The 55,162-nt window shown below is 65.5% G+C and carries 58 protein-coding genes; 35 read left to right on the top strand and 23 right to left on the bottom strand.

Annotated features, from left to right (window positions below):
• Positions 1-177: 177 nt before the first annotated feature.
• Positions 178-1,140 carry a LysR substrate-binding domain-containing protein gene (locus F9K20_RS16130; RefSeq protein ID WP_291004047.1) on the top strand — a complete coding sequence of 321 codons (963 nt, stop codon included), beginning with the start codon at positions 178-180 and terminating at the stop codon, positions 1,138-1,140.
• Here the strand turns inward: F9K20_RS16130 and F9K20_RS16125 are convergent.
• Positions 1,121-2,566, bottom strand: coding sequence for a DUF882 domain-containing protein (locus F9K20_RS16125; protein WP_291004044.1), 1,446 nt, complete (start codon positions 2,564-2,566; stop codon positions 1,121-1,123). The two genes, F9K20_RS16130 and F9K20_RS16125, sit on opposite strands and share 20 nt — an antisense overlap.
• A gap of 238 nt (positions 2,567-2,804) precedes the next feature.
• Positions 2,805-4,604, bottom strand: coding sequence for a L,D-transpeptidase family protein (locus F9K20_RS16120; RefSeq protein WP_291004041.1), 1,800 nt, complete (start codon positions 4,602-4,604; stop codon positions 2,805-2,807).
• A gap of 859 nt (positions 4,605-5,463) precedes the next feature.
• On the opposite strand from F9K20_RS16120, the gene F9K20_RS16115 reads away from it, so the two are divergent.
• Positions 5,464-6,486 carry a GSU2403 family nucleotidyltransferase fold protein gene (locus F9K20_RS16115; protein ID WP_291004038.1) on the top strand — a complete coding sequence of 341 codons (1,023 nt, stop codon included), beginning with the start codon at positions 5,464-5,466 and terminating at the stop codon, positions 6,484-6,486.
• A gap of 84 nt (positions 6,487-6,570) precedes the next feature.
• On the opposite strand, the gene F9K20_RS16110 is transcribed toward F9K20_RS16115, so the two are convergent.
• Positions 6,571-8,076 carry a sigma-54 dependent transcriptional regulator gene (locus F9K20_RS16110; protein ID WP_291004035.1) on the bottom strand — a complete coding sequence of 502 codons (1,506 nt, stop codon included), beginning with the start codon at positions 8,074-8,076 and terminating at the stop codon, positions 6,571-6,573.
• A gap of 244 nt (positions 8,077-8,320) precedes the next feature.
• Here F9K20_RS16110 and F9K20_RS16105 point away from each other — a divergent pair, with 244 nt between their 5' ends.
• The 3 genes from F9K20_RS16105 to F9K20_RS16095 all read left to right on the top strand — a co-directional run bounded on the left by F9K20_RS16105 (position 8,321) and on the right by F9K20_RS16095 (position 13,786).
• Complete coding sequence (locus tag F9K20_RS16105) at positions 8,321-10,183, top strand: M3 family oligoendopeptidase (protein ID WP_291004032.1); 1,863 nt, start codon at positions 8,321-8,323, stop codon at positions 10,181-10,183.
• 248 nt (positions 10,184-10,431) lie between these two features.
• On the top strand, positions 10,432-12,327 hold the full coding sequence (locus tag F9K20_RS16100; protein WP_291004113.1) for a potassium transporter Kup: 1,896 nt from the start codon (positions 10,432-10,434) through the stop codon (positions 12,325-12,327).
• A 73-nt stretch (positions 12,328-12,400) separates the two neighbouring features.
• Positions 12,401-13,786: an AarF/ABC1/UbiB kinase family protein gene (locus F9K20_RS16095; protein ID WP_291004030.1), complete on the top strand. Its 1,386-nt coding sequence runs from the start codon at positions 12,401-12,403 to the stop codon at positions 13,784-13,786.
• 16 nt (positions 13,787-13,802) lie between these two features.
• Here the strand turns inward: F9K20_RS16095 and F9K20_RS16090 are convergent, their stop codons facing one another.
• Positions 13,803-14,000, bottom strand: a complete 198-nt coding sequence (locus F9K20_RS16090) for a DUF2892 domain-containing protein (RefSeq protein WP_291004027.1) — start codon at positions 13,998-14,000, stop codon at positions 13,803-13,805.
• Between the two features lie 163 nt (positions 14,001-14,163).
• Here F9K20_RS16090 and F9K20_RS16085 point away from each other — a divergent pair, with 163 nt between their 5' ends.
• Positions 14,164-14,505 (top strand): cytochrome c, encoded by a 342-nt coding sequence (locus tag F9K20_RS16085; RefSeq protein WP_291004024.1) that lies wholly within the window; start codon positions 14,164-14,166, stop codon positions 14,503-14,505.
• 33 nt (positions 14,506-14,538) lie between these two features.
• Here the strand turns inward: F9K20_RS16085 and F9K20_RS16080 are convergent, their stop codons facing one another.
• A complete protein-coding gene (locus tag F9K20_RS16080) occupies positions 14,539-14,820 on the bottom strand; it encodes a hypothetical protein (protein WP_291004021.1) in 282 nt (93 codons plus the stop codon).
• A gap of 375 nt (positions 14,821-15,195) precedes the next feature.
• Here F9K20_RS16080 and F9K20_RS16075 point away from each other — a divergent pair, with 375 nt between their 5' ends.
• Entirely contained in the window at positions 15,196-17,376 is a 2,181-nt protein-coding gene (locus tag F9K20_RS16075; RefSeq protein ID WP_291004017.1) for a TonB-dependent receptor, read from the top strand.
• A 25-nt stretch (positions 17,377-17,401) separates the two neighbouring features.
• Here F9K20_RS16075 and F9K20_RS16070 read toward each other — a convergent pair whose 3' ends face one another.
• Positions 17,402-18,673, bottom strand: coding sequence for a DUF4010 domain-containing protein (locus F9K20_RS16070; RefSeq protein WP_291004015.1), 1,272 nt, complete (start codon positions 18,671-18,673; stop codon positions 17,402-17,404).
• A 195-nt stretch (positions 18,674-18,868) separates the two neighbouring features.
• On the opposite strand from F9K20_RS16070, the gene F9K20_RS16065 reads away from it, so the two are divergent.
• From F9K20_RS16065 to F9K20_RS16050, 4 genes are all read left to right on the top strand, one after another.
• Positions 18,869-18,979 carry an aa3-type cytochrome c oxidase subunit IV gene (locus F9K20_RS16065; RefSeq protein ID WP_291004012.1) on the top strand — a complete coding sequence of 37 codons (111 nt, stop codon included), beginning with the start codon at positions 18,869-18,871 and terminating at the stop codon, positions 18,977-18,979.
• Between the two features lie 93 nt (positions 18,980-19,072).
• The gene (locus F9K20_RS16060) at positions 19,073-20,206 is read left to right on the top strand and encodes a Re/Si-specific NAD(P)(+) transhydrogenase subunit alpha (RefSeq protein WP_291004009.1); all 1,134 of its coding nucleotides are present in this window, start codon (positions 19,073-19,075) and stop codon (positions 20,204-20,206) included.
• A 1-nt stretch (position 20,207) separates the two neighbouring features.
• Positions 20,208-20,612, top strand: coding sequence for an NAD(P) transhydrogenase subunit alpha (locus F9K20_RS16055; protein WP_291004006.1), 405 nt, complete (start codon positions 20,208-20,210; stop codon positions 20,610-20,612).
• A gap of 37 nt (positions 20,613-20,649) precedes the next feature.
• Positions 20,650-22,053, top strand: a complete 1,404-nt coding sequence (locus F9K20_RS16050) for an NAD(P)(+) transhydrogenase (Re/Si-specific) subunit beta (RefSeq protein WP_291004110.1) — start codon at positions 20,650-20,652, stop codon at positions 22,051-22,053.
• Between the two features lie 234 nt (positions 22,054-22,287).
• On the opposite strand, the gene F9K20_RS16045 is transcribed toward F9K20_RS16050, so the two are convergent.
• Complete coding sequence (locus tag F9K20_RS16045; protein WP_291004003.1) at positions 22,288-23,550, bottom strand: alpha/beta fold hydrolase; 1,263 nt, start codon at positions 23,548-23,550, stop codon at positions 22,288-22,290.
• Here F9K20_RS16045 and F9K20_RS16040 point away from each other — a divergent pair.
• The 7 genes from F9K20_RS16040 (at position 23,549) to F9K20_RS16010 (ending at position 30,196) form a co-directional block, all read left to right on the top strand.
• A complete protein-coding gene (locus F9K20_RS16040; protein WP_291004000.1) occupies positions 23,549-24,295 on the top strand; it encodes a haloacid dehalogenase type II in 747 nt (248 codons plus the stop codon). The two genes, F9K20_RS16045 and F9K20_RS16040, sit on opposite strands and share 2 nt — an antisense overlap.
• Positions 24,296-24,608: 313 nt before the next feature.
• On the top strand, positions 24,609-25,400 hold the full coding sequence (locus F9K20_RS16035) for a serine protease (protein WP_291003997.1): 792 nt from the start codon (positions 24,609-24,611) through the stop codon (positions 25,398-25,400).
• 180 nt (positions 25,401-25,580) lie between these two features.
• A complete protein-coding gene (locus F9K20_RS16030) occupies positions 25,581-26,387 on the top strand; it encodes an outer membrane beta-barrel protein (RefSeq protein ID WP_291003994.1) in 807 nt (268 codons plus the stop codon).
• A 164-nt stretch (positions 26,388-26,551) separates the two neighbouring features.
• Entirely contained in the window at positions 26,552-28,360 is a 1,809-nt protein-coding gene (locus F9K20_RS16025; protein WP_291003991.1) for a DUF255 domain-containing protein, read from the top strand.
• A gap of 37 nt (positions 28,361-28,397) precedes the next feature.
• Positions 28,398-28,667: a MoaD/ThiS family protein gene (locus tag F9K20_RS16020; protein WP_291003988.1), complete on the top strand. Its 270-nt coding sequence runs from the start codon at positions 28,398-28,400 to the stop codon at positions 28,665-28,667.
• Positions 28,668-28,690: 23 nt separating this feature from the next.
• Positions 28,691-29,794, top strand: coding sequence for a sialidase family protein (locus tag F9K20_RS16015; protein WP_291003986.1), 1,104 nt, complete (start codon positions 28,691-28,693; stop codon positions 29,792-29,794).
• A 90-nt stretch (positions 29,795-29,884) separates the two neighbouring features.
• The gene (locus F9K20_RS16010) at positions 29,885-30,196 is read left to right on the top strand and encodes a hypothetical protein (RefSeq protein ID WP_291003983.1); all 312 of its coding nucleotides are present in this window, start codon (positions 29,885-29,887) and stop codon (positions 30,194-30,196) included.
• A 24-nt stretch (positions 30,197-30,220) separates the two neighbouring features.
• On the opposite strand, the gene F9K20_RS16005 is transcribed toward F9K20_RS16010, so the two are convergent.
• Positions 30,221-31,030, bottom strand: a complete 810-nt coding sequence (locus F9K20_RS16005) for a hypothetical protein (RefSeq protein WP_291003980.1) — start codon at positions 31,028-31,030, stop codon at positions 30,221-30,223.
• 230 nt (positions 31,031-31,260) lie between these two features.
• Between F9K20_RS16005 and F9K20_RS16000 the strand changes: the two genes are divergently transcribed.
• Together F9K20_RS16000 and F9K20_RS15995 are read left to right on the top strand one after the other, a co-directional pair.
• Positions 31,261-31,458 (top strand): CsbD family protein, encoded by a 198-nt coding sequence (locus F9K20_RS16000; protein WP_291003977.1) that lies wholly within the window; start codon positions 31,261-31,263, stop codon positions 31,456-31,458.
• A gap of 10 nt (positions 31,459-31,468) precedes the next feature.
• Positions 31,469-31,864 carry a hypothetical protein gene (locus tag F9K20_RS15995; RefSeq protein WP_291003974.1) on the top strand — a complete coding sequence of 132 codons (396 nt, stop codon included), beginning with the start codon at positions 31,469-31,471 and terminating at the stop codon, positions 31,862-31,864.
• Between the two features lies 1 nt (position 31,865).
• On the opposite strand, the gene F9K20_RS15990 is transcribed toward F9K20_RS15995, so the two are convergent.
• Both F9K20_RS15990 and F9K20_RS15985 read right to left on the bottom strand, forming a co-directional pair.
• Entirely contained in the window at positions 31,866-32,999 is a 1,134-nt protein-coding gene (locus F9K20_RS15990; protein ID WP_291003971.1) for a hypothetical protein, read from the bottom strand.
• 138 nt (positions 33,000-33,137) lie between these two features.
• On the bottom strand, positions 33,138-33,875 hold the full coding sequence (locus F9K20_RS15985) for an HAD family hydrolase (RefSeq protein WP_291003968.1): 738 nt from the start codon (positions 33,873-33,875) through the stop codon (positions 33,138-33,140).
• Between the two features lie 320 nt (positions 33,876-34,195).
• Between F9K20_RS15985 and ald the strand changes: the two genes are divergently transcribed.
• Together ald and F9K20_RS15975 are read left to right on the top strand one after the other, a co-directional pair.
• The gene (gene ald / locus F9K20_RS15980) at positions 34,196-35,314 is read left to right on the top strand and encodes an alanine dehydrogenase (protein WP_291003965.1); all 1,119 of its coding nucleotides are present in this window, start codon (positions 34,196-34,198) and stop codon (positions 35,312-35,314) included.
• Between the two features lie 287 nt (positions 35,315-35,601).
• On the top strand, positions 35,602-36,450 hold the full coding sequence (locus F9K20_RS15975; RefSeq protein WP_291003963.1) for an alpha/beta hydrolase: 849 nt from the start codon (positions 35,602-35,604) through the stop codon (positions 36,448-36,450).
• Positions 36,451-36,509: 59 nt separating this feature from the next.
• On the opposite strand, the gene rpsU is transcribed toward F9K20_RS15975, so the two are convergent.
• The 4 genes from rpsU to F9K20_RS15955 form a co-directional block, all read right to left on the bottom strand.
• Positions 36,510-36,758, bottom strand: coding sequence for a 30S ribosomal protein S21 (rpsU, locus tag F9K20_RS15970; RefSeq protein ID WP_291003960.1), 249 nt, complete (start codon positions 36,756-36,758; stop codon positions 36,510-36,512).
• A 150-nt stretch (positions 36,759-36,908) separates the two neighbouring features.
• The gene (locus tag F9K20_RS15965; RefSeq protein ID WP_291003957.1) at positions 36,909-37,994 is read right to left on the bottom strand and encodes a 5-(carboxyamino)imidazole ribonucleotide synthase; all 1,086 of its coding nucleotides are present in this window, start codon (positions 37,992-37,994) and stop codon (positions 36,909-36,911) included.
• Positions 37,995-38,074: 80 nt separating this feature from the next.
• A complete protein-coding gene (gene purE, locus F9K20_RS15960) occupies positions 38,075-38,569 on the bottom strand; it encodes a 5-(carboxyamino)imidazole ribonucleotide mutase (protein ID WP_291003954.1) in 495 nt (164 codons plus the stop codon).
• Between the two features lie 121 nt (positions 38,570-38,690).
• Positions 38,691-38,897, bottom strand: a complete 207-nt coding sequence (locus tag F9K20_RS15955; protein ID WP_291004108.1) for a DUF465 domain-containing protein — start codon at positions 38,895-38,897, stop codon at positions 38,691-38,693.
• Between the two features lie 260 nt (positions 38,898-39,157).
• Between F9K20_RS15955 and F9K20_RS15950 the strand changes: the two genes are divergently transcribed.
• A complete protein-coding gene (locus F9K20_RS15950; RefSeq protein WP_367115843.1) occupies positions 39,158-39,340 on the top strand; it encodes a YdcH family protein in 183 nt (60 codons plus the stop codon).
• A 99-nt stretch (positions 39,341-39,439) separates the two neighbouring features.
• On the opposite strand, the gene F9K20_RS15945 is transcribed toward F9K20_RS15950, so the two are convergent.
• Positions 39,440-41,068, bottom strand: coding sequence for an acyl-CoA synthetase (locus F9K20_RS15945; RefSeq protein ID WP_291003951.1), 1,629 nt, complete (start codon positions 41,066-41,068; stop codon positions 39,440-39,442).
• A gap of 88 nt (positions 41,069-41,156) precedes the next feature.
• Between F9K20_RS15945 and F9K20_RS15940 the strand changes: the two genes are divergently transcribed.
• Together F9K20_RS15940 and F9K20_RS15935 are read left to right on the top strand one after the other, a co-directional pair.
• Positions 41,157-41,363: a hypothetical protein gene (locus tag F9K20_RS15940; RefSeq protein ID WP_291003948.1), complete on the top strand. Its 207-nt coding sequence runs from the start codon at positions 41,157-41,159 to the stop codon at positions 41,361-41,363.
• 133 nt (positions 41,364-41,496) lie between these two features.
• On the top strand, positions 41,497-42,705 hold the full coding sequence (locus tag F9K20_RS15935) for a glycosyltransferase family 87 protein (RefSeq protein WP_291003945.1): 1,209 nt from the start codon (positions 41,497-41,499) through the stop codon (positions 42,703-42,705).
• Between the two features lie 6 nt (positions 42,706-42,711).
• Here the strand turns inward: F9K20_RS15935 and F9K20_RS15930 are convergent, their stop codons facing one another.
• Entirely contained in the window at positions 42,712-43,470 is a 759-nt protein-coding gene (locus F9K20_RS15930) for a DUF1013 domain-containing protein (RefSeq protein WP_291003942.1), read from the bottom strand.
• A 220-nt stretch (positions 43,471-43,690) separates the two neighbouring features.
• Between F9K20_RS15930 and F9K20_RS15925 the strand changes: the two genes are divergently transcribed.
• From F9K20_RS15925 to pqqA, 6 genes are all read left to right on the top strand, one after another.
• Positions 43,691-44,125, top strand: a complete 435-nt coding sequence (locus F9K20_RS15925; protein ID WP_291003940.1) for a MaoC family dehydratase — start codon at positions 43,691-43,693, stop codon at positions 44,123-44,125.
• Positions 44,126-44,174: 49 nt separating this feature from the next.
• A complete protein-coding gene (locus F9K20_RS15920; protein ID WP_291003937.1) occupies positions 44,175-45,104 on the top strand; it encodes a bifunctional riboflavin kinase/FAD synthetase in 930 nt (309 codons plus the stop codon).
• A gap of 216 nt (positions 45,105-45,320) precedes the next feature.
• Positions 45,321-48,434, top strand: coding sequence for an isoleucine--tRNA ligase (gene ileS / locus F9K20_RS15915; protein ID WP_291003934.1), 3,114 nt, complete (start codon positions 45,321-45,323; stop codon positions 48,432-48,434).
• Positions 48,431-48,961 (top strand): signal peptidase II, encoded by a 531-nt coding sequence (lspA, locus tag F9K20_RS15910; protein ID WP_291003931.1) that lies wholly within the window; start codon positions 48,431-48,433, stop codon positions 48,959-48,961. Before ileS ends, lspA begins: the two co-directional genes overlap by 4 nt.
• 80 nt (positions 48,962-49,041) lie before the next feature.
• Positions 49,042-49,500, top strand: coding sequence for a hypothetical protein (locus tag F9K20_RS15905; RefSeq protein ID WP_291003927.1), 459 nt, complete (start codon positions 49,042-49,044; stop codon positions 49,498-49,500).
• 180 nt (positions 49,501-49,680) lie between these two features.
• Complete coding sequence (gene pqqA / locus F9K20_RS15900; RefSeq protein ID WP_154738756.1) at positions 49,681-49,770, top strand: pyrroloquinoline quinone precursor peptide PqqA; 90 nt, start codon at positions 49,681-49,683, stop codon at positions 49,768-49,770.
• Positions 49,771-49,859: 89 nt separating this feature from the next.
• On the opposite strand, the gene F9K20_RS15895 is transcribed toward pqqA, so the two are convergent.
• Positions 49,860-50,141: a hypothetical protein gene (locus F9K20_RS15895; protein WP_291003921.1), complete on the bottom strand. Its 282-nt coding sequence runs from the start codon at positions 50,139-50,141 to the stop codon at positions 49,860-49,862.
• Positions 50,142-50,370: 229 nt separating this feature from the next.
• Between F9K20_RS15895 and F9K20_RS15890 the strand changes: the two genes are divergently transcribed.
• Entirely contained in the window at positions 50,371-50,601 is a 231-nt protein-coding gene (locus F9K20_RS15890) for a hypothetical protein (RefSeq protein ID WP_291003918.1), read from the top strand.
• A gap of 59 nt (positions 50,602-50,660) precedes the next feature.
• Here the strand turns inward: F9K20_RS15890 and F9K20_RS15885 are convergent, their stop codons facing one another.
• The gene (locus tag F9K20_RS15885; protein WP_291003916.1) at positions 50,661-51,041 is read right to left on the bottom strand and encodes a hypothetical protein; all 381 of its coding nucleotides are present in this window, start codon (positions 51,039-51,041) and stop codon (positions 50,661-50,663) included.
• A gap of 32 nt (positions 51,042-51,073) precedes the next feature.
• Between F9K20_RS15885 and F9K20_RS15880 the strand changes: the two genes are divergently transcribed.
• Complete coding sequence (locus F9K20_RS15880; RefSeq protein WP_291003914.1) at positions 51,074-51,418, top strand: hypothetical protein; 345 nt, start codon at positions 51,074-51,076, stop codon at positions 51,416-51,418.
• A 32-nt stretch (positions 51,419-51,450) separates the two neighbouring features.
• On the opposite strand, the gene F9K20_RS15875 is transcribed toward F9K20_RS15880, so the two are convergent.
• On the bottom strand, positions 51,451-51,828 hold the full coding sequence (locus F9K20_RS15875) for a hypothetical protein (protein WP_291003912.1): 378 nt from the start codon (positions 51,826-51,828) through the stop codon (positions 51,451-51,453).
• Positions 51,829-51,931: 103 nt separating this feature from the next.
• Positions 51,932-52,183, bottom strand: a complete 252-nt coding sequence (locus tag F9K20_RS15870) for a hypothetical protein (protein ID WP_291003909.1) — start codon at positions 52,181-52,183, stop codon at positions 51,932-51,934.
• Between the two features lie 188 nt (positions 52,184-52,371).
• On the opposite strand from F9K20_RS15870, the gene F9K20_RS15865 reads away from it, so the two are divergent.
• Positions 52,372-52,923, top strand: coding sequence for a polymer-forming cytoskeletal protein (locus F9K20_RS15865; protein ID WP_291003906.1), 552 nt, complete (start codon positions 52,372-52,374; stop codon positions 52,921-52,923).
• Positions 52,924-52,935: 12 nt separating this feature from the next.
• Positions 52,936-53,343, top strand: coding sequence for a hypothetical protein (locus tag F9K20_RS15860; protein ID WP_291003903.1), 408 nt, complete (start codon positions 52,936-52,938; stop codon positions 53,341-53,343).
• 15 nt (positions 53,344-53,358) lie between these two features.
• Here F9K20_RS15860 and F9K20_RS15855 read toward each other — a convergent pair whose 3' ends face one another.
• The 3 genes from F9K20_RS15855 to F9K20_RS15845 form a co-directional block, all read right to left on the bottom strand.
• The gene (locus F9K20_RS15855; RefSeq protein WP_291003900.1) at positions 53,359-53,655 is read right to left on the bottom strand and encodes a DUF2312 domain-containing protein; all 297 of its coding nucleotides are present in this window, start codon (positions 53,653-53,655) and stop codon (positions 53,359-53,361) included.
• 134 nt (positions 53,656-53,789) lie between these two features.
• Positions 53,790-54,104: a DUF1244 domain-containing protein gene (locus tag F9K20_RS15850; protein ID WP_291003897.1), complete on the bottom strand. Its 315-nt coding sequence runs from the start codon at positions 54,102-54,104 to the stop codon at positions 53,790-53,792.
• Positions 54,101-54,982 carry an N-formylglutamate amidohydrolase gene (locus F9K20_RS15845; protein WP_291003894.1) on the bottom strand — a complete coding sequence of 294 codons (882 nt, stop codon included), beginning with the start codon at positions 54,980-54,982 and terminating at the stop codon, positions 54,101-54,103. The genes F9K20_RS15850 and F9K20_RS15845 overlap by 4 nt, the downstream gene beginning before the upstream one ends.
• Between the last annotated feature and the right edge of the window lie 180 nt (positions 54,983-55,162).

Genomic DNA, 55,162 nt, shown 5'->3' with positions numbered 1-55,162 from the left:
ATTCGGCGCTCGGCCGAGGCGCCCACGGCTGAGGGGAGGGGTTTCCCCCGCCCCGCCGGTCTATGATGGCGCGCCGACGTCCACATGGACGTGTGCACCAGAACTCACGCCCTCATATAGACAGGCCCTTACATAAGTTCTAATCGTATATTGTTCTCGCTTGGATCAGAGATTCTTATGCCACCGCATGTGACGCTCAAGCAGCTCCGCTACTTCGACGCGCTCGCCCGCGAGCAGCATTTCGGGCGCGCCGCCGAGTCCTGCGCCGTGACCCAGCCGGCGCTTTCCATGCAGATCCACGAACTCGAGGAGCAACTCGGCCTGATGCTCGTCGAGCGCACGCGCTCGGGCGTACTGTTGTCGGACAAGGGCCGCGAGATCGCCGCGCGCGCCGCTCGCATCCTCGGCGACGTGCACGAGATGGTCGAGTACGCACAGCACTGCCGCAACGTCCTGTCGGGCTCCTTGCGGCTCGGCGTCATTCCATCGATCGCGCCTTACATGCTGCCACCACTGTTGCCGCTGCTGCGCGAGGGCTACCCGCACCTCGAGCTGCACGTGCGCGAGACGCAAACGATGCCGCTCCTGCAGGAGCTGATCGACGGCAAGCTGGACGTGCTGCTCTTGGCGCTGCCCATCGTGCAGGCCGAGATCGAGACGATGGCGCTGTTCGACGACCGCTTCCTACTGGCGCTGCCGCAGTCGCGCCGCCTGAATAGCCGCGTACGGGCGACCAAGGATCTGATCGAGCACGAGCGGCTGCTGCTGTTGGAGGAGGGTCACTGCCTGCGCGATCAGGCCCTCACCTACTGCAATCTGCAGCAGGTCTCCACCGTCAACACCTTTGGCGTCTCCAGCCTGTCGACCATCGTCGAGATGGTGGCGGCCGGCTACGGCATCACGCTGCTGCCCGAGATGTGCCTCAATGTCGAGGTGCGCGGACGCGACATCGGCGTCACGCGCTTCGTAGAGCCCGAGCCATACCGCACGGTCGGCCTGGCGTGGCGCTCGACCTCGCCGCGCGCCGGCGATTTCCGCGAGCTGGGACGGCTCATCAAGGTTGCATGGTCACGCGGCTGCGTCCCGCCGGGGCGCAAGAATCCGCGCCACACGCGTCCGCTCAACGCGCCGTCGTCTTGACCGGACGCGAGGTGAGGCCGGTGGCCGCCCGTTGCGGGTCGCGCTCGTGCGCCGAGAAATCAACCGCGCTCCCCTGGAATTGCTGCGCCCACAGCACCTCGGCGATCTGATCGCCCGGACGCAGGCGCATCGGCAGCACGATCTGCCGATCGTCGAGCAGATCGAGCGTGCGCTCCAGGTTCGGATGCACGATCTTGACTAGAGCCTCATCGTCGGCCGAGGCCGACTGGGTGAGCAGCGGCGCAACGGGGAAGGGGCGGTAGGAAAGCTCCTCGGGGTGATCGTCGTCGAACTCGGGTGCCGGCGCCCAGCGTCCGTGCGCGCCATTCGGCGGCTCCACCGGGTCGATTTTTGCGACATCGAGGGCGGCGACCTGGGTCTCCGGCGGCACGGCCTGCGCCACGGGAGCGGGTGACGCCGACGCTTCGATCGCCGCCGCGCTGACGAGGGTGTCGAGCCCGCGCCGGTCGGCGTCGGCGGAGCGCAACGGCACGAGCGCGTCGGCCGGATCGAGCGAAGCCAGCGTCACCAGCTGATCGAGGCGACCGCGGTCGATCGCTGAGGGCGGCGGCACGGCCGGACGCGGGCCTCGCACGAGCTTGGGCGCTGGCGCCGCCAGCGGGGCGGCATCGAGCGAGGCAACGCGCACTTCCGGCGCCGGGCGCGCAACTTCCTGCGGCGGCCCCTTCAACATCGGCGCAGGGACCTCGGCGAAGACGGCCGGGCGCGGATTGTTGCGCAGCTCAAAATAGGCGGCGACCTGGGTGGCAACTTCCTTGTTGGCGCGCGCCTTGCGCACATCGTCCATGTCGATCGAGCCGCCATCGGCCGGTTTGTGCTTGGTCTTGCCGTTGGGGAACAGCAGCGCCAGCTCGGTGCGCGGCACGCGTGGCCAGGCGCGCACGGCGCCGGTGTCGACGTGCACGAATGGGATGCCGGAGGTCGGGTAGTAGCCGACGCCGCCGACCTCGCGGATGATGGCCGACCAGCGCAGCTGCTTCAGCGGAATGTCCGGGAACGTGGCGTCGATGGCCTGCCCGGTCATGTGCTTGCTTTTCTTGGCCTGACCCCCGACGGTCCGCCGTAGCATGTTGTTGGTCGCTTCGGAGCGGTAACCGCAGATGATGTGGATCGGCTCCTTGCTGCCCAGCTCGGTGTGCATCTCCCAAAGCAGATCGATGGTCTTGGGATCCATCTCGATCGCCTTGCTCTGACGCCAGTCGCGCATGATCCAGTCGATCTGCTTCAGCGCCTCGGGATCGTACTTGCCATCCCGCTTGTAGGTGATGGTCAGCGTTTCCTTGGTGTGGATATGGAAGAACGAGATCGTGCGCGTCGAGCCGAAGGCGGCGACGACGTGGGGCGAGCCGGCGCTCATGCCCAATAGCGCAGCGGCCAGGCCGCCGAGGATAGCCTTCTTACGCAATACCAACGTGCCACCCCGTGTCCTGACCGGTCGCGGCCGCCCAACGCAGAGCGTCTTACGGGCATCCGGGTGTGCGACCGGCATTCACGTTCCCTCAGGGTTAATCAGCAACCCTTAACGATTGGTAACCGTTTTCCTAAGGGGTGAATGGGGGCGTAACGCGGCTGTCAAAGGGCAATACGATGGCAACAGAGGATCGAGTTAACCCACTGTTGTGACTAACCGAATTGCTGCAAGTTTAGAAGCCTCCGAGGGCTGATGAGATGAAGTCGCCGACGCTCTTGAACGGGTTTCCTCCCGCATACGTGACGCCCTCGGGCGCCCGCACCGGGGCGAGGTGGTTCGGCCCCTTGGCGATCTGCGTCCAGCGGCCCGCCAGCGCCAGCTGGATACGCTGCTCGTGCCCATACACGTCGCGCGCCGTCTGCAGCTCGCCTTTGTCGTCCACCCAGGCGGTGAAGTAGGTGATGTGCACGCCGATCTTGCGGTCGATCTGCACCTCGTTATTGGGCGGCCCGTTGGCGATGACGTCGGCGATGCGCGCCTCGTCCCAGCCCTTGTCTTCAGAAAGAAGGACTTCCGCCATGCGGCGCGGATTGCGCACGCGCATGCAGCCGTGGCTGAAGGTGCGGCTCGTCTCCTCGAACAGCCCCTTGGCGTTGGTGTCGTGCATGTAGACGGCGTGCTTGTTGGGGAAGTTGAACTTCAATTCGCCGAGCACATTACCGGCGCCGGGCGGCTGATAGACGTCGTAATTGCGGATGTCAGTGTAGGCCCAGTCGATGCTGTCGGGGTCGATGTCGCGCCCATTCTTCGACACACGCAGACCCTGGCGGCGGAAATAGGTGCCGCCGCGGGCAAGGCTCGGCCACAGTTCGTTGACCTTGATCGAGTTCGGCACGTTCCAGCGCGGCTGGAAGGCGACCGACTTCATCGTCTCGGAAAACACCGGCGTCTGCTTGTCGGGCAGGCCCGTGATGACGCGCTCGGTGTGGACGACGGCGCCGCCCTTGACGATGCGCAGCGTAAACTCGGGGATGTTGACGGTGACGTAGAGGTCGCCGAGGTCCTCCGGCATCCAGCGCCACTCTTCCATGTTGGCGATGAGCTTCTGCGGGCTCAGCTCCTCGACGTCGTTGAGGAGCGCGCGCGTGGCGTTGCCGACGTAGCCGTCGGGCCGCGTGCCGACCTCAGTCTGATAAGCGATCACGGCCGCCTTCAGCGGCTCGTCGTAAAAGTTGGGATCGGCCCCCACGGGGAGGGCCACTTTGAGGCGCTGGCGCAGCAGCGCCACCTGCGGGTCGCTCTTGCCCGGCGAGAGCACCCTGCCCGGCGGCAGCTTGATAACCTCGGGCGCGGCCTTGGCCTGGCGCAGCTCGAGCATCTTCTGGCGCAGCTTCTCGAACTCGGGGTGCTTGGGGTGCAACCCACGCAGGTGGGCGTCCGCCGCGTCGGCCGCGGCGATCTTCTCGATCACGTCCTTGGGCTCGAGGAGCTGCGGCTTGCGGTCGAGATAGGAGGAGAGCTGCGTCGCCGGATCCATGATGCGGCCGCCGCGCGCATAGCGCGCATACCTCAACACCGACAGCGACAGCGTCAGCTCGGCCTCGGCGAGCGCTTCGGGGCTCGGCTCGCTGGCCCCCGGCACCGGCGCCAGCGACGGGATGGCAAAGTCGGCCGGCTCGAGGCCCCAGTCGGCTGCCTTGCCGAACTCGGTGATGACGTCCGCCGCCTTGTCGTTGAGGCCGGTTTTGAAAACCCAGATGGGCGCGTAGACGCGCGTTGCGTAGAAGCCGGCCAGCGCAGCGCGGTCCTGAGCGTCTTGATCGTCGGCGCGGGCCTTGGCGGGCGCGAGCTTCTGCTGCAGGGCGATGCCGATCGGGTCCTGCGGTGCGGGTGCGGGCGTGATGGCGGGTGCGGTGGCGGGAAGCGGCTCGGCGGTGGCGATGCGCGGCGCACCCGGCTGCTGCGCCTCGGCTGCGGCCACAAAAATGAGGCTCGAGGCCATGCCCAGAGCCACCTGACGCCAACCCAACATACAACGCCTCCCACCGGTACCCGCGGGCACGCTAGCCGAGCCGCGGCACACTTGCCACAAGCGAGGATCGCCTGCGGCGCATGGGCGCGAAGGTGGGCGATGACTGTTGCGCAATTGCGACGGCAAAAGTCCGCAATTTGGGAAATCACATGCCCATGCGTCGATGCCCCGCGGCAGGCAGACCCGGGGCTGCAGGTGCGCAGGTCAGGTCTCTGTCTGTCATCCCGGACACGCGCGAGCGTGATCCGGGATCCAGCGCATGTGCGGCGAAGCCTCATTAGGATTCTGAGCTGCGCGATTCCAATGCTGGGTCCCCGGTCTTCGCCCGTTACACTCGCCCATGCTGGAAGCATGCCTCCGGCATGACCGGGATGACAGTTGTGGAGCGAGGCAGGACCGCGCGCCCCGCGGCGGGGAGCCCGGGGTGATCGACACGGGGAGCGGGGCGGTCCTGGCCCTCATTATTGTCTAGGTCTGGAAGCGGCCATCGCCGCCCCACCCAGGCACGAGCGCCGGTCACCCACCATTCCCCGGATCGCTTCCGATGCCCGGGGCGTCACCGACATTTTCGCGTCATGCCGGAGGCATGCTTCCAGCATGACGGCAGAATGGACCTTAGGGCTACGCTTACGGCCCTGGCGACATCGTGCCGGCCCATCTCCTGCAGGTCCGCCAGCGCACGTCTGCACCCCGGGTCTTCGAAATGGGCTGGCGCGGGATTTTATGCGCGGCGGCGCGCGCGGGGATAAGCCCCTCTGGCGCTCGGCAGGCGCGGCGGGCTGTTAGATACAAAAAACAAAAGTCGTATCTAACCTGGGGCCTTGCAGTTAGATACAAAAAATCATAATTGTATCTAACCATGCGCCCTATACCGCTCAATTTCCAGACCATGTACGCGGATCTGCTGCAGACTCTCAGCTTGCCCGAAGTGCAGCATGGCTCGATTTCGACCCGAAAGATCAAGGGCAACGATTATCTCTACCTGACGACCAAGGACGGTTCGAAACGTCGACAGGTCTCACTCGGACGCGCAGACGATCCGCAGGTCCGAGCAAGGGCCGACGCGATCTCGGACGCGGCGAGCCGCGCCAGAATATTGCGCACCACCGTGTCCGCGCTGAAGAAAGCACGAATCCCTTCGCCGACCCTGCCTCTTGGCAGAGTTTTAGAGGTCATCGCCAACGAAGGCCTCTTCAAACAAGGCGTCATGCTGATCGGAACAGCCGCCTATCAGACCTACCCATGCATTGTCGGTGCATATTTGCCCTCAAGCGCGCTGATGACAAATGATGCGGACCTGCTTGTCTCTTCATTTATCGCCAAGGACCAGCCACAGGACCTTGAAAAGATACTCCAGCGTGCCGACCCGACCTTTCAGGCGTTGATGAGCCGCGACGACAAGCTGCCGAAAGTGTTCAGGGCGTCGAACAACTTCCAAGTCGATGTTCTTACCAAATTCGGCCGGAACCGGACATCACCTCGACTTATCGACGGGCTTGTTTGCTCGGCCGAAGCGTTGAGCTTTATGGAGTATCTAGGCGAAGAGAGCATCGAGGCGGTTGCACTTTATGGCACCGGGGTACTGGTCAGCGTGCCGCCGCCGGTGCGCTATGCGATCCACAAGCTGCTTGTGGCACAGGAACGCAAACTCAACTCCCCAAAGCGTGCCAAAGACCTCAAGCAAGCCAAAGACCTGATCGATGTCTTCATCGAAACCGACCCGGCTGGGTTCGAGGATGCTCTGGAAGACGCGAGAGGACGGGGATCCAAATGGAAGAGGAACATAGACGCCTCTCTCCAAGTCACCGGACAAAACGTTCGCCAGACGCGGCTGTTTTCGCTAGCGGAGCCAAATCAGCCAAAATCCAAACGCGCCCGATAGCGGCCCTGTGCAATATGACAACGCCGCGTCGCCCGAGGGCGGCGCGGCGCGTCTCACGAGCCAGGAGCAACCCGCCGCCGACGGTTAGGCGCGCGGCTCGAGGCCGTATTCCTGCATTTTGCGATAAAGCGTCGAGCGGCCAATCTTCAGGCGCTTGGCCACCTCCGTCATGTGCCCGCGGTAGCGGCCCAACGCCAGGCGGATCATGTCGGCCTCGATCTCGTCGAGCGGGCGGATATCGCCCGCTTCCGTCACCACCGGAATGCCGAGTGCGCTGTCGCCGCCGTGCGCGCGGATCTCCATCGTCTGCGGGATGATGTCCTCGGCACCCAGCACCGCCGGGCCCTTGAACGCTCCCGGCTTCGGCGCCGGCGCTGGCGCGGCCGGCACGGCGGTGTCGAAACCGGTGACGTGCGCGGCGATCTGCGGGAACTCCGCCACCGTCAGCTCCGGTCCGTCGGCGAGCACCACAGCGCGGAACACCGCGTTCTCGAGCTGGCGCACGTTGCCGGGCCACGGATAGCTCTTGATGAGGCGCAGCGCCTCCTCGCTGATGCCGTTTATGCGCTTGCCTTCCTCGGCGGCGAAGCGCGCGATGAAGTGCTGCACCAATTCGGCGACGTCACCCAGACGCTCGCGCAGCGGCGGCACCCAGATGGGGAACACGTTGAGGCGGTAGTAGAGATCCTCGCGGAACTTACCCTCGCGCACCAACTGGATCATGTTGCGGTTGGTGGCCGAGATCAGGCGGAAGTTGACGTTGACCGACTTCTTGGAGCCGACGGGATCGATCTCGCCTTCCTGCAGCGCGCGCAGCAGCTTCACCTGCGCGTCGAGCGGCAGCTCGCCGATCTCGTCGAGGAACAGCGTGCCGCCGTCGGCCTCCTGGAACTTGCCGATGCGCTTGTCGACGGCGCCGGTGAAGGAGCCCTTCTCGTGCCCGAACAGGATGCTTTCGACGAGGTTCTCGGGGATGGCACCGCAGTTGACGACGACGAACGGCTTGCCGGCGCGCTCGCTCTCGCCCTGGATGGCGCGCGCGATCAGCTCCTTGCCGACGCCCGACTCGCCCTCGATGAGCACCGGAATGTTGGAGGCAGCGGCACGTTTGCCGAGCGCCACGACGCGCTCCATGCCATCGCCGCGCACGACGAGGTCGGCGAAGGTGAGCGTGCCTTCAACCTTCTTCTTGATACGGTTGATCTCGCCGGCCAGTGCCTCGATCTTCAAGGCGCTCTTGATCGAGACTTCGAGCCGCTCGGGCGATACCGGCTTGACCACGAAGTCGACGGCACCAGCGCGCATGGCGTTGATGGCGGCATCGATCGAGCCGTGCGCGGTCTGCACGATGATGGGAGGAACGCCCGTCTTGCCGTTGAGTTTGTCGAGCACGCCCATGCCATCGAGGCCGCCCATCACGAGATCGAGAAGCACGAGGCTGATGTCGCCGCGCTCCGGCCCTTCTAGGATCTGCAGGGCTTGCTCGCCTGAGCCGGCGGTCTTAGTACCGAACCCCAGGCGCTTGATCGTTTCCTCGAGGATGCGGCGCTGGGTGGGATCGTCATCGACGATAAGCAGACTCTTGACCATGAGGCACTCGAACTCAACCTGAAACGGACCGCCCCGGTCGGACCCCCCGAATTGCTCCAGGATTGGACACTCGGCCACCGGTAGCTCACTCAACAAAGGCAAGACTGCCCAACAAGGGTAAATAAGCTGTTGCGACGGAGCCCAGGTTGAGCCTTTTTTGGGCACAGCGAGTCTTCCATGCCACGCGCGCGTCTCGCCACGAGGCGGCGCAAATCCCCCATGTCCCTCATCAGCGGAGCAAATGATGCGATCTGACGCAGCCGCCCCCGACATGCGACGCAACTTCAACGCGCAAGATGGCGCGGCGGCGAAGGCCGCTCAGGCACTCGGGCTGATGCCCGAATGGAACCTCGCCGACCTCTATGCCTCGCCGACGGCGCCGGAAATCGCCCGCGATCTACAGCGTGCAGCCGATGAGGCGCGCCGCCTCAAGGAGGCTTATCACGGCAAGCTCGCCGCGCTCGCCGCCGACGGCGCCGTGCTCGCTCTCGCCATCGAGGAGTTCGAGCGCTTCGTCGAGCTGACCGGGCGCCTCGGCTCCTTCGCCGGGCTTCACTACGCCGGCAACCAGGCAGACCCCGAGCGCGCCAAGTTCTACGGCGACATCGCCGAGAAGCTCACCGCCATTTCCACCGACATCATCTTCTTCGAGCTGGAGCTCAACCAAATCGACGACGCGGTGCTGGAAGCGGCGCTGAAGAACGAGCGCCTCGCCCGCTACAAGCCGTGGATCGCCAACATCCGCAAGGAGAAGCCGTATCAGCTGGAGGAGAAGCTCGAGCGCCTGTTCCACGAGAAAGGCCAGACCTCGAGCGGTGCCTTCAACCGGCTATTCAACGAGACCATCGCCGCGCTGCGCTTCCCCGTCGCCGGCGAGGCCGAGCCGTTGGCGCTGGAGATGACGCTCAACCTGTTGTCGAACCCGGACGAGAAAAAGCGCCAGGCAGGTGCCGAGGCTCTCGCCAAGGTGTTCAAGGACAACGTGCGCCTGTTCACACTGATCACCAACACGCTGGCCAAGGACAAGGAGATCTCCGACCGCTGGCGTGGGTTCAAGGACGTCGCGGCGAGCCGCCACCTCGCCAATCAGGTCGAGGCGGAGGTGGTCGATGCTCTCGTCTCGAGCGTGCGCGCGGCCTATCCGCGTCTGTCGCACCGCTACTACGGCATGAAGGCGAACTGGCTCGGCAAGGAGCGGCTGTCGCACTGGGACCGCAACGCGCCGTTGCCCGAGCGCCCGGAGCGCACCTTCGCCTGGCGCGACGCCCAGCGCCTGGTGCTCGGCGCCTATCACGACTTCGCGCCGCAGATGGCCGACGTCGCCGGCGAGTTCTTCGACAAGCAGTGGATCGACGCGCCGGCCCGCCCCGGCAAGGCGCCGGGCGCCTTCGCGGCGGCGACGGTGCCGTCGGTGCACCCTTACGTCTTGCTCAACTACCTCGGCAAGCCGCGCGACGTGATGACGTTGGCGCACGAGCTCGGCCACGGCGTGCACCAGATGCTTGCACGCCCGCAAGGCGCGCTCTTAGCACCCACGCCGCTGACGCTGGCGGAGACCGCCTCCGTGTTCGGCGAGATGCTCACCTTCAAGGCGCTCTTGAAGGAGACGCACGATCCCAAAGAGCGCAAGGCGCTCATCGCCGGCAAGGTCGAGGATATGCTCAACACGGTGGTGCGGCAGATCGCGTTCTACACCTTCGAGCGCAAGCTGCACGAGGCGCGCCGCCAGGGCGAGCTCACACCCGACCAGCTGGGCGCCATCTGGCTCGAGACGCAGGCCGAGAGCCTCGGGCCGGCCATCGAATTAAAGCCGGGTTACGAAGTGTTCTGGGCTTATGTGCCGCACTTCGTCCATTCGCCGTTCTATGTCTACGCGTACGCCTTCGGCGATTGCCTGGTGAACTCGCTCTACGGCCTTTACGACGAGGCGCACCCGGGCTTCGTGGCGAAGTACTTCGACATGCTGAAAGCCGGCGGCTCCAAGCACCATTCGGAACTGCTCGCCCCGTTCGGCCTCGACGCCTCCAAGCCCGAGTTCTGGAACAAGGGGTTGAAAGTCATCGAGGGCATGATCGACGAGCTCGCCGCGGCCGATGCCGCCGCTTGATCGCCGGCGTCAGCCTACCCATACCAAGGCGGTACATTCAGCAGGGCACCACCCCTGCGCGCAGGCAGGCGCATGCCGCTTCCACCTTTCCTCCCGCTTCAGAATCTTGGGCTATTGTCAAGGCTATGAAGCGTTCCCCTTAGCGATTATGGGGTTTCCCTCAACCCGCTTAGGGGCTAGAAGCGCCCGCCAATTGCTGCACTGCAGCCAGCTCTATGTGGAGTGCCGACGTGGCACAATCGCAGTTGGTGACGAAGGGCGCCGACCAGGCTTCCGCCGAGGGAGTACCGAGCGGGAGGTTCTGGGCGCTGGTGATCGGCTCCATCGGCGTCGTCTACGGCGACATCGGCACCAGCCCCCTTTATGCCTTCAAGGAAGCCATTCATGCGGCCAAGGCGACGAGCTTCGCCGGGCGCGAAGCCGTGTTCGGCGTGCTGTCGCTGATCACGTGGGCTTTGTTGCTCATCGTCACCCTCAAGTACGTGTTCGTCCTGCTGCGCGCCGACAACCGCGGGGAAGGCGGCATTTTCGCGCTCATGGCCCTCAGCCAGTCGGTGGCCAAGCGCAGCGCCCCACTGCTTATGGGTCTCGGTATCGCTGGAGCCTCGTTCTTCTACGGCGACGCCGTCATCACCCCGGCCATCTCGGTGCTCTCGGCGGTGGAGGGCCTGCATCTCGTCTCGCCGGCCTTCGATAACTTGGTGCTGCCGCTCGCCGTGGTGATCCTCATCGGGTTGTTCGCTGCCCAATCGCATGGCACCGCCAAGGTCGCCGCGCTGTTTGGACCCATCACGGCGGTGTGGTTCGTCGCCCTGTTCATCGGCGGCCTCATCCACATCTTCGCCAATCCGGACGTGCTCGTCGCCCTCAACCCGTATTACGGCGTGAAGTTCGTCCTCAAGCACGGGGTCGTCGGCCTCACCGTGCTCGGTCTCGTATTCCTCGCCGTCACCGGCGCCGAGGCACTCTATGCCGACCTCGGTCACTTCGGCCGCCAGCCCATTCAGACGGCGTGGCTCGGCTTCGTGCTGCCGGCCCTCACCGTCAACTATTACGGACAAGGCGCGCTCGTGCTTTCCAATCCGCAGGCGCTCGAGAGCCCGTTCTACCTGCTCTATCCGGAGTGGGCGCTGATCCCGATGGTGATCCTCGCCACGGCAGCGACCATTATCGCTAGCCAGGCCGTGATCACGGGCGCCTACTCCTTGACGCGGCAGGCCATTCAGCTCGGGCTGTTGCCGCGCCTTGGCATCAAGCACACCTCCGAAAGCATGGCCGGGCAGATCTACATGCCGCGCGTCAACTGGTTGCTGCTCATCGCCGTGCTGTTCATGGTGCTGCTGTTCAAGAACTCCAGCAGTCTGGCGGCGGCTTACGGCGTCGCGGTCACTGCGGAGATGGTGATCACCTCGCTGATCGCCTTCTTCGTCATCTGGAGAATGTGGGGATGGAGCGTCTGGCAGACGGCGCTGCTGATCGTGCCGCTGTTGTTCATCGAGCAGGCCTTCTTCGCCGCCAACATGCTGAAGATCTTCGAGGGCGCCTGGGTGCCGCTGCTGATGGCGGGATGCGTCGGCCTCGTCATGGTGACGTGGGTGCGCGGCGCCCGCCTGCTCGCCAAGCAGACGCGCAAAAACGAGGCCGACCTCGATTGGCTATTGCGCAAGCTCGAGGCCAAGCCGCCGCATCGCGTGCCCGGCACCGCGGTGTTCTTCACCGCCGATCCCACCGCCGCGCCCACGGCGCTCATGCACAACCTGAAGCACAACCGCATCCTGCACGAGCGCAACATCATCCTCTCCATCAGGACCGAAGATGTGCCGCGCGTGCCGCGCTACGAGCGCGTCACCGTCGACCGCGTCACCGATACCTTCATTCGGGTGGTGGCGCGCTACGGGTTCATGGAGACGCCGAGCGTGCCGAAGATCCTCGAATCCTGTCGGCGCAAGGATCTCAACATCGACATGAGCGCCACATCCTTCTTCCTGTCGCGGCGCAACCTGAAGCCGACGCCCAAGTCGGAGATGCCCGCCTGGCAGGACCGACTGTTCGTGGCCCTGGCCCGCAGCGCCCAGGATGCGACGACCTACTTCCAGATCCCCACCGACCGCGTGGTCGAGGTCGGCACCCAGGTCGCAGTCTGACGTACGTCGCCTTGCCCAGGCGAGGCGGCGTCCCGATATGCGTTCGAGACACGCGCCGCGTCGAGGCTCACCTATGAACAACGAGGAAAACCGCTTCTCGGCGCGCGCCGCCCGCTACGTGAAGGTCGGCGCCAACGTCGGTGGGCTCGCCGCGCGCGTCGCCGGCGAGCGCCTGTTCGGCGTCGAGCACGACATGGCGCGCGGCGCCGCCGACCTCGCCGCCGCGCTCGGCGGCCTCAAGGGCCCGCTGATGAAGGTGGCGCAGCTGCTCTCCACCATTCCCGAGGCACTGCCCGCCGACTACGCCCGCGAGCTCGCGCAGCTGCAATCGTCGGCCCCGGCCATGGGCCCCGCGTTCGCCAAGCGCCGCATGCAGGCCGAGCTCGGCCCCGATTGGGCCAAGCGCTTTTCCGCCTTCGATGTCAACGCCGCGGCATCCGCCTCGCTCGGGCAGGTACATCGCGCCACGGCGCACGATGGACGCGCGCTGGCCGTCAAGCTGCAATACCCGGATATGCCGTCGGCGGTCGAAGCCGACCTCATGCAGCTCAAGGCCGTGTTCGCCATCCACGCGCGCCTGAACCCCGCCGTCGAAACCGGCGAGATCTTGAAAGAGATATCGGCCCGGCTGCGCGAGGAGCTCGACTACGAGCTGGAAGCGCGCCACACCAAGCTCTACGCCAGCATCTTCGCCGGTGATCGGCACATCCACGTGCCGGAGGTGCTGCAGGAGCTGTCGACCAAGCGCCTCTTGACCATGACTTGGCTCGAAGGCCGCAAGCTGCTCGACTACAAGGGAGCGCCGCTCGAGCACCGCAACACCATCGCGCGGGCGATGTTTCGCGCCTGGTGGTTCCCATTCAGCCATTACGGCGTCATCCACGGCGACCCGCACCTCGGCAACTACACGATCTTCACCGAGGGCGACGGAGCGGACGGTGCCGGTGCGCTCGGCACGCCGGCCGGCATCAACCTCTTGGACTACGGCTGCATCCGCAGCTTCCGCACGCCATTCGTGCAGGGCGTCATCGATCTTTACAATGGTCTATTGCGCGGCGACCGCGACCTCATCGTGCACGCTTACGAGACGTGGGGCTTCCGCGGGCTGTCATCGGAGCTGATCGACGGCCTCACCATCTGGGCGCGCTTCATCTACGGCCCGCTGCTCGACGACCGCGAGCGCTCGATCGCCGAGAGCACGACGCCCGGGGAGTACGGGCGCAAGGAAGCTTTCACCGTGCACCGCATCCTGCGCGACAAGGGCCCGGTGAAGGTGCCGCGCGAGTTCGTGTTCATGGACCGCGCCGCCATCGGTCTTGGCGGCGTGTTCCTGCACCTTGACGCACGTCAGAACTGGTACCGGCTGTTCAACGAGACAATCGAGGGCTTCGACCTCGCCACCGTGGCCGAGCGCCAGCGGCGGGCCTTCATCGCCGCCGGCGTGCCGCTGCCGGAATGAAGCCGCGCAATGCGCCTCAGGCCGAACGCGTCTTAATGCCGAACAGCTTGTAGGCCGGGCAGAAGCCCCACAGGCCGGTTACCAGCGGCAGCAGCCCAACCCAGCCCCACACGTTCGCATTCTCGATGCCGTAGATGCCGAGGGGCGAGGCGATGAGCGCCAGCCCGACAATGACGCGCAGTGTGCGATCCAGCATGCCTTCGTTCTGTTCCACGATCCTGCTCCCTGTTGCGACCCGCCGCCAAGCGGCGAGCGGCATGGCTGCACAGCGGAGCGGGCCGCGCCGTGATTCAGGTCAAATGCACGGCACTTTTCGTGTGCTCACTTTGTCGGGACAATCGATTCGTCCCGGTGCGAACCTCGGAGTAGGAGCAGCGATGCGGCGGCAAACCCTTGGCGATGACCTGCGCGCGTCGGTATGTGCTCTTGCCTTGCTGGTCGCGTTATCGCCGGCCGCGCGCGGCGACGATGTCGCCAAGGGCGAGGAACTCGCCAAGGCGCTGTGCGCCGAGTGCCATCTCAATCCCGGTCAGGGCGAGAAGCGCGGTCCCATGGGCGTGCCGGGCTTCGCCGCCGTCGCCAACCGGCCGCTGCAGACGTTCGACGGCGTCGTCGGTTGGCTGAAGTCGGTGCCGCCGATGATGCCCGACCACCACCTGACGCAGGACGAGATGTTCGCGCTCGCCGCCTACATCATGTCGCTGCGCAAGGCGCCCTGACAGCAGCTTCTGCCATTCGAGCGGCTCGTCGCGTTACATCGCCAAGGTGTCGGTCAGCACCGGATCGGTCTCGGCCAGCGGAGAGTTGAATGCGATGCCGCAGAATGCGGCGACCGACCACTCGACCTTGCCATCGAGGGCGGGCATCGACGGCAGCTCGACGGTGACGGCGTCGCCAGGCTCGAGCCCGAAAGCACCGTCGAGCCTGATGCCGTGGCGCGAAATGCTGCGGATGGTTGCGCACTGGCGCGTGCCGCGCGCGTAGACGAGCGCGTATCGCATGGCGGAGTGGCGCTCGAGCGGAGGCCGCTTCATGGGAACTCGTCCGGCGGAGGTGTGCAGGCGCGGTGTTTGCAGTCGCATGTGACCCCGACAATTGCATGTGCCCGATGCGATGCTGGCAGAGAAGACGTTGCCGTCGGTTTGCAGGCCGGATTGGCGATTGATTAGAATTTTACCCGATGTGGCGGTCCTCCGGCGCTGTACGGGCAAAGTTGGATACCGGTGCCGGGACAATCTCCTAGGAGGCGTTGCTCGATGACGAGGTGGCAACGTTCTTTCCACTGTGCTGCTTTAGCAGCAGTGCTCTACCGATGACTCGAAGCACATCATCCGTCCTCTCATCGCACTTCCGCGTTTGTTACCGTTGCGTGGAATGTTGTTTCGTAGTGCGTATGCGGGGAGCTTGGTGTGCGTATTCGTTCTGTCGTTGCGTCGAGTCTCCTTGTTTCGCAATGCTGCGCGCCGTCGCTTGCCCAGGAGGTGCAGGAGCTCCCGCCCATAACGGTCACGACATCTCCGGCGAAGTCGGCAAAGACATCGAAGCCGACCGCGAAGCCGGCGCAGGCGGCCAGCGCGTCTGGCGTCCCGCTACAAGGGGCCGCGAAGGCGCTGGAGTTCGCCCCCGTCGATGACCTCGATCCGCGTGGCGTGCAGATCGGCGTGGCGCAGTCCGCGAGCGAGGGTGTCGTCACGGCAACCGAGCTGGCGGCAAGGCCGGTCTATCGGACCGGCGAGCTGCTCGAATCCGTGCCGGGGCTGATCGTCACCCAGCACAGCGGCGAGGGAAAAGCCAACCAGTACTTCCTGCGCGGGTTCAATCTCGATCATGGAACGGATCTCGCCATCACCATGGATGGCATGCCCGTGAACATGCGCACGCACGGCCATGGCCAGGGCTATGCCGACACCAATTTCATCATTCCCGAAATCGTCCGCGGCATAGCCTTCCGTAAGGGGCCGTATTTCGCCTCGGAGGGCGATTTCGCTTCCGCAGGGGCCATTCATCTCGACGTTTTCGACAGGCCGCAGCCCAATTTCGCCAAGGTCGAGATCGGCGAGTTCGGGCATCGGCGCGCGGTTGCGGCCACGTCCGCGCCGATGGGCCTCGGCGGCACAATGATGGTTGCCGGCGAGATCGCGCGCTTCGATGGTCCCTGGGAGGAGCCTGACGATCTGCTCCGTCTCAACGGAATCGCACGCTATTCCAACGGGTCTTACGAGAACGGCTTCGCGTTGACGGCGATGGCCTACTCGGGGCGCTGGAATTCGACCGACCAGATACCCTTCTACGCTGTCGCGTCTGGAGACCTCAACCGCTTCGGCGCCATCGACCCGACCGACGGCGGCGTCTCGCACCGCTACAGCCTGTCCGCACGCTGGCATGCGACCGACGCGGGCTCAGCAACGCGCATCAACGCCTACCTCGTCAAAAGCGATCTGACGCTGTTCAACAACTTCACCTACTTCCTCAATGATCCTCTCAATGGCGACCAATTCGAGCAGGCGGACGACCGCGTGCTGGCGGGCAGCAGCGCCAGCAAGACCTACTATTCGACGCTCGCCGGTGGCATGCAGAGCGCGACGACCGTCGGCATCGATACCCGCTACGACGACATCGAAGTTGGGCTGTTCAACACCAAGGAGCGCAACCGGCTTTCCACGGTGCGCGAAGACTCTGTAAGCGAGGCGAGCGCCGGCGTGTTCGTCGAGAACACGCTGCGCTGGACCGACTGGCTGCGCACGACCGTCGGCCTGCGGGGCGACCTCTATCACGTCGACGTGGCGAATGATCGGGCTGCGAACTCAGGCGATGAGACCGATTCGATCCTCAGCCCGAAAGCCGGCCTGGTGCTCGGTCCGTGGGCCGACACGGAGCTTTACTTGAACGCGGGCACCGGCTTTCACAGCAACGATGCCCGCGGAACGGTCACGACGATCGATCCTGTGACCCTCGATCCAGTCGATACGGCTCCCCTGCTCGTGCGCTCCAAGGGCGCGGAGGTCGGCCTTAGAACACAACCAACGCGCGCCATCACGAGCACGCTCTCGGCCTTCATCCTGGATTTCAACTCCGAGATCCTCTTCGTCGGCGATGCCGGCACCACGGAGGCGAGCCGGCCGAGCCGCCGCATCGGCGCGGAGTTCACCCTGCAAGCCCAGCTTCTTCGCTGGCTCTTCCTCGACCTCGATGCGGCCTATACGCGAGCCCGGTTCACGGATCATCTGCCCGAAGGGCGGCGCATCCCCGGCGCCGTCGAAGGCGTCGTGACGGCCGGGCTCTCGTTCCAGGATGTCTGGGGCGGCTTCTACGGCGGCATCAACGTGCGCTACTTCGGACCGCGCCCGCTGATCGAGGACAACAGCGTGCGTTCCCAATCGAGCACGCCCATGTCTGCCCGACTCGGATACGCGTTCGGCCCCGGCCTCGCCATGCAGGTGGACGCCTATAACCTCTTCGATGAGACCGCGAGCCAGATCGACTATTTCTACGAATCCCGCTTCCCTTCAGGCGCAGCCCCAGTGGAAGGTATCCACTTCCACCCGCTCGAGCCCCGATCGTTCCGTCTGGCCGTCACCAAACAGTGGTGAGTCCTCGTAGCGATCAGGCGAGGGCTTACACCTGCACGGCGAGCCATAGACCGACGGCGCCGGCGATGAGCGTGGCGATCAGCACCGGCACCAGAAGCTTGGCGAAGCGCATGCCGCCGGCGCTCGAGGCCAGCGCCACCTTGGCGATGGAGTTGATGCCCACCGCGATAAGAATGGCGATCACCGCGCTCGTCGCGTCGAGCCGCTCCGGCGCGAGGCGCGCCATCGACAGGCTGATGGCGTCGACGTCGACGATGCCCGAGATGGCGGCGAGCACGTAGGCGCCGGCCGCCCCGGCCCAGGCGGCAATGCCGTTGGCGAGCCCCATGATCACGGCGAGCAGGGCGCCGAACTGCAGCACGGGGACGAGATCAAGTGGGTTCTTGAGTGCCAGCGGCGCTGCTTTCTTCGCGTCCCCGGCGCGTCTGGCCAGCAGCGCACCGAACCCAGCCTGCGTGAGCACGCCCAGCGCCAGCGGCGGCGCCAGGAGTGGGAGCAGCGCGTAGTTGACCGCGGCGACGACGACCATCACACGCAGCATCATCATCGCCCCCGCCAGCACGGTCGCCGCGGCGAACAGCCCGCGGTGGGCGGCATGCCCACGCGCCAGGTGCGCCATGTTGAGCGTCACCGCCGTCGAGGACACGAGCCCCCCCGCCAAGCCCGACAGGAGTAGTCCGAGCCCGGGCCCGGCCATGCGAATGGCGACGTAGCCGGCAAACGACAGGGCGGCGATGAAGATGGTCATCAGCCACACCTCGCGCGGGTTGACCGGCAACCAGGCCGCCAGCTCGCGATCGGGCAGCAGCGGCAGCGCGATCACCGTCATCGCCAGCAGGATGAGGCCGGAGCGCAACTCCTCCCACGTCAGGCGCTCGAGCCAGGCGTGCAGCATCGCCTTGAGCGCCAGCAGCAAGGCTGTGGCGACGCCGGCCGCGGCGGCCGCACGCGGATCGCCCAGCACCGCCAGGGCCCCGAGGGCGAAGGCGAGCATGGCGGCGATGACCGTGGTGGCGCCGAAGCTGCCCTCGCGCTGCATCTCGCGATAGCGGAAGAGTGCAACTACCCCGGTAAAGCCGACGAAGGCGGCGCCCAAGCCGATGAGGCCCCACACGCCCGTGCCGAGGGCCAGCGCGCCCCACACGCCTCCCAAAAGGCCGGATAGGGTCAAGGTGCGCAGGCCCGCCGCCCGCTCCCCCTCCGGCTCCGACCGCTGCTTCCAGCCGCGCTCGATGCCAATGATGAGACCGATGGCGAGGGCCACTGCCAGCCGCTGGATGAGCTGAAAGGTATCCATGCCTTTCTTGGGGACCGCTTTGGCCGCGCAGGCTAGCAGTTTTCAGGTGCGCCACCCAGTACGACTGAACAGACGGGCGCGCGGTTGTGGCCGCTTGATAGGCGGCCGGCGTTGAGGTAACGAGGGAAACCCAAGATCAAGAGAACCCGAGGGAGGGGCACGGTGGCGATCGATTTGTCTGGCGGCAATCCTAACATGGACTACGCCCAAGCCGAGCAGACCTATAGGCAGTTCATCCTGCTCACGAAGGTGATGATCGCCGGTCTCGTGGTGCTGCTGGCCGGGATGGGCTACTTCCTCACCTAGAACAACCGCGCCGCGCGCTGGAAGCTCGGCGCCGACCTTAGGGCGCCCGGATCCGGCGGTGTGTGAGAAACCTCCCTGCGATCGGACGCGTGCATGGTCACCATAGCGGTTACGGCCGAGCCTGCGGATGAACCGCGCGTTGCGGTCTCGCCCGAGACGGTCAAGAAGCTCGTCGGCCTCGGCGCGCATGTGAAGGTCGAGGCGGGCGCCGGCGCCCGCTCGCGCTTCTCCGACGATGCGCTCCGCGCGCAAGGGGCGGAGATTGTTGCCACCGCGGCGGATGCGCTACGCGACGCCGATATCCTCCTCAAAGTGCGCCGCCCGAGTGCCGCCGACGTCGCTGCGCTGAAGCCCGGCGCCCTCGTCGTCGCCATGCTCGATCCCTACGGCGACAGCGCCGCGCTGCAGGCGCTGGCAGGGGGCAATGCCGCGCTGTTCAGCATGGAGTTCATGCCGCGCATCACGCGCGCGCAGTCGATGGACGTTCTGTCGAGCCAGGCGAACCTCGCCGGCTACAAGGCCGTCGTAGATGCTGCGGCCATGTTCCAGCAGGCAATGCCGATGATGATGACGGCGGCGGGCACGGTTCCCGCCGCAAAGGTTTTCGTCATGGGCGCCGGCGTCGCCGGCCTGCAGGCCATCGCCACCGCGCGCCGCCTCGGCGCGCAGGTCTCGGCTACCGACGTGCGTCCCGCCGCCAAGGAGCAGGTGGCCTCGCTCGGCGCCAAGTTCATCGCCGTGGAGGACGAGGAGTTCAAGCAGGCGCAGACCGCCGCCGGCTACGCCAAGCCGATGTCGGCCGAGTACCAGGCCAAGCAGGCCGAGCTCGTCGCCTCCCACATCAAGAACCAGGACATCGTCATCACCACCGCGCTCATCCCGGGCCGTCCGGCGCCGCGGCTCATCACGCGCGCCATGGTCGAGAGCATGAAGCCCGGCTCCATCATCGTCGACCTCGCCGCCGAGCGCGGCGGCAATTGCGAGCTGACGCAGCCCGGCAAGACCGTGGAGCACAATGGCGTGCGCATCTACGCCCCGCTCAATCTGGCCGGCGACATCGCCGTCAACGCCTCCAGCCTCTACGCCAAGAACCTTTACGCCTTCCTCGAGACCTTAATCGACAAGAAGGAAAAGAAGCTGGCGGTCAATTGGGACGACGAGATCGTCAAGGGCACGTTGGTTGCGCGCGACGGCAAGATCGTTCACCCCAGCCTGCAGGGAGCGTGAGATGAACAATTCGCGTAAGTGGATCGCTCTTCCTGCAGCGCTGCTACCGACACAGGCATTTGCAGCGAGCGGCATCGGCGGCGCCATCGATCCCGTCGTCTACGAGCTGATGGTGTTCGTGATGGCGATCTTCGTCGGCTACTACGTCGTGTGGAGCGTCACACCCGCCCTGCACACGCCGCTGATGAGCGTGACCAACGCCATCTCGTCGGTGATCGTCGTCGGCGCGCTGCTCGCCGTCGCGGTCGAGCACGGGGGCCTCGAAGGCTTCATGAGCGGCGATGAGCTCGCCTCCAAGACGTTTGGCGTGCTGGCCCTGGCCATGGCGGCCGTGAATATCTTCGGCGGCTTCCTCGTCACCCAGCGCATGCTCGCCATGTACAAGAAGAAGGGCGACAAGCGGTGACCGGAACAGCACGCGCCCACGGGGGAAGAGAGCAATGCTGACGCCCAATCTCGTCGCCGGCCTCTACCTCGTCTCCGGCGTCCTCTTCATCCTCGCCCTGCGCGGCCTGTCGAGCCCCGCCACCTCGCGGCGCGGCAACTACGCCGGCATGCTCGGCATGCTCATCGCCATGGGAACGACGCTGGCGGTGGCCAACCCGCAATTGCCGCTCACCTGGATCCTGCTCGGCGGCGGCCTCGCCGTCGGCGGCATCGCCGGTGCCGTCACTGCGCGACGCATCGCCATGACGGCGATGCCGGAGCTGGTCGCCGCGTTCCACTCGCTCGTCGGTCTCGCCGCCGTGTTCGTCGCCGCCGCGGCGCTCTATGCGCCCGATAGCTTCGGCATCGGGACGCGCGGCGCCATCCACTTCGCCAGCCTCGTCGAAATGTCGCTCGGCGTCGCCATCGGCGCCATCACCTTTACCGGCTCGGTGATCGCCTTCTTGAAGCTGTCGGCGCGCATGTCCGGCAAGCCCATCATTCTGCCGGCGCGCCACGTCATCAACCTCGCGCTGTTCGCGGGCCTCGTCTACCTCATCTACCTGTTCTGCCAGTCGGGCGGTGACCCGCTGCTGTTCTGGGGCATCACGCTGACGGCGATGCTGTTCGGCGTCCTGATCATCATTCCCATCGGCGGCGCGGACATGCCGGTCGTCGTGTCGATGCTCAACTCCTACTCGGGCTGGGCGGCAGCCGGCATCGGCTTCACGCTATCGAACATCGCCCTCATCATCACCGGCGCCCTCGTCGGCTCCTCCGGCGCCATCCTGTCGTACATCATGTGCAAGGGGATGAACCGCTCGTTCATCTCCGTCATCCTCGGCGGCTTCGGCGGCGAGGTGGCGGGCCCCGCCGGCGGCGCCGAGCAGAAGCCGGTCAAGCTCGGCTCGGCCGAGGACGCCGCCTATGTGATGAAGAACGCCGCGCGTGTGATCATCGTGCCGGGCTACGGCATGGCGGTCGCGCAGGCGCAGCACGCATTGCGCGAGATGGCGGATGCGCTGAAGAAGGCAGGCGTGGAAGTAAAGTACGCCATCCATCCGGTCGCCGGCCGCATGCCCGGTCACATGAACGTGCTGCTCGCCGAGGCCAACGTTCCGTACGACGAGGTGTTCGAGCTCGAGGACATCAACTCGGAGATGCCGCAGGCCGACGTCGTCTACGTCATTGGCGCCAACGATGTCGTCAACCCGGCGGCCGAGACCGACAAGTCTTCGCCCATCTACGGCATGCCGGTGTTGCAGGCGTGGAAGGCGGGCACCGTGCTGTTCAACAAGCGCTCGCTCGCCTCGGGCTACGCCGGCATCGACAATCCGCTGTTCTACAACGACAACACGGTGATGGTGCTGGGCGACGCCAAGAAGATGACGGAAGAGATCGTCAAGGCGCTGGCGCACTAAACCAGCTTGTAGATGCGCCGATCCCGCTCGCGCCCCCTCGCCCGCGCTTATCGCGGCGAAACGCGATTTCGCGCAACCTCTCCCCACCGGGGAGAGGTTAAGTGGCTCGCACACCACCTCTCCCGGCGGGAGAGGTCGGAAGCGGTCATGGCGAAGCCATGCTCCGCATGGACGAGCTTCCGGGTGAGGGGTTAACGGCTAGACGACATGCGTTCCGCCGAAACTAGAAAGGCGCTAGTGCGCGCTTCGGCTATTCACCCAGGCGAGAACCTCCGGCCACAAGGTACGATGGGCATTGCGTCCGACAAGAACGCCGACGTGCCGGAGTGCGATGCCGGTGTCACCCTCGTAGCGCAAGAGCTTCTTGTCCCGGCCGGGTAGCACATCGAGGAATGGCATGACGGAACTCGGTGGAACCACGTCGCTTTCAGGATCGATCACGGCCAGGACGGGCGCAGTGACGTTCCGCGCCGCGGCTGGCTTGTCGCCCACGCGAAGCGTTCCGCGCATGAAATGATCCTGTCGATATAGATCGACGACATCAGCGAAGAGCCCGCCGGGCATGGCCAGCTCATCAAGTAGCCATCGCTCGACCAGGAGGTGCGTGTAAAGAGCCTCGGGGTCCACGAGGCTGGCAACCCCGTCGCGCCAACGCCACCAGAGAAAGCTCTCCGGTGAGGCGGCGACGCCAAGGGCGCCGAGAAGTACGCCTGGACAATCGTCGAAACCGCTTAGCGCCTCTACGCTCGGAAATTGGCGAATGAGCCGAGCGATAGCACCGGTATCTTCGGCGAAGCTGAGTGGCGCTTCGAGCAGCACGAGCGCGCCCACCTTCTCAGGATGGAGCGAGGAGAAGATCGCCGCAAACGTGCCCCCAAGAGAGTGTCCCGCGAGAACAATCGGTCTGCCGATTGCGTTTGCGCAGTCGAGAATATGGCGATCGGCGTAGGTCGCTATTCCGATGTTCGGGTCGTCCCGCGGAGCCTCAGTCCATTCGAGGAGATAGACGTTGAACCCCGATTCAAGGCAGCGCTGCACGACGCTGACCGGTGGCAACAAGTCCCAGATGTAGTGCTTTTTTATCGGCGCCGGGATGATCAGCCAGGATGGCTGGTCTCCAGGCCGGCCGTAGCATCGAAGCCTCAGGCCCGGCCGCTCCAACACCAGCCGATACGGCGTTTCCCGACGGGCCATCCAGAAATCAAGCACGCGCCCCCAGCCGCGCCGTGCCTCATCGGCCGCAGCAAAGCTCGCGAAATCCGGCCCGTGCGAATTTGAATGCATGGTTCCGAGGACCATCGACGCAAACGCCTGATGACAAGGGATGTTCCGGGCGGACCTCCGGGATTTCACTCGCTTCCCCTGAGCGCGTTGTCGGCATCGGCGGCGCGCGAAACTTTTCCCAGCGACGGCCGAATAGCTGAGGCCGGGCCGGACTTCGAGGACACGCTTTCGAGGGCTGCGTGCCTGATCGGCTCGTCGCCCGCAGGTTCTCATGCGCCTTCCCTTGCCAATGTTGCTCGTCGCCTTGCTCGCTGCCATCGCCGCCCAGGCGCAGGCAGCGCCGCGCTTCAAGGCCGTCGCGTTCGACTACTTCGTCATCTTCAATCCGAACTCGGTGGTGCCCGAGGTCGAGAAGGCGTATCCGGGGAAGGGCCTCGCGTTCACCAAGGCCTGGCGCACCAAGCAGTTCGAGTACGGCTTCCTGCGCTCCATCACCGGCCGGCACGAGGACTTCTTCAAGGTCACCGAGGACGCGCTCGTCTACACGGCCGCAGCGATGCAGCTTCCCTTGCCGGAGGACGTGCGCCGGCGCCTGCTCGGCGCCTACCTTACCCTGCAGCCGTGGCCGGACAGCATCGCCATGCTGCGCAAGCTGAAGGCTGCGGGCGTGCGCCTCATCACCATCGCCAACTTCTCGGGCCGCATGCTGCGCGCCAATGCAGAGGGCGCCGGCATCGTCGATCTCTTCGACGAGTTGCTATCGACCGAGGTCAACGGCACCTACAAACCGGACCCGCGCGCCTACGCGCTCGGCATGGAGCAGCTCGGCCTGAAGAAGGAGGAAATCGCGTTCGCCGCGTTCGGCGGCTGGGACGCGTACGGCGCCAAGAGCTTCGGCTATCCCACCTACTGGGTGAACCGCTTCAATCTTCCGGCGGAGCAGCTCGGCATCGGGCCGGACGCCACCTCCAACGCCGTCGGACTGCTGCGCTTCGTTCTGGGTGAGGCAGGCGAATGAGGATGGATGCACAGTCTGCCAAACTGATTTTCAGCATCGATAAAATGAGCAGCATCGCTGCGACAGCGTCACCCCCCGGTCGGGCAAATTCCCTCTGGCGCTTGACGTGCGCGATGCTTTAAGCGCAGGGCCGTTGCAGCGACGGTTTGGGGGGGTGGACGTGAACGCTGATCGGGGAGCGCCGGCACATCGTCGATTGCTACGCAACCAGCGTCCCAGGTTGCGCGTGAAAGCCGCCGACGCTGTCTCAATCGTGGTGAAGGGGAAGCGGCCGGACACCGCGTCTTGGTTGCGAGCGCTCGCGTGCGCGCTCATGACGTTGGCGCCGGGGACGCATTGCCGCGCCGCCGAGGGATTCTTTACCGACAAACAGCCGCCGGCCGTTCGGGCCGTGTGGCCGTCCGTCTATGCCTTCGTCTGCGAGGGCCGCAGCGGCGCCTACACGGCCTCCGCGTTTCTCGTGGGGCAGGCGCCGCGCGGTAAGCGCACCGACTACTATTTCATCACCGCCGGGCACGCCATCGAGGACTGCAAAGAGCCACGGCGCTACCTCGCCGAGGATATCAACCAGCCGCGCTTCGAGAGCGACGGCATCACGCTCGCGCCGCCACCGCAGCGGCTCGACGGTGTCGATCTCGTCTATGTCGACGACGCCTACGACCTCGCCGTGGTCAGGATCACGGCAAGCACAAAGCGGCGCCTCGGCGCCCCGCTTCCCGTTGGCGACCGGTGTGAGCAAGCCCTGCGCCAGGAAATTTACGCGATTGGATTTCCTGGCGTCGGCAAGCGCCGTTCGCTGCGCTTATCCCGTGAAGCCAAGCGCTGGAGCAAAGGCGAGTTCGTCGGCCTCGGGAAGGCCGAATTTCGCGGCAGGCTATCGACGTACATCGCCGCCAGCGTCGACTCGCTGCCCGGCAACTCGGGCGGACCGGTCATCGACGCCAAGGGCACGCTGGTCGGCGTCGTCGTCAAGGGTGCTGCCAATGAGGACAACGGCTTTCGCTACGACGTCGATCCTCGCAAGAAAGGCGATTGGCACTCGTTCCTGGTGCCATGCCAGGCCGTCTTGAGCATCCTGCGCCGCGCCGGGCTGCTGGCGCATTGAGGCCGGCCAAGCACGGTCGGCCTTTGACCGCAAAGCGGAATTGACCGCTCACGCACACACATTACAGCCTGAAACCTATTGGGCCCTGTTGATTGCGGTAATTGTCCGTGGGCCTCCCGTCGGCACGGCCGCGAATCGGCATATCCGAATCGTCTTCACCGTCCTGGGAGGGCGATTCACATGCGTCATATGAATATTGCGCTACTCGCAATCGGCATCGTCAGCCTCGGCGCGAGCCAGCATGCGCGAGCCGATGGCATGCCGTCGTATCCGGCCCCGGTCACGTTGGCGGCAACGAATTGGACCGGGTTTTACGGTGGGCTTCATCTTGGCGGGACCTGGGGCTCCACGGGAGCATTCGACTTGAACGGGTACAACGTGCCCCCGTGGGGGGCAGCAACTGCCCAGCTAGGTCCTCCCTTGGATCCCGGCGACCGGTGGCATTCCGATACGTCGGGGTTCGTTGCCGGTGGCCAGCTCGGCTACAATTGGCAGCTCGGCGCACTATTGCTGGGCGTGGAGGGCGATGTTGGCGACCTCGGCCTGACCGGCAGCGCGCCCACCCACGCCCCACTTGCGGGGCAGGACACATCCTCACGCACGGAAGCCGATTTCTATCTTACCGCGCGTGGCCGCATGGGGTTCGTTGCGGACGACTGGCTCTTCTATGGGACCGGCGGCTACTTCGGTGCACAGACGCGTGTCAGCATCCTCGATACGTGCTTCGTTACGCCGCCGTGCGGCCGATCCACGATGAACGCCAGCGATCAGTCGTTCCGTTCCGGCTGGACCGTTGGCGGCGGCACCGAATGGAACTTCAGCGGGCCTTGGAGCGCCAAAGCCGAGTACCTCTACTATGATCTCGGCAGCACGACGGCCAGCGGTCTTGCGGGCGGTGTCGGGCCGGTCTTCAGCTGGAATATCGACACGCACGGCAACATAGTGCGGGCGGGGGTGAGCTACAGGTTCACCGGCGTAGGATACTAGATCGACGGTCACGACGAACCTGCAGCGCCGCATTGCCTGCCCGCGTCAGCTCGAAGATCGCGAGGGCGTTTCCGCCTCCGCCCGGGTCGGCAGGCCGCGCTGCCCAGTTGTGAAACTTAGCCGCAACTTCGCACGTACTCGGCTCAAGAGAGCACGAGGACCAGATGCGGATTGCGACAAGAGTGATGCTGGCGGTTCTGCTGGCCCTATTTTCAACGGCGCGCGCTGATGAAGCGGCGCTCACGTGGGAAGGCTGGAACGACGGCCTGTTCGCGCGCGCTCGCGCCGAGCAGCGCTTCGTCATTCTCGACCTCGAGGCGGTGTGGTGCCATTGGTGCCACGTCATGGAGGAGACCACCTATAAGGACCCCAAGGTGATCGAGCTGCTGAGGTTGAAGTATCTCCCCGTGCGCGTCGACCAAGACGCTTCGCCCGACTTATCGAGCCGCTATGGCGACTGGGGCTGGCCGGCGACCATCATCTTCGCGCCCGATGGCTCCGAGATCGTGAAGCGGCGCGGCTACATCGAGCCGGCAGCCATGGTGTCGCTGCTCGAGGCGGTGATCGCCGATCCGTCACCCGGGCCGTCGGTGCAGGCGGCGATCGAGGTGGTGCCGGCCGTCGATCCGCTGCTCAGCGCCAAGCAGCGCGCCCAACTTTTGACCCGCAGCCGCGACTTCTACGATGCGCGCCACGGCGGCTGGGGCGACGTGCACAAGTTCATCGATACCGATGGCATGGATTCCCTGCTGGCCGGTGCCGAGCGCGGCGACAAGCAAGCGCAAGACCGTGCCCGCCAGACGCTCGATGCCGGCTTGAAGCTGATCGACCGGCAATGGGGCGGCATCTATCAGTATTCGGACACCGTCGATTGGACGTCGCCCCACTACGAAAAGATCATGTCCTACCAGGCGAGCGGCCTGCGCCAATACGCCCAGGCCTACGCGCTGTGGCAGGAGCCCCTCTACCTGCAGGCAGCGCAGGACTTGAAGCGCTTCCTGTTGACCAAGCTGCAGGGGCCGGACGGCGCCTTCTTCACGAGTCAGGATGCCGATGTGGACGCCACGCTGCATGGCAAAGAGTTCTACGCCTTGAGTGCCGCCGAGCGCGATAGGCTCGGCCGCGAGCCGCGCATCGACCGCAACGCGTATGCGCGCGAGAACGGCTGGGCCATCAGCGGCCTCCTTGCCTACTACGGCGCGACGGGCGAGGAGGCGGCCTTGAGCGCGGCGTTGCGGGCGGCGAATTACATCATCGCGCATCGCTCGATCGAAGGCGGAGGTTTTCGCCACGGCGACAATGACCGCGGCGGACCATTCCTCGGCGATACGCTCGCCATGGGTCATGCCGCCCTCGATCTCTATGCCGCAACGGGCGATCGCGCCTGGCTTGGCGTCGCCGACGGCGCCGGGAAGTTCATCGCGGCGCGCTTCAAGGACGCGAGCGGCGGCTTTCGCACCACGGCCGCACCCGAGGCCGCGACCGGCGTGTTCCTGAAAGCGGCGAAGCCACACGACGAGCAGGTGGCCGCGACCCGCTTGGCCAATCGCCTCTATCGCTACCTCGGCCAGGAAGGCTATCGCGCGCTTGCCGAGCACGGCGCGCGCTACCTGGCCGCCGCCGCGGACCTCAACCAGTCGCCATGGGCGGCGGCCGGAACCCTGCTTGCCGACCGGGAGCTCGCCGTAGAGCCGACGCACATTACGATCGTCGGCTACAAGGACGCGCCGCAAGCGGCTTTGCTGCACAAGGCCGGGCGCGCCTATCCGGCGCTTTATAAGCGGCTCGACTGGTGGGATGCGCGCGAGGGCCCGCTCCCGAATCCCGATGTGCAATACCCCGAGCTCGACCAGCCGGCCGCCTTCGCCTGCGCCAACCGGATATGCTCGCTCCCGGCCTTCAGCGCGGAGGAGCTTGCCGACAACGTGAAGCGCATGTTGAGCCTAAGGCGCGACGGCGGAGCCAACCAGTAGGTCGCTCACACCGGGGGCATGCGCTAAGATCGCGCGCATGCCGCGCGTCGTCTTCACACCCAATCTGCAGCGTCACATCGCCTGCCCGCCGGTGAGCGTTGAAGCGCGAACCGTGCGCGAGGCACTCGAAGCCGCCCTCGCCGGCAACGCGCGCGCCCGCGCCTACGTGCTCGACGACCAGTCGGCCCTGCGCAAGCACATGGTGGTGTTCGTCGACGGCAAGCGCATTACAGATCGCGTGCATCTTTCCGATCCCGTCCTCGAAAACGGCGAGATTTACGTGCTACAGGCGCTGTCGGGCGGATAACGAAAGCACACGTGGGAGGCGCCATGAGCGACCGCATCTTCGTTGCGACGCGCAAGGGTTTGTTCACGCTGAAGCGCAACGGTGGGGCTTGGTCCATCGCCGGCGCCGACTTTCTCGCCGACCACGTCTCGATGCTGCTCGCCGATAGCCGCGGCGGCCAGCTCTACGCCGCCCTCGACCACGGCCACTTCGGCGTCAAGCTGCACCGGAAGAACGGCGGCGGCGCCTGGGAGGAGATTGCCGCCCCCGTATACCCGGAAAAGCCCGAGGGCGAGGACGACAAGGACATGTGGGGCAAGCCCATCCCGTGGTCGACGGTCAAGATCTGGGCGCTGGAGACGGGCGGGCCCGCCGAGCCGGGCGTCCTGTGGTGCGGCACCATCCCCGGCGGCCTCTTCCGCTCAGCCGACCATGGCGCAAGCTGGGAGCTTGTGCGCTCGCTGTGGGACCATCCCAAGCGCAAGAAGTGGTTCGGCGGCGGCGCCGACCTGCCGGGCATCCACTCCATTTGCGTCGACCCGCGCGATGCCAAGCATGTCAAGCTCGGCGTTTCCTGCGGCGGCGTGTGGACGTCAACCGACGGCGGCGCCACTTGGGACTGCTCGGGAGAAGGCATGCGCGCCGCCTTCATGCCACCCGAGCAGCAGTATGACCCCGACATCCAGGACCCGCACCGCCTCGTGCAGTGCCGCGCGCGCCCCGAGCGCCTATGGGTGCAGCACCACAACGGCATTTTCCGCTCCGACGACGGCGGGGCGCACTGGGAGGAGATCGGCGAGGCCAGCCCCTCGGTGTTCGGCTTCCCCGTCGCCGTGCATCCCGATGACGCCGATACCGCGTGGTTCGTCCCCGCCATCAAGGACGAGAAGCGCATTCCCGTCGCCGGCCAAGTGGTGGTCACGCGCACGCGCGATGGCGGCAAGAGCTTCGAAACCCTGCGCCAAGGCCTGCCGCAGGAGCACGCCTACGATCTCGTCTACCGCCACGCGCTCGACATCGATGCTTCCGGCAACCGTCTCGCGTTCGGCAGCACGACGGGCAACCTGTGGGTGTCGGAGGACCAGGGCGACAGCTGGCGATGCCTGTCACAGCACCTGCCGCCGATCTACGCCGTGCGCTTTGGCTAGCGCCGTGGCGCCGGAGCGCAGGCCTTGCCGATTGTTTCACCATGATCGCACGCCGCATCCGAGCGCGGCCGGGCCGTGGTATAATTCGTTATGGTTCTGGCGCGCTTACTTCTGCTGGTTGTCATGGGCGCGGCGCAGCTCGGCGATGCCGTGCTCGCGGCGCCGCCCATCTTCGACCAACGCGACCCATCCCCCATTCTGGAGCCCGTGCAGCGCAAGGGCACGCGCAACTACCGGCCCGACGGCACCACGCCGGGCGAAGCGGCGACTGCCTCGCAAGCGCCGACCGTATCGAGGGAAGCAAAGCTCAAGCAGTGCATGGACACCTGGGACGAGGGCACGCACATCACCAAGAGCAAGTGGCGGGAAATCTGCCTGCGCCAGCTCGACGCGCGCGAGTAGGCTCACGCGGGCCTCACGACAACCTCACCCTCTCTTACTATCGCCTGCACCGCACTTCTCCATCGGCGGTGCCGTCGTCGACCACCTGTCCTTGGTCACCGTGACGACGTAGCGTCGGCAATGGGGTGCAGCGCCGCGCACGAAGCGGACGCGGAACAGCGCCTCCTCGGGCTTGCGCTGACGCGGCCAGATGAACTCGCCGTCGTCGGCGGTCTTGGCGACGGCGTTTTCGATGGCGTAGCCGGCATTGCGGTAGTCGGAGGACGTCATCCGCTTCAGCAGCACGCGCGAAAGGTCGGGGTGCAGGCCGACCGCGGCGGCGCGCTTCTGGTAGGGGTCGGCGGGATCGACCTTGGGCGGCGGCAGCGGCTCCGCCGGGGGCGCTTCGGCGGCCGGATCGATCGAGCCGGTCTCCACTGGCGCGCCGGCGTTCGTCGAGACCGCCGGCACATCGGGTACCGCCTCACCGGACACGGGCGGCGCGTCGGCAACATGCGCCTCCGGCACCGCCGAGATTGACGCATCGACCGTCGCGATGGCGGACGATTCGGCGCTGACGACGGCAGGCCTCGTATCGCGCAACAGCGCTGACAGGGCGGCCACTCTCTCACCGACCACGCCGAGCCAATCGGCCGGCGCCTGCATCACGATCCAGCCGGCACCAAGCATGAGCGCAATGACGATGCTGGCTCCGAGCATGCTGCTGCCGCCGTCGTCGGGCGGCGGACAAATCCGCTCGCCGGCATCGAAGGCAAGCTCGCTCTCCTCGTCGAGGTCGGATGAGAAATCGTCGTTGGCGCCCCGCGAGCGGGCGCGCCGAGCGAGAAAGAACATGACTACCCCCCTGATATCTATCGAGATACCGGTCCCGCTCACGGGCATATGCGTCCGCACAGTTCGGCGAAAGAATGGCGGTGGCGTGCGACCGCAGCGCGCCGCAGCCAAATTTGAGCTAATTGCCGGCCCCCCCGTAACCCACTTGTTCACCCGCGCGCGGGAACGATCCGGCCGCCGGCAGGACGGGTCTGCGTCGCTGCGTCGGCGTTCAAACCGGGAGGTAAGCGATGAACTGGGATCGCGTCGAAGGCAACTGGAAGCAGTTCAGCGGCAAGGTGAAGGAGCAGTGGGGCAAGCTCACCGACAATGACCTCGCGCAGATCAACGGCAACCGCGAGCAGCTCGAGGGGCTGATCCAGACCCGCTACGGCTTTGCCAAGGACCAGGTGAGGAAGGCCGTCGACAACTGGCTGAACACCCACTGAGCAGGGCTAGTTGGCGAAGAATAGCGCGGCCCCCGCCGCGCTATTTTTTTTTGGGGGGCAAGGCTTCGGTCGCAGCCAGATTTATCAACAGTCCGCAACACGCCATGTGAGGACGAATCATATTCACTCACCGCCCAAATCGGGGGTGGTGGGCATGCTGGCATATATCGCAATCCTTTCGACGGCGACGGCTGCATACTTCAATGCGCCGATCTGGACATTTCTCATTGGTGCCGCCGCTCTGATGCTGTTGTCAGCAGTAGATCATCGCGAACTCGCGGAGAGCTATGCGAAACCGTACGCGAGATCGGCTATCGGCTGGGCGGCGTGGCAGAGTGCAGGACATGCGCTGATCGCAAGCGGCGCAGCCTATCTCCTCGGGTATCTGACGCGCCTGAGCTTCTAAGCTATTCGTCCTCGTCCGTGTCCTTGTCGGGCAGTTTGTCGAGGGCGGCGAGCTTCGCCGCAACACGCGCTCGACCATCTCTTGCGGTCGGCATGTCGATCTCCTCGTACAAGGCCTTCGCGATCTCCCAATGCGATTGCGCCTGTATATGCGCGTGCAGTGTTATCTGCCGATCGCCCAAGGCTTCGTGAATCTCGGCTTCCTCAATCCGATCTTCGAAATGGAGGTTCGGAAGAACCTTCAAGGCTGCCCGCAGATTGCTTCGAGCGATTCTCGGGCGATCGTGCGCCGCTTCGATATCGGCCATGTATCGAAATGCGCGAGCGCGCGCGAGCGACTTAGGTTGCCCACTGGTCAGCTCCAAGAGCGCGCCAAGCCGGTCCTTCGCCTCGCCATCTTGCTTTAGGCAAATGTGGGCATGGGCGGCATATTCGAGCGCTTCGCAATCCTTCTCATCAACTGCCAATGCGGATTGAAAATGACCAAGCGCGCTCGTGACGTGTGGCCGACTATATCCGTTGCTCATGCCAGTGCGGGAGGCTTCGGCAACATGCATAGCTCCCTTGAGCAAATGAGCGGTCGCCAATTGCCGCTCCAGATGACGATGATGGTCTTCTGATAATTTCACACGTCGCTCGAGCTGAGTGATAGAAGTGTCGAGTTGGAAGCTGACATAACCGAGCTGCGGCCCGAGAAAGTAGCTCCCCCAGCCCAGCTCACGCACCGCGTTCTTCAAAGGCTTCTCAAGGAAGATTGGCTCGCGAAACTTGCGATTGACGTTTGGTCGCTCGATGATGAGGCGCAGCTGCTTGCGCGCGTCTGCCAGACGCTGTTCCTCCCGCGCCAGAAAGTCGTTTAGGCGATAGTGCAGGCGGGACTCGGCGTACTTGTAGCCCTTGTAAATGGCGTAGCTGCCGCTAGCGATGGTGATCGCCGGCGCGATCAGCTTTGACGGGCCATCGACTGTCTTCTGATACCAGTCGGTGGCAATCTGCAGAGATAGTCGAACCTGCTCAATGACCGCGGTCGCCCATTGGTCGCCCGGTCCGATCACAATCCACACAGCAAATAGCGCGGCGCAGATGATGACGAATAATAGCAATGCGCCCCTGACGCTCGTTTCACTCTGGTCCACAACACGCCCCCCGACGCGAAATGCAGCTACGCAAAAGAATAATCCTAGCCAGGATCGGCTGCACAACCAAGGGTAGCGGTTCGCACTTGCGTCGTTGAAGGGGCGGGGGCGCAGGGGCGCGTCGGGATTGAGGTGCCCCTAAGCGACGGAGGGGTGGTGCAGGTCCGCGTCGGGCCCGAGGAAGTGCTCCATGCCGACGAAGTGCATGACCGCCTCGTGCAGGCTGAGCGGATTGTCGACGATGATGCCGTAGGTCAGCGCGCTGATCGGCACATGGCTGTAGCCGTAGTCGATCAGGATGAGCGGAATGCGCGCCGCGATCGCCGCGCCGTGGTCGGCGCCCGTGTCGCCGACGAGCAGCGCGCGCTCGATGCGCCCGCCGGCGCGCGCCACCGCCTCCAAGATCGGGCGTGGATCCGGTTTCATCGGACGGTCGCCGCCGGAGCCGACGACGGCGTCGAAGTAGCGGCGCAGGTCGAAGCGCTCGAGGATGTCCGAGCCGATGCGCTCGATCTTGTTGGTGCACACTGCCGTCCTGACGCCGCGCTCGCGCAGCTCTTGCAGCAGCGCGCGGATGCCGGGATAGACGTGCGACAGCGTCGCGGGCGAAGCTGCATAGGTATCGATGAAGCGCCGGCGCGCGGCATCGGCTTCGTCGGCCGGCAGATTGAGACGCTTGGAAACGAGCGCCTTCCAGAAGAACTCGCTCAAGCCATCACCCATCATGCTCGCGGCTTCGCCGATGCTGGTCGGCTGGACGCCGTAGGGCGCGAGCGCGGCGTCGAGCGCGGCGGCGATGTCCGGCACCGTATGCACGAGGGTGCCGTCGAGATCGAACACGATGGTAGGCGTAATTGGAGTCGCGGGCAGCCGCATGGGCTCTTGTCTCCTAGGCGATTTCGGGTTGGCGCGGCGTGCGCAATCTGCGGCAGCTTCGGGCGCGCAAGATTTCGGGGGGCACCGGCGGCTCCCATCATAGCGCGAAAAATTGAGCGGTCGATGCCACGCCCCATCGTCAAAGATAACGATGCGTAAGCAGGGCGTAACACTTGGCGATTTGGCGCCGCAGAACGCGGGCGTGCGGCGCGATTTGCTCAACCCGTGCGCATCGGCTGGGGAGAGGGCAAGATCGCGGTTGCGATCGGGCCGCGCACCAATACCTTGGGCAGCCGACCCAACGAGGAAAGGCGATCAGCATGCGCATCGGCGTGCCGAAAGAGGTGAAGGTGCACGAGTACCGCGTCGGCCTGGTGCCGGCCAGCGTGCGCGAGCTCGTCCTGCACGGACACGAGGTGCTGGTCGAGACGGATGCCGCCGAGCGCATGGGCATCATCGACGACGACTACCGCCGCGCCGGCGCGACCATCGTTCCCAGCGCCGCCGAGGTATTCGCCGGCGCCGACCTGATCGTCAAGGTGAAGGAGCCGCAGCCCAACGAGTGCGCCATGCTGCGCCAGGGTCAGACGCTGTTCACCTACCTGCACCTGGCGCCCGACCCGCAACAGGCGAAAGACCTGATGCGCTCGGGCGTCACCGCCATCGCCTATGAGACGGTGACTGGCGCACGCGGCGGCCTGCCGCTGCTATCGCCGATGAGCGAGGTGGCAGGACGCATGGCGATCCAGGCCGGCGCCCATTGCTTGGAGATGGAGCAGGGCGGACGCGGCATGCTGCTCGGCGGCTCGGCCGGCGTCGCGCCCGCCAACGTCGTCGTCGTCGGTGGCGGCGTCGCCGGCGTCAACGCGGTGCGCATGGCCGTGGGCCTCGAAGCCTTCGTCACCTGCATCGACATCAACATCGAGCGGCTATACGCGCTCGACCAACAGTTCGGCGCCTCGCTCAACACGATCTTCTCGACGCGCCAGGCGATCGAGGACTACGTGCTGCAGGCCGACCTCGTGATCGGCACGGTTCTGGTGCCCGGCGCGGCGGCGCCGAAGCTGATCTCTACCGAGCTGGTCAAGGCGATGAAGCGCGGCTCGGTCATCGTCGACGTCTCCATCGACCAGGGCGGCTTTGCGGAAACCTCGCGCCCGACGACGCACGCCAGCCCGAGCTACGTCGCGCACGGCGTCGTGCACTACTGCGTCACCAATATGCCTGGCGCGGTGGCGCGCACGTCGACCTTCGCGCTCAACAACGCGACGCTCCCCTTCGTTCTGGCGCTAGCCGACAAGGGCACGGCGGCCGCGCTGCGCGCCGATCCGCACCTCCTCGCCGGGCTCAACATCTACGACGGGAAGATCACCTATCCGGCGGTGGCGGAGGCGCTGGGGCTCACCTACTTCGACCCTTTGCGCGCGCTCGGCAAATGACGGCGAGCAACGAAAAAGCCGGGCGGCGAAGCGCCCGGCATGGCGAAACAAGGGAGATTGTTCAAACGACTAGCTAAGGAAATTCCCTCCCCGGCAATGGCTTTGGCTTAAGTTGCATATCACTTGTAGCGCAATTATCGGTTGCAGCAAAGGCTTAGGCCATCTTAGGCCAGTTTGTTATGCGAGTCCGATGAACGCGCTTCGCGACCGTGGGCTTCGCGGTTTAAGCTGATGCGGGGTGGGCAGATCGTCAGGGAAGCTTCCTTGCTCGTACGCGTCGGAACCGCATGCAGCTGATCGTAAAGCTCGCGTACGGGCTCTTTGCCCTCTACGCCGTGGTGGCGGTGGCCGCCTTCGTGCTGCAGCGCCGGCTGATGTATTTTCCCGACCCCGAGCGCGTGGCGCCGGCGAGCTTCAATCTCCAGGGCGTCAAAGAGCGCGTCATCGACGCGCCCGACGGCGTGCGCCTCGTCTCCTGGTACGCCCCCGCCGCGCCCGGCCAGCCGACACTGCTCTATTTCCACGGCAACGCCGGAAACCTTGCGAGCCGCTCCGAGCGCGTGCGCCGCTTCATTGGTCGCGGCTATGGGGTGCTGTTCCTGAGCTACCGCGGCTATGGCGGCTCGACGGGAAGCCCGAGCGAGCGCACCAACGTCGCCGACGCCAGACTCGCCTATGAGACACTGATCAAGGACGGCATCGAGCCCGACGACATCATCGTCTACGGCGAGTCGCTCGGCTCGGGCGTCGCCGTGCAGTTGGCGGCCGATAACGCGGTCGGCGGTCTGGTGCTGGATGCGCCGTATACGTCGATCGTCGACGTGGCGGCGCTCGCCTACCCGTATCTGCCCGTGCGACCCTTCATGTTCGACCGCTACGAGACCATGCGTCATCTGCCGCGCGTTAAGGCGCCGCTACTCGTCATGCACGGCGAGGACGACCGGGTCATTCCGGTCGACATGGGCAAGGCGATCTACGCCGCCGCGAAGGCACCGAAGGAGATCGTCACCTTCCCGCGCGCCGGCCACTCCGACCATCACCTCTACGGCTCTTACGACGAGCTGTTCCGCTGGGTCGATGCGCTGCGCGCCAGGATGCACGAGCCGGATGCCCGCATCGAGGGTGCCGCGCAATAGCAAATGCGCCCGTGAGCTTCCCGCTCAGGGCGCATCGCGAATTCGTCAGAAGGAGTGGCTTAGCGGCGCGGGCCGGCGGCCGGCGTCGTCGGAGCCTTGCCCGGCAGCAGCCCCTCACGCTGGGCGCGCTTGCGGGCGAGCTTGCGGGCGCGGCGCACGGCCTCGGCCTTCTCGCGCGCCTTGCGCTCCGACGGCTTCTCGAAATAGTTGCGGAGCTTCATCTCCCGGAAAATGCCCTCGCGCTGCATCTTCTTCTTCAGCGCCTTGAGAGCCTGATCGACGTTGTTGTCGCGGACGAGAACCTGCAAGCGGCTGCTTCCTTTGCCTGACCTTTGACCAATGAAAAACGCGACAAGCGGTGCGGCGGCTGTGCCGCCGGCATCCCGATTGCCGTTGAGGATGGGCGGATCACTAGCAAACGGCGGTTAAATTGTCCATGCGGACGACGCCAACCCCGCTCAGCGACCCTTGGACAAGGGGGCGAGCCGGTTGACGTGCCCCATTTTACGGCCCGGGCGGGCCTGGTGCTTGCCGTAAAGGTGCAGGCAGGCGCCTGGCTCGGCGGCCAGCTTCGGCCAGGCATGCACATCCTCGCCGATGAGGTTCGTCATCCGGCAGTCGGAATGGCGCTCGGTAGGGCCCAGGGGCCAGCCGGCGATGGCGCGGATGTGGTTCTCGAACTGGCCGACGGCGCAGGCGTCCATGGTCCAGTGGCCGGAATTGTGCACGCGCGGGGCGAACTCATTGAGCAGCAGCGGCTCGGGTCCGTCGCCGACGTAGAACATCTCCACCCCGATGACGCCGACGTAGCCGAGCGCGTCGGCGAGCTTGCCCGCAATGTCGCGGGCGCGCGCCTGATGCTCGGGCGGCAGCGCGCTCGGCACCGTGGAGGTGCGCAGTATACCGCCCGCGTGATGGTTCTCGGGGATGTCGTAGAAGCGCGTCTCGCCGTCCATGCCGCGCACGAGCAGCACTGACACCTCACATTTGAAGTTGACCAGCGCCTCGAGCGTCGCCGGCGCCCGGCCGATGGCCTCGAACGCCGCTTCGATCTCGCTTGCTGCGCCGATGCGCGCCTGACCCTTGCCGTCGTAGCCGAGGCGGCGGGTTTTGAGGATCGCAGGCGCGCCCACCGCGGCGACGGCGGCAGCAAAATCGGCGGGGCTTTCGACCAAGGCGAACCGCGGTATCGGAATGCCGAGGCCCGCCAGGAAGCTCTTTTCCTTGTAGCGGTCCTGCGCCACCTCGAGCGCCTTGAGACCAGGGCGAACAGGGCGCAGACGCTCGACCGCCGCCGCGGCCTCGACCGGAACGTTCTCGAACTCATAGGTGACGACGTCGGTCTCCTGCGCGAACTTGGCGATCTTCGCCAAGTCGTCAAATGCGCCGATAGTCGTCGATAATGCGAGGTCGGAGGCGGGCCCCGGCACGTCGCTGTAGACGCGGCACTTGAAGCCGAGCTGAGCAGCAGCAGCGGCCAGCATGCGTCCGAGCTGCCCGGCGCCCAAGATGCCGATGGTCGAGCCCGGCGGTAGTGCCTGCATCAGCCTAGTGTCCCGATTCCGAAGTTCGCCAAAGCTCGCGGCTAGAACAGGGAGCGAACTTCGTCATCACACTAGCCGCCTCACGCATCCTTCGGGCTCTCGGCCACCTTGGCGGTGCGCGCGGAGCGGTGCGCCTCGACGCGCTGCATCAGCTGCGCATCGCCGAGAGCCAGGATCTGGGCGGCGAGCAGCCCGGCATTGGTGGCGCCCATCTCGCCGATGGCGAGGGTGCCGACCGGCACGCCGGCCGGCATCTGCACGATGGAATGGAGGCTGTCCTCGCCCCCGAGCGCCGTCGTGGCGATCGGCACGCCGAGCACCGGCAACGGCGTCAGCGACGCCGTCATGCCCGGCAGGTGGGCGGCGCCGCCGGCGCCGGCAATGATGACCTTGAGCCCGCGCGACTTGGCCGCTTTGGCGTACTCGTAAAGCCGCTCCGGCGTGCGGTGGGCGGAGACGATCTTCGTCTCGAAGGGAACTTTGAGCTCGTCGAGGATGTGAGCGGCGTTTTTCATCGTCGGCCAGTCGGACTGGCTGCCCATGATGATGCCGACGACGGCTTTCCCGGTGCTCATTTTGCGCTGCGTCCGGCCAAGGAAAGCGGGGGCTTACAGGAGCGGGGCGCCCAAGACAAGCGCTTTGTGAAGCCCTCGCGGACGCGGTTCAGGACCCCTCGGAGAGCGTCCCGAGCCCTCTTCAGGCGATGATGTCGGGGAGCAGCTGGTCCTCGATGGCCGTCATCCTGTCCTTGATGGCGAGCTTCTTCTTCTTCAGCCGTTTGACCAGCAACTGGTCGGCCGAGGCCTGATCTTCGAGCAAAATGATCTGGTCATCGAGCTCACGGTGCTCAGCCCTGAGCCGAACGAGTTCTTCCCGAAGCTCTCTCTCGTCGATGCGCTTCATTGGCCGGCCGGTCAATGCCCCTCTTCAACACCGCGCGAGCGGCCGGACTATCGTCTTGTTCCTTGTATATGGCAAGTCGTAGGCGCCGGCCGCCGTGCATATTTTCCGGCCCTTCCAGTCGCTTGCGGGGTCATAAGGCCGGCTGCGGCCCAAGCTCCTATTTTCATCAAAAATTACCCGATCATGAGCCGCGGCAGGGATTGGACAAGGTGCCGATGTTCTGTCACGCTAAGGCGTCTCTTCAACATCCATGGAGGACCATGATGGCGCTTGCAGCTCACATTGCAGAGCTTGCGGAGAAGCACAAACTTCTCGAGCGTAAGATTGAAGAAGAGGTCTCCCGTCCCGGTTCGGATGACCTGGAAATCCACCGACTAAAACTCGAAAAGCTGAAGCTCAAGGACGAGATCGCTCGTCTTAGTGGAGGCGAAACGCGCCACTAGGCGCCCTCGACTGGAAGGACTGGGGCGAGCGGGCCCCGCTCGCCTCCAACGTTGTCATCGCGAGTGCGCCGCCTGGTGGCGCAGCGAACGTGATTTTGCTCACGCCTCCTTGGCCAGCTCGCGCAGCTTGAACTTCTGAATCTTGCCGGTCGAGGTGCGCGGCACCTCCGCGAACACGATGTGGCGCGGGCATTTGTATTTCGCCAGCCGGTCGCGGCACCAGGCGAACAGCTCGTCGGTGGTGGCGCTCATCCCGGGGCGCAGCTCGACGAAGGCGCAGGGGGTCTCGCCCCATTTCTCGTCCGGCTTGGCGACGACGGCGCAATAGGCGACGGCGGGGTGCTTGTAGAGCACGTCCTCGACCTCGATCGAGGAGATGTTCTCGCCGCCCGAGATGATGATGTCCTTGGAGCGGTCTTTGAGCTGGATGTAGCCGTCCGGGTAGAGCACACCCAAATCGCCGGAGTGGAACCAGCCGCCTTCGAACGCCTCGGCGGTGGCCGTCAGGTTCTTGAGGTAGCCTTTCATGACGATATTGCCGCGGAACATGACTTCGCCGATGGTCTCGCCGTCGGCCGGCACGCGCGTCATCGTCACCGGGTCCATGACGGTGAGATCCTCGAGCGCCATGTAGCGCACGCCCTGGCGCGTGCGCTTGAAAGCGCGCCCATCGGCGTCGAGAGCGTTCCAATCGAGGTTCCATTCGTTGACGACGGCCGGGCCATACGTCTCGGTCAGTCCGTAAAGGTGCGTCAGGTGGAAGCCGGCTGCCGTCATGGCGTCGAGCACGGCTTGCGGCGGCGGCGCCGCAGCGTGATTGACCGAGACGCGATGTTTGATCGGCCGTTTTTCTTCGGGCGCCGCATTGAGCAGCGTCGACATCACGATCGGCGCGCCGGACAGATGCGTTACGCGGTGATCGGCAATGGCGTCGTACATCGCCTTGGCGCGTACCCACCTGAGGCACACATGCGTGCCGGCGACGGCCGACAGCGACCAGGGGAAGCACCAGCCGTTGCAGTGAAACATCGGCAGTGTCCACAGGTACACCGGGTGCGGACCCATGCCGGCTTCGAGGTTGTTGGCGTAGCACATCAGTGCCGCGCCGCGGTGATGATAGACGACGCCCTTGGGATTGCCGGTGGTGCCGGAGGTGTAGTTCAGCGAGATGGCGTTCCATTCGTCCGACGGCATCTGCCAATCGAACTCCGGATCGCCGGCGCCGATGAACGTCTCGTACTCCTCGTATGACAGCCGCCAGCCGGTCTGGGGAAATTCCCGGTCGTCGTAATCGATGATCACCGGCTTCACCTTCGCGAGCGCCAGCGCTGCCTTGGACGTGGCGGCGAACTCGCGGTCGGTGATGAGCAGCTTCGAGTTGGCGTGGTCGAGCTGGAAGGCGACGATCGGCGGGTCGAGACGCGTATTTATCGTGTGCAGCACGGCCCCGACCATTGGCACGCCGTAGTGCACCTCCAGCATCGGCGGGGTGTTGGCGAGCATCACCGAGACGGTGTCGCCCGGCCCGATGCCGCGCCCCTTGAGCGCCGACGCGAGCCGCCTACAGCGGGCATAGAACTCGGCGTATGTGAACCGCTGCTTGCCGTGAATGATGGCGGTGTGGTTCGGGTAGACGAGCGCCGCACGCTGCAGGAACTGAAGAGGCGTCAGCGGCTGGTAGTTGGCGGGGTTCTTGTCGAGATTCTCATTGTAGGGATTGGAGGGCATGTCGGGCCGGCGCTCGATGGAGGAACTGCAGCGAATATCCGTAATGTCGAGAAAACGCTAGCGAAAGCCAGCCGGGTGGGCAACGCCGATGTCGGCTGCCCAATCACTGTGCGGTTTGCCGGTGCGAATCCGCGCGAATCTGCAACGTCGTGGCTTTTGCGACGGGAAATATGGCGCTAGTCTGTTTTATCGCATGGTCTGCAGGGAGACGGCCATGAGCGAACTCAAGCAGCAGTCGATCGCATTATGGATCTTGCTGATGCTGCTCATCTTGGTGCCGTGGGCACTGGAGTAGCGCCATAGCGCAAGGCTTGCGCTGCGGGCGGCAGTCTATGAGCCAGCGGCTTACGCCGCGGCTCGTGTTGCCGTTTCGGCCTTTCTTTACGCTCCGCAGCTAGCTTGCCCGCCGCATCCGAAGGCGCGCTTCCATGGGCGGCAAATTTTCGAAGGCATTGCTGCTCGGCGCCCTCGTCGGCCTGCCTTCGGGCGTCGCCATCACCGCGATGTACTTCTGGCCCGACGCCAATCTCATGGAGCCGCAGGGCTTCTACTTCGGCCGCGACTTTCTCAACTATTGGACGGGCGGCCGCCTCGCCCTCTTCGGCGAGGTCGAGGCGGCCTACGATGTTAGCCGCTACAATGCGCTGTTGCGCGCCTGGTTCTCGCCCGAGCAGAGCGGCATGGCGTTCTCCTATCCGCCGCACGCGCTGCCGCTACTGGCTTTGTTCGGCGCCCTGCCCTACCTCGCCGCCTACGTTGTCTGGTGCCTGCTCGGCGCCATTGGCTTTGTCGGCGTCGCGCTCGGTGGCCGGCCGGCCAGAGACGAGAAGGCGCTGCTTGCCGCGCTTCTGCTGGCGCCCATCGTGTGGGTCAACGTCATCTTCGGCCAGCTCGGCCTGTTGCTTGCCGTGCTCTTCGTCGGCGCGCTGCGGGTGCTGCCATCGCGCCCGGTGCTCGCCGGCATCCTCATGGGCGTGCTGACGATCAAGCCGCAGCTCGGTCTGTTGCTGCCGCTGGTGCTGCTGCTCGCAGGCGCCTGGCGCGCCATCGCCGCGGCGGTCGCCACCGCGCTGGCGCTCATCGCGCTGAGCCTCGCTCTCTTCGGCTTGGAGCCTTGGCAGCTCTATTTGTCGCAGACCATGCCGCTGCAGTGGACGTTCGTCACCCACATGGACGGCTTTTTCACCAATCAGATGATCACGCCATACACCGCGCTGTGGAGCCTCGGTGTGCCGGTCAAGGCGGCGCTCGCCCTGCAAGCGGCGCTGGCGGCGGTCATCGCGGCAGCGACCTTCATGACGCTGCGCAGTCCGGCATCCTGGCCCTTGAAGAGCACTATCGTCGCCTTCGGATCGGTGCTGATGGTGCCCTACGTCCTCGCCTACGACCTCGCCATCCCGCTGGCGGCGCTCGTCTGGTATTTGCGCGACGGTCGCCCGCGCCCCGAACCGATCAGCCTCGTCATCGTCGGCGCGCTGTGGGCGCTACCCTTTGCGCTGACCATCATGCTGCAGGTGAACGGCATCCCGCTGCTGCCACTCGTGCTCCTCACGGGCTACGCGTGGCTGGCGTCCGAGGCGCTACGCCGGGGCCTCCCCCGCAACGCCCAATCGGCCCTCTCGGCGACGCGCGCGTGAGCGGCGTCAGCCCTTGTCGAGGTCGTCGTCCTCGTCCGTGCGCTCGCCGCCCGACAGCTCCTTGAGCTTGGCGAGGACGCGCGCCTGCTCCTCCTGCTCGGTCTCCTCGCGCTGCTCCTCGAGCTTGGGCTGCATGATCTCGACCTTGCGCTCGGTGGACGGGGCCGTCGTCTCCTCCGTCGGCAGCAGCGTGCCGGCCTTTTCCAGGCCCGGCTTGTCCTTGCGGTCGCGCTCGAGCCGGCGCGCCGCCTTCTTGACCTCGTTATCGAGGTCGATCTGCGAGCACAGGCCGAGGGTGACCGGATCCTGCGGCGTCAGGTTCGGCGCGTTCCAGTGCGAGCGATCACGGATCTGCGTGATGGTCGGCTTGGTGGTGCCGACGAGGCGCATGATCTGGCTATCCTTCAGCTCGGGATGATTGCGCAAGAGCCAGAGCACGGCGTTGGGGCGATCCTGGCGGCGCGACACCGGCGTATAGCGGGGACCCTTGCGGGTCGGCGTCTCGGGAACGACCACCTTGGGCTCGGCGAGGTGCAATTCCCGTGTGGGGTCGCGCTCGGCTTCCTCGATCTCCTCGCGGGTGAGCTGGCCGGATGTCACCGGATCGAGGCCTTTGATGCCTTGCGCCACATCGCCGTCGGCGATGCCTTTCACCTCCAGCACGTGCAGGCCGCAAAAGCCGGCGATCTGCTCGAACGTCAGCGAAGTGTTCTCGACGAGCCATACGGCCGTCGCCTTGGGCATCAGGGGTCTGCGATCGCTCATGGGGGCTTAACCTCCGGCTTCCTGCGTTGGTCCGCAGGGCCAAGTATTTTGGGGCAACTGGGGAATTGCGCGCCTTATAGCCCGCGAGGGCCCCCGCGGCAACCCAAGCCGTCGGCCGCCGGCCGCGGGCACGCCGGGGCGCCGTGTTGCCCCCTGCAGCGGCCACGGATAGTGTCGCCGCCGACTGCCGGGGCGGATCGCACACGGGAAGGGCTGCTGCATGGGCACTACGCCAAAGAGCGTTTATTTCGAGGATCTTAGTGTCGGCCAGGAGGCGAGCATCAGCAATACGGTGACGGCCGACGTCATCAACGCGTTCGCCGCTGTCTCGGGCGACAGGAACCCGGTGCACGTCGATGCCGACTATGCCGCCACGACAATGTTCAAGGAGCGCATCGCCCACGGCATGCTGTCGGCCGCCTACATCTCGGCCGTGTTCGGCATGAAGCTGCCCGGCCCGGGCGCGGTCTACATTTCGCAGACGCTGGCCTTCAAGGCGCCCGTGAAGATCGGCGACGTGGTGGTGGCGACGGTGAAGATCGCCGAGCTCGTGCCCGAGAAGAAGCGCGCCAAGTTCGATTGCGTGTGCACGGTGGGCGGCAAGCCGGTGGTGCAGGGCGAGGCGGTGCTGATGGTCCCGCCGCGCCCGGCCTGATATCGGATCTCGCACGCGTTTGCGGGAGTGCGTTCGCGGCGGAGGCGGAATGCTCGTCGTTCACGGCTATAAGGACGTGCCGCAGGGCGCGCGCGGGGCGGCGCTGGCGATCGGCAACTTCGACGGCGTGCACCGCGGGCACCAGGCGTTGCTGCGGGCGGCGGCGGCCATCGGCCGCGAGCTCGGCGCTCCCGCCGGCGCGCTCATCTTCGAGCCGCACCCGCGCGAGTTCTTCCACCCGGAAGAGCCGCACTTCCATCTGACACCGCTGCCGCAAAAGCTCGACCTGTTCGAGCACGCCGGCCTCGATCTCGCCGTCGTGCTGCCCTTCGACGTCAAGCTGGCGTCGCTATCGGCCGACGATTTCGTCAGCCGTATCATCGTCGGCGCCCTCGCTGCCCGCCACGTCATCATCGGGCACGATTTCTTTTTCGGCCGCAACCGCGGCGGCACCCCGGAGACCATGCAGGCGGCGGCGCAAAAGCTCGGCTTCGGCATCACGATCATTCCGCCCGTCGCCGAGGATGGCGAGGTGTTCTCCTCCAGCGCCATACGCCTGCACCTCGCGCAGGGCGACGTGAAGGGCGCCACGCGGCTGCTCGGCCGCACCTGGCGGGTCGAGGGGACGGTGGTCGGCGGCGCCAAGCGCGGCACCGGCCTCGGCTTCCCCACCGCCAACATTCCGCTACCGCGCGGCACCACCCTCGGGCATGGCATCTATGCCGTCCGCGTGCACCTCGACGGCGCGCGGCACGATGGCGCCGCCTACCTCGGTACGCGCCCGACCTACGATGACGGCATGCCGGTGCTGGAGGTGTTCCTGCTCGACTTCGACGGCGATCTTTACGGGCGCACGATCGAGGTCGAGTTCGTCGATTTCATCCGCGCCGACCGCAAGTTCGATTCGAGCCAGGCGCTGATTGCGCAGATGGAGCGCGACTGTGCCCGCGCCCGCGACATCCTTGCCGCGGAAGAATAGGCACGTCTGTCATCCCGGGCGAGCCAGGTCAGCGAGCGAAGACCCGGGACCCAGCAGAAGTGCTGCCGCAGGCATCAATATATTTGGGTCTTCGACGACTCTTGTGCTGGGTCCCGGATAGCCTCCGCTGCGCTCCGGCTTCCGGGATGACAGAGGGTGGTGGCAAGGCGCGGGGCATGTTGCTAGAACCCCGGCTTGCAATCGGGAAATAGGGCGATGGCGAAGGACGACGGCGGCAAGGGCGCCGCCAAGACGAAAGAGAAGGCGGTCGGGGCGAAGGGCTCTGCGCCCGCACCGGCGCGCGCCCCTGCGCAGGCGGAAGCGGCGATCCCCGCCGGCGGCGAAGGGCGCGACTGGAGCAAGACTCTATTCCTGCCCAAGACCGACTTCCCGATGAAGGCGGGGCTGCCGGAGCTCGAGCCGCGCCTGCTCGCGCGCTGGAGCGAGATCGATCTCTATAAGCTGCTGCGCCAGATGGGCCGCAACCGGCCCAAGTTCCTGCTGCACGACGGCCCCCCTTACGCCAACGGCCACATCCACATCGGGCACGCGCTCAACAAGATCCTCAAAGACCTCGTCGTCAAATCGCAGGGCATGCTCGGCTTCGATTCCAACTACGTGCCGGGCTGGGACTGCCACGGCCTGCCGATCGAGTGGAAGATCGAGGAGAACTACCGCGCCAAGGGGCGTAACAAGGACGCGGTGCCGATCAACGAGTTCCGCGCCGAGTGTCGCGAGTTCGCAGCGCACTGGATCGACGTGCAGCGCGAGGAGTTCAAGCGCCTCGGCGTCATCGGCGATTGGGCGCATCCCTATCTTACGATGAGCTTTCCGGCCGAGGCGGTCATCGCCGGCGAGTTGATGAAGTTCGCCATGAACGGCACGCTCTATCGCGGCTCGAAGCCCGTGATGTGGAGCGTGGTGGAGAAGACGGCGCTGGCCGAGGCGGAGGTCGAGTACCAGGACTATCAGTCGGACATGATCTGGGTGAAGTTCCCGGTGAAGTCCGTCTCACAGCAGACCACAGTCGATCTTTCGAACACCTCCGTTGTGATCTGGACGACGACGCCATGGACCATTCCTGGCAACCGCGCGATCTCCTTTAGCTCACGCATCAAATACGGGCTTTACGAAGTTACGGAAGCGCCTGAGGGAAACTGGGCGAGAAAGGGCGACAAACTGCTCATCGCTGCGTCGCTGGTCGATGAAGTGATGAACGCGGCGAAGGTCACGGGATTTGAATTGCGGGCTACCGTCGGCGCGGAAACGCTTGGCGCCCTCAAGACTGCGCACCCTCTTGCCAAGCTCGGCTACGGCTTCGATGTGCCGTTGCTCGACGGCGATCATGTCACCGACGACACCGGCACCGGCTTCGTGCACACCGCCCCCAGCCACGGTGCCGACGACTATCAGATCTGGATGGCGAGCGCGGCTAAGCTGAAAGAGCGTGGCATCGATACCACGATCCCGTTCACCGTCGACGCCGACGGCGTCTTCACCAACGAGGCGCCCGGCTTCGAGGGCAAGCGCGTCCTCACCGAAAAGGGCGACAAGGGCGACGCCAACGACGCCGTCATCAAGGCGCTTGTCGAGGCGGGTGCGCTGATCGCGCGCGGGCGGCTGAAGCATCAGTACCCGCACTCCTGGCGTTCCAAGAAGCCGGTCATCTTCCGCAACACGCCGCAGTGGTTCATCGCCATGGACAAGCCCGTCAAGGGCATCCCCAAGGGCAATAATCAGACGCTGCGCCAGCTCGCCGTGAAGGCGATCGAGGAGACCGAGTGGGTGCCGGGCACCGGCGAGAACCGCATCCGCGGCATGGTCGAGGGACGGCCCGACTGGGTCGTCTCGCGCCAGCGCGCCTGGGGCGTGCCAATCACCGTGTTCCGCCACAAGGAGACGGGCGAGGTCATCCCCTCGGCTAAGTTCGCCAAGTCGAAGGAGCTGATCGCCCGCATCACGCAGGCGTTCGCGGATAAGGGCGCCGACGTGTGGTTCGAGGCGGGCGCCAAAGAGCACTTCCTCGAGGACCTGGTCGACGACCCCGCGCAGTGGGAGCAGGTGCGCGACATCCTCGACGTGTGGTTCGATAGTGGCTCGACGCACGCTTTCACGCTGGAGGATGCGCAGCACTTCCCCACCCTCGCGGGCGTCAAGCGCGTGCGCGACGGCGGCAAAGACCGCATCATGTACCTGGAAGGCTCCGACCAGCATCGCGGCTGGTTCCAGTCCTCGCTCTTGGAATCCTGCGGCACGCGCGGACGTGCGCCATTCGACGTCGTGCTGACGCACGGCTTCATCCTCGACGAGAAGGGGGATGAGAAAATGTCGAAGTCGAAGGGCAACGTGCTGTCGCCACAGGACGTGATGAAGACCTCCGGCGCCGACATTCTGCGGCTGTGGGTCGCCTCGGCCGACACCACGAACGATATCCGCTTCGGCCCGGCCATCGTGCAATCGGCCGCCGAGGCCTACCGCAAGCTGCGCAACACGCTGCGCTGGATGCTGGGCGCGCTGGCACACCTCGAGGAGGGCGAGCGCGTCAAGTTCAAGGACATGCGCGAGTTCGAGCTGGAGCGCCTGATGCTGCACCGGCTCTCCGAGCTCGACGCCGAGGTGCGCGCCGCCTACACCGCCTACGACTACCGCAAGGTCGTCGCCGTGCTGTCGCAGTTCATGAACACCGAGCTGTCGGCGTTCTACTTCGACATCCGCAAGGACGCGCTCTACTGCGAGCCGTATTCGAGCGCCAAGCGGCGCGCCGCGCTCACCGTCATCGACGAAATCTTCAAGGCGCTCGTCGCCTGGCTGGCGCCGATCCTGTCGTTCACGGCCGAGGAGGCGTGGCTGGCGCGCGTGCCGGGGCGCGAGGGCTCGGTGCACCTGGAAGCCTTCCCCGAGCTCGACAAGGCTTGGCGCAATGACGAGCTTGCCAGGAAGTGGGAGCGCGTACGCGACGTGCGCCGCGTCATCACCGGCGCACTGGAACTGGAGCGCGCAGCAAAGCGCATCGGCTCCAGCCTCGAGGCCGCGCCCGAGGTCTACGTCGCCGACAAGGAGCTTTTGCGCGCACTCGAAGGCGTCGACCTCGCCGAGGTGTCGATCACCTCGGGCGCGCGCCTCATCGCCAAGTCGCCCCCCGAGGGCGCCTTCACGCTGCCCGACGTGCCCGGCGTGGGCGTCGTGCCGAAGCTCGCCGAAGGCAAGAAGTGCGCGCGCTCGTGGCGCATCGTTCCCGACGTCGGCACCGACCCCGACTATCCCGACCTGTCGCCGCGCGACGCCGCCGCGGTGCGCGAGTTCGATGCCCGCGCCAAAGGTGTGGCATGACGACGGGCCAGCCGGGGCTGCGCAGCTGGGTGTGGGGGCCGTACTCGCGGCTCGGCCTCGCCGTGTTCCTCGCCACCCTGGCGCTGGATCAGGCGCACAAGTGGTGGATGCTGGCGATCTACGGGATCGCCGACCGCGGGCGCGTGGCCGTCACGCCGTTTCTCGACCTCGTGTACGTGAAGAACATCGGCATCAGCTACAGCCTGTTCGATCAGGACAGCTATGCCGGGCAACTCATGCTGGCGACCTTCGGCGTCGCGGCCACTGCCGCCCTGTGGGCATGGCTCGCCCGCGGCGCCACCGGGAGGGTGCTCGCGGTGTCGCTCGGCCTCATCATGGGTGGGGCGATCGGCAACGCCATCGACCGGGTGGTGCTGGGGGGAGTTGCCGATTTCTTCTCCCTGCACGCCTTCGGCTTCTACTGGTACGTGTTCAACATCGCCGACGTGGCTATAGTTGCAGGGGTCATTGGGCTGCTATATGACTCCCTGATGGCGAGTCGCAAAGACGCCGCAAAGTCGTTGTAGCGCAGGGCATTAGCGCTGAGCGCTGCCGCGCTGAAGATGCGGGGCTGCGAGTGAGTACTGGGGCGCCACGGGGGAAGAGCATGCCGCCGAGATCACGTCCTGCCAGCTCCGTTCTGCCGGTCCTCGCCGCCTGCCTGACGCTTGTCGTCGCCGGCTGCTCCATGGATGACGTGCAGTTCAATGGCGGCATTTTCGATGCGGTCGGCCTCAACGACACCAAAAAATCCGGCGATCCCAAACTCGCCGAGCGGGCGCCGCTGGTGATTCCGCCTTCGCTCGACCGCCTACCGCAGCCTGGCGAGGCACCTGCCCCGACCCAGATCGCCGACATCAACGATCCCGACGCCGCTAAGAAGAAGTCGCGCGCCGAGCTGGAGAAGCAGCAGGAAGAGTACTGCGCCAAGAACTACAAGGACGCCGGGTTCCGCGGCGAAGAAGTGTCGATGGTCGAAGGACCGCTGGGCCCGTGTCGCAAGTCGGTGCTGACGGCGATCAAGAAGTGGAACGAAGGCGACGCGGCCGAGACCGAAGGCCAGTAATTGCCGCTGCCTCAAGGCGCCGACTTGCTGCAGTGCGATGCCGTCGGGAAAGACGAGCAAACGCCAATATCCATAACCAAAAGCGCAAGAATTCGGTTGCAGCCATGGGTGCGGCAACCTATACCCCACGCGGGGGGACGGAGCAGCGCTTTCGTCCTCCGTTCAAGGAGGAAACTACCCATGAAGATCTGGAACAAGCCGCAGGTGCGCGAGCAGGAAGTTGGCCTCGAGGTCACCTCCTACATGCCGGCCGAGATCGACATCATCTAACGCTGTCGATTTTTGCGGTATCGATGCGGCGGTCGATAAATTCGGCCGCCGCATTTTTTTTGTGCCGGCCGCAGCGGCGAGGAAGCGCCCTACTTGTCGAAGTTGCCCTCGACCTTTGCCACCCATTTCTCGAACGAGTTGCGCAGAATATCGACGTCGAAGCTGATGCCTTCGATTACGCCGTTGGGGTGATCGGCGCGCGCGTCGAGCTTGCGCCGGATGTCAGCGTGCTTCTCGACCATCGCCCTCCAGTCCTTCTGCGCCTCGGTGTTGATCTCGCCGCGCGCACCGAGCGATGTTTTGGCCGCGTGGATGCGCTGCTCGAGGTCATCGAGCTTGCTCCTGGTGTCGGCGATGGGATCCTGGCTCATGTCGCTCTCCGCAATTAGCGCTGCTTGGCTACCCTGATGGGAAAGATGGTGCCGGATGGCGCATCAGCCTAGTTCGCCACGGATGTCAATTTCGTCAAGAACCCCGGCCCCCGGGGCAGTTTCGCGCGCCGTGGCGTTGGGTTGGCTTACCCGCCCGCGGTTGACACAAATGTAAGAAATGGGCGGTTACGTCGGATGCCGTAGTTGAACGCTGACTATGGAGGACAACATGCGTCGTACTCTCCTGCTCGCGGCCGCGACGATGCTTGCAGCCCCGCTGACGTTTGGCCAAGCCTCGGCCGCCAGCGCGCCTGACGTCGGCTGGGCGAAGTCCAAGGCAGCCGCGACCTCGGTTGTCGAGCATACCGGCTATTGCGGCCGCTGGAGCTGGCGTTGCGCCAAGCGCTGGGGCTGGGGCACACGCAAGTATTACCGCTGCCTGTGGCGGCACGGTTGCTGATCAGAGCATCTCGCAACGAAACCGGGCGGCCCTCGGAGGCCGCCCATTGCCCGGCGTCCTCAGCCGCCGACCACCTGCCCGAATGCTGCAGCAATGGCGGCGATCATCATCAAGCCGACGAAGAACCAGGTGATCGCGCTGTCGGTGAGGCTTTCCAAAGTCTGGGTCCGTTTGCGTGACATGGCGTTTCCCCATTGCGCCCATACACACGCACTGCCGACTTTCCTCCATACACGAGCTAGCAGCTTCGCTGATTTGCCCCCAGGTGCGCCAGAGGATTCGCCTTGCAGCGGCAGAGCTTGCTTCGCAACTGCGATAAAACGCCCAGCTGCACTGGCGGCGATTTGCACACCAAAATTGCCCTCTCCGCCGCCATCGGCCACCACGATCTGTCGGCGCCCACGCAAATCAGTTAGCCCCATGAGGCGGGGTACGGACATCGCGCCCGTGCACGGCCTTTGGAGGGCGGACCATGTCGCCGGCAAATCGAATCGCTTGCTTCGTGATCGGCGTTCTCGCAGCGCTGCTGCTGGCGGGCTGCGCCACCGACGGACTAACCACTGGGTCGGTGACCAAGCACTACCGCCGCGCGAAAACCGAAAGATCGGTCGCGCGCAAGGAAGAGCCGGCAAAGATCGACACCGGCTCCATCAACAAGGAAGCAAACCCGGTCACCTCGAAGGAGGATCCGCGTTGGCAATGGTGCGAGCAGCGCCACATCGACCATCAGGCCGGCAAGGCGCCTGGCGGCGCCACGGATCTTGCCAAGAAGCTCGAGGACGACCGCATCTGCGCCGCCGTATACGAGCGCGGCTAGCCGCTTCCCGGTAGAGAGCGAAGCACACCACGTCAGACGGGGGGCGCCGTCAGCGCGAAGGCGGCGGTGAGGATGACGACCGCGGCGGCGGCCGTCGACAGCACGATGGCAAAATCGACCGCGAAGTCATAGCTCGCGCGTAGAGCCGCGCGCAGCTGCCGGCTGGTGGCGATCGCGACAGCCATCGAGCCGACCATGCGGGCGGCGGTGCGGGAGGCGTGGATGAGCTTGCGCCAGCGCCCCAGTGCCCGCGTTCCGGGGCTCGCCCTTCGCGCAGAAAGGGCACCCAGCTCCGCCAGCAAGGCGCGATTGTTGGTGGCGTCGCGCTCCAAGAGCGCAGCAACGAGCTCGAGCCGATCCAGCTTGGCCGCCGCGTCCGACCGAAATACATGCTGTCGTTGCGGACGCATTGGTAATGCCCACGCTCAACTGCGCGGACATAGTGAACCTTCGCAGCGCTCCGATCAACGGCGCGTTTGTTAAATGACCGTGTAGGACCACGTATTTTTGGGACTACGCGCGGGCGCCGTCGCCTCCGGCATCGCGGTCGATCTCGTGCACCAGCACACGAACCGCGGTCATCACGGTCTCGACCCAGCGACCCGCCGCAACGTTGTCCTGTCCCAGATCGTGCATGGCATTGGCGTAGGCGCGGTGCGCAGCATCGAGCGCCTCATCGCGCACCTCCATGGGGAGCGCGGCGATCCTCAGCGCGGTGCGCTGGATCGATCCCACCGTTTGATCGACGAGAGCGTACTTGTCCACAGGCATGGCTCCTTCTCGATGTCTCACACTCCGTCGCCGACCGGGCGTTTGTGAGGCCATCGCCGACCGCCTTCCGACTCCATCTCGACAAAAAATAGCCGCGGATGTGTGTGCCAATCCCGGCAGCGGGGAAATGCACCTAATCAAGTTCATGCGGAGAGCGCGCCAGACGCGCAGGAGGTGACCTCGTGTTTAGCACTGATGCCAAGAACGGCCTGCCCCAGCCGAAGCCCGGTCTCGCCCCGTTGGGAGCGGCCACGCAGGCGCCTCGCCCCTCGCCATCACCGTTCGAAAAGTCGGCAACGGCGACGAGCGGCACGTCGGTGATCGGCACCGACCTGACCATCCTCGGTGATCGGATCACCATTATTTCCGCCAACAAGCTGCAGGTTGACGGCGATGTCCGCGGCAACGTGCACGGCAAGCAGGTCGTGATCACGGAAGAGGGCTCGGTGGTCGGCATGGTCTGCGCCGAGGCGATCGAGGTTCGCGGCGGCGTACGCGGCTCGATACGCGCGGTAACCGTGAAGCTGCAGGCTTCTGCCCAGGTCGAGGGCGATATCACCCATCAAAAGCTGTCGATCGCCGAAGGGGCCGAATTCGACGGCCGGGTGAAGCTCTCCAAGGACGTGAGCGAGCTGATGCCGGTTCTCGATCCGGAGGTCATCGAGCGCACGCGCGCCCACGGCGATGCGGGCCGCTTCGAGAGTACAAGCCAATTAGGGGAACGTGGAGACTGAAAGGGTTGGACCATGACGACTTTGGCTGAGGCGCTCGCCGCAGAGCGCGAGAAAAGACGCCGCGATGCCGAGGACGCCGCAACCAAGCGGGAAGTGGGTCGGGCGGTGCTGCAGGCTCTCGCGCAGCGCCTCAACGCAGAGCCGCTCCCGACCTGGTTCTTCATCTCCAAGGGCGACGAGATTCTCGTCGCCCACACCAAAAACGGGGCAGCCTCGCGCCAACACGTCGGAACGTGGGTCGTCGACCAGGAGATGCGCCTGGTGCTCGACCAGGAGATGACGGAGTGGATTACGGCCGAGAGCTGCGCCCGCGTGGTGGATGAGGCGGTGCAGATTACCGCCAAGTTCATCGTCGAAGCGGAAAGCCGCAATCTGCCGGCCAGGCCGCGCGAGCTGAGCGAGCTGCCGCGCCGGATGTGAGCGGCAGCAGCTCGTCTATTCGGCGGCGATCATCTTGTCGGCGGCGCTGTGCAGGGCTTCGGCGTCGGATATCATGCCGAGCGCGTGCAGGTAGACCTCGAGCACCGCGTCCTCCTCCTGCCGCTCGGTGGCGCTCTTCTTGCGCAGCCGCACCACTTGGCGCAGCACCTTCACATCGAAGCCGAGGCCCTTGGCTTCGAGAAACTTGTCGCGAATGTCGCCGGCGAGCGCCTTCTTCTCCTCCTCGAGCCGCTCGATCTGCTCGACGAGCTGACGCAGCTGCTTCTGCGCCGAGGCCTGTAGCGTCGTCATCCCTCTTCTCCCGTCGTGACGATGAAGAGGAAACGCTATCGGCGCCGCCTTGCCGCTTCAAGGCGAGGGGGAGAGCCATCCAGAGAAATCTTGTCCGTGGACTGCGGCACCCACGTCACAGTGCGCGTGCGGGCTCAGGATTTGTGCGCCCCCGCCACCGCGTGCGCGAATTTTTCCTGCGCCTCCGGCGAAGCTTCTCGCTGATAGCGCTGCCTCCATTCGGCATACGGCATGCCGTAAATGCGCTCGCGCGCGTCCTCCTTGGTGAGCTCGACGCCGCGCTCCGCCGCCGCCTCCTGATACCAGTTGGATAGGCAGTTGCGGCAGAACCCTGCGAGATTCATGAGATCGATGTTCTGCACGTCGGTGCGCTGACGCAAATGCTCGATGAGGCGCCGGAAGGCCGCGGCTTCCAGCTCTATCGCGGTCTCGGCATCGATCTTCATCATGCGGGGCTTCCTTCCGGGTGGCTCGTATACGGGGGCGCTCCCTCGGTGTCGGTGTGCGAGCCGAAATACTGCACCGTGTGCATCGCTTCGCGCAGGTCCGCACGCGCGAACACGGCCTGCACGGCAGCCGCGATGCGTTCGGCCCAGGCGAGCTGACCTTCGGGCGTGCGGATGAGATCCTGGCGGACCTCGATGATGGTATGGGCGAGGCCGCGCCGCGTGCCGTGCTGCCACATGCAGTCTCCCGCGAGCTTGCCGTCGTAGGGCTCGTTCTCGCCGACGACGATGCCGTTGTCGGCGCGCAGCGCTTCGAGCAGCGGGACGGAAAAGCGATAATCACGATCCCACAGGATCGCCGCATGCCAGGGCCGCGGAACGCCCTTCCATTGGTCGGTGAAGCTGTGGATCGACAACAGCACCGGCGGCACGCCGGCGGCGACGCAGCTCTCGATCAGGGCATCGATGCGCAGATGATAGGGCTCGTAGTAGAGGCGCACACGCCGCTCGCGCTCGGCCGCATCGAGCCGGCGATTTCCCGGCACCACCGCGCCGTCGGAGATGCGCATGATCAGCGTCGGGTCATCGAGGCCGCGATTGACGTCGATCAGGAGCCGCGAGAAGCGGGTGCAGATGGCGGGCACTCCCAACATCCGCGCAACGTGCTCGGTTACCGCCTTAGCGCCGATATCGTAGGCGATATGTCGCTCGAGCTGAGCGGCCGGCAGCCCCAGCGTGCCGTACCCGCTGGGAAGGGCATTCACGGCGTGATCGCACAGCAGCAGGAGGCCGGCATCGCGCCGGCCGGGTATCACTTCGTAGCTGTCGGTGACGAGGGGATCGGCGAGCGCGGATGGCTCGCGACCGTCGGAGTCAGGCATAGGGCAAATATAGCTGCGCGGGGCCCCGGCGAAAACACCCGCGTCGGAGCGCCGCTTGACGGGCGAGAGGCGATTGCGCAAACCAAACCCCCTGATCAGGGTATCAGGAAATAGCAATGGTCCGACCCGACGTATCGGCGTATGCAGCTGATACCGTGGGAAGGCCCATGCGCACTACCC

Origin of the sequence: Hyphomicrobium sp. (genome assembly GCF_009026145.1) — a bacterium.
Taxonomy (GTDB): Bacteria; Pseudomonadota; Alphaproteobacteria; order Rhizobiales; family Hyphomicrobiaceae; genus Hyphomicrobium_A.
This window is presented reverse-complemented; position numbering and strand designations above follow the sequence as displayed.

Coding starts and splice junctions, on each gene's coding strand:
- F9K20_RS16010 (WP_291003983.1), top strand. CDS start 29,885: ATGGTTCTGGCGCGCTTACTTCTGCTGGTTGTCATGGGCGCGGCGCAG.
- F9K20_RS16015 (WP_291003986.1), top strand. CDS start 28,691: ATGAGCGACCGCATCTTCGTTGCGACGCGCAAGGGTTTGTTCACGCTG.
- F9K20_RS15845 (WP_291003894.1), bottom strand. CDS start 54,982: ATGCCTGACTCCGACGGTCGCGAGCCATCCGCGCTCGCCGATCCCCTC.
- ald (WP_291003965.1), top strand. CDS start 34,196: ATGCGCATCGGCGTGCCGAAAGAGGTGAAGGTGCACGAGTACCGCGTC.
- purE (WP_291003954.1), bottom strand. CDS start 38,569: ATGAGCACCGGGAAAGCCGTCGTCGGCATCATCATGGGCAGCCAGTCC.
- F9K20_RS15860 (WP_291003903.1), top strand. CDS start 52,936: ATGACGACTTTGGCTGAGGCGCTCGCCGCAGAGCGCGAGAAAAGACGC.
- F9K20_RS16080 (WP_291004021.1), bottom strand. CDS start 14,820: ATGAAGCGGCCTCCGCTCGAGCGCCACTCCGCCATGCGATACGCGCTC.
- F9K20_RS15880 (WP_291003914.1), top strand. CDS start 51,074: ATGTCGCCGGCAAATCGAATCGCTTGCTTCGTGATCGGCGTTCTCGCA.
- F9K20_RS16040 (WP_291004000.1), top strand. CDS start 23,549: ATGCGCCTTCCCTTGCCAATGTTGCTCGTCGCCTTGCTCGCTGCCATC.
- F9K20_RS16020 (WP_291003988.1), top strand. CDS start 28,398: ATGCCGCGCGTCGTCTTCACACCCAATCTGCAGCGTCACATCGCCTGC.
- F9K20_RS16060 (WP_291004009.1), top strand. CDS start 19,073: ATGGTCACCATAGCGGTTACGGCCGAGCCTGCGGATGAACCGCGCGTT.
- F9K20_RS16035 (WP_291003997.1), top strand. CDS start 24,609: ATGACGTTGGCGCCGGGGACGCATTGCCGCGCCGCCGAGGGATTCTTT.
- F9K20_RS15890 (WP_291003918.1), top strand. CDS start 50,371: ATGCGTCGTACTCTCCTGCTCGCGGCCGCGACGATGCTTGCAGCCCCG.
- F9K20_RS15940 (WP_291003948.1), top strand. CDS start 41,157: ATGTCGGCTGCCCAATCACTGTGCGGTTTGCCGGTGCGAATCCGCGCG.
- F9K20_RS15975 (WP_291003963.1), top strand. CDS start 35,602: ATGCAGCTGATCGTAAAGCTCGCGTACGGGCTCTTTGCCCTCTACGCC.
- F9K20_RS16105 (WP_291004032.1), top strand. CDS start 8,321: ATGCGATCTGACGCAGCCGCCCCCGACATGCGACGCAACTTCAACGCG.
- F9K20_RS16130 (WP_291004047.1), top strand. CDS start 178: ATGCCACCGCATGTGACGCTCAAGCAGCTCCGCTACTTCGACGCGCTC.
- F9K20_RS15920 (WP_291003937.1), top strand. CDS start 44,175: ATGCTCGTCGTTCACGGCTATAAGGACGTGCCGCAGGGCGCGCGCGGG.
- F9K20_RS15950 (WP_367115843.1), top strand. CDS start 39,158: ATGATGGCGCTTGCAGCTCACATTGCAGAGCTTGCGGAGAAGCACAAA.
- F9K20_RS15985 (WP_291003968.1), bottom strand. CDS start 33,875: ATGCGGCTGCCCGCGACTCCAATTACGCCTACCATCGTGTTCGATCTC.
- F9K20_RS16120 (WP_291004041.1), bottom strand. CDS start 4,604: ATGTTGGGTTGGCGTCAGGTGGCTCTGGGCATGGCCTCGAGCCTCATT.
- F9K20_RS15965 (WP_291003957.1), bottom strand. CDS start 37,994: ATGCAGGCACTACCGCCGGGCTCGACCATCGGCATCTTGGGCGCCGGG.
- F9K20_RS16030 (WP_291003994.1), top strand. CDS start 25,581: ATGCGTCATATGAATATTGCGCTACTCGCAATCGGCATCGTCAGCCTC.
- F9K20_RS15930 (WP_291003942.1), bottom strand. CDS start 43,470: ATGAGCGATCGCAGACCCCTGATGCCCAAGGCGACGGCCGTATGGCTC.
- F9K20_RS15895 (WP_291003921.1), bottom strand. CDS start 50,141: ATGAGCCAGGATCCCATCGCCGACACCAGGAGCAAGCTCGATGACCTC.
- F9K20_RS15875 (WP_291003912.1), bottom strand. CDS start 51,828: ATGCGTCCGCAACGACAGCATGTATTTCGGTCGGACGCGGCGGCCAAG.
- F9K20_RS16065 (WP_291004012.1), top strand. CDS start 18,869: ATGGACTACGCCCAAGCCGAGCAGACCTATAGGCAGTTCATCCTGCTC.
- F9K20_RS16025 (WP_291003991.1), top strand. CDS start 26,552: ATGCGGATTGCGACAAGAGTGATGCTGGCGGTTCTGCTGGCCCTATTT.
- ileS (WP_291003934.1), top strand. CDS start 45,321: ATGGCGAAGGACGACGGCGGCAAGGGCGCCGCCAAGACGAAAGAGAAG.
- F9K20_RS16005 (WP_291003980.1), bottom strand. CDS start 31,030: ATGTTCTTTCTCGCTCGGCGCGCCCGCTCGCGGGGCGCCAACGACGAT.
- F9K20_RS15905 (WP_291003927.1), top strand. CDS start 49,042: ATGCCGCCGAGATCACGTCCTGCCAGCTCCGTTCTGCCGGTCCTCGCC.
- F9K20_RS15885 (WP_291003916.1), bottom strand. CDS start 51,041: ATGTCCGTACCCCGCCTCATGGGGCTAACTGATTTGCGTGGGCGCCGA.
- F9K20_RS15935 (WP_291003945.1), top strand. CDS start 41,497: ATGGGCGGCAAATTTTCGAAGGCATTGCTGCTCGGCGCCCTCGTCGGC.
- F9K20_RS16070 (WP_291004015.1), bottom strand. CDS start 18,673: ATGGATACCTTTCAGCTCATCCAGCGGCTGGCAGTGGCCCTCGCCATC.
- F9K20_RS16110 (WP_291004035.1), bottom strand. CDS start 8,076: ATGGTCAAGAGTCTGCTTATCGTCGATGACGATCCCACCCAGCGCCGC.
- F9K20_RS16045 (WP_291004003.1), bottom strand. CDS start 23,550: ATGAGAACCTGCGGGCGACGAGCCGATCAGGCACGCAGCCCTCGAAAG.
- F9K20_RS15850 (WP_291003897.1), bottom strand. CDS start 54,104: ATGATGAAGATCGATGCCGAGACCGCGATAGAGCTGGAAGCCGCGGCC.
- F9K20_RS15855 (WP_291003900.1), bottom strand. CDS start 53,655: ATGACGACGCTACAGGCCTCGGCGCAGAAGCAGCTGCGTCAGCTCGTC.
- F9K20_RS15925 (WP_291003940.1), top strand. CDS start 43,691: ATGGGCACTACGCCAAAGAGCGTTTATTTCGAGGATCTTAGTGTCGGC.
- F9K20_RS15955 (WP_291004108.1), bottom strand. CDS start 38,897: ATGAAGCGCATCGACGAGAGAGAGCTTCGGGAAGAACTCGTTCGGCTC.
- F9K20_RS16000 (WP_291003977.1), top strand. CDS start 31,261: ATGAACTGGGATCGCGTCGAAGGCAACTGGAAGCAGTTCAGCGGCAAG.
- F9K20_RS16055 (WP_291004006.1), top strand. CDS start 20,208: ATGAACAATTCGCGTAAGTGGATCGCTCTTCCTGCAGCGCTGCTACCG.
- lspA (WP_291003931.1), top strand. CDS start 48,431: ATGACGACGGGCCAGCCGGGGCTGCGCAGCTGGGTGTGGGGGCCGTAC.
- F9K20_RS16085 (WP_291004024.1), top strand. CDS start 14,164: ATGCGGCGGCAAACCCTTGGCGATGACCTGCGCGCGTCGGTATGTGCT.
- F9K20_RS16095 (WP_291004030.1), top strand. CDS start 12,401: ATGAACAACGAGGAAAACCGCTTCTCGGCGCGCGCCGCCCGCTACGTG.
- pqqA (WP_154738756.1), top strand. CDS start 49,681: ATGAAGATCTGGAACAAGCCGCAGGTGCGCGAGCAGGAAGTTGGCCTC.
- F9K20_RS15945 (WP_291003951.1), bottom strand. CDS start 41,068: ATGCCCTCCAATCCCTACAATGAGAATCTCGACAAGAACCCCGCCAAC.
- F9K20_RS16115 (WP_291004038.1), top strand. CDS start 5,464: ATGCGCCCTATACCGCTCAATTTCCAGACCATGTACGCGGATCTGCTG.